Source organism: Parviterribacter kavangonensis (genome assembly GCF_056863335.1).
This window is the reverse complement of record NZ_JBXPJA010000003.1, coordinates 729,023-777,255: the sequence shown is the minus strand read 5'-3', so window position 1 is coordinate 777,255 and position 48,233 is coordinate 729,023. Positions and strand designations below refer to the sequence as shown.

The following is a 48,233-nucleotide window of genomic DNA, read 5'->3' as shown; positions in this document are numbered from 1 at the left end:
TGGTTTTGGGGTTGTGGGGTGCTGGGTCTTTTGTTGATGTGTGCTCGCCGTTGTTTCCTCCCCCCCCCCCCCCCCCCCCCCCACTGCAGCGACTAGACGCCCGCGGCGAGCGGCTCCGCGCTCGCGGTTCGGGCCGGCTCGCCGAGGACCGAGCACACGTCGCCGCACGGCTCCTCGGCGACGACCGGCGTCGCCGTGAGCGGCGCGCGTGCGACCCGGGTCATGGCCTCGACCACGTCACGTCGCGACGCCGCCATGGGCACGTGGCAGGTGGGCGACTGCGTGACCCCGAGGCGGACGCGCATCTCCGCATGCAGCAGAGCGGCATCGAGCGGATCGATGACCGGCGCCGACGTGTACGTGGCCAGCTCCTTGGCCGCCGGCGACATGCAGCAGCAGCCGAGCACGATCGCGTCGGCGCCGTCCTCCTCCACCGCGGCCCGGACCTGCGCGCCGATGCGTTCGACGATGTCACGCCGCCGAGAGCGCATCCCTACGTACCACCCGTCGGGAGCGGTGACCCCCTCGGCGTACTCGTCAGGGCTGGTGACGTACCTGATCGAGGCGCAGCGGTCGGCCATGAAGCTCTCGCGCATCTGCGCCTTCAGACAGGGGCCGACCCACGGGGGAAGCACGGTCACGATGGAGAAGCGCTCACCGAGGCCACATGCCGTCAGCATGGCCGCCTCACCTGCTCCCACCGCCGGGATCCGCACCGCCGACCGCACCGCGGCCAACCCGTAGTCGGCGACGGAGTTGATGAAGAGCGCGTCGAAGCCCTGTTCCTCCGCCCGGAGCGCCGCCTCAACCGCGGCGACCGACGTCAGCAAGGTGTCCGTCGCGTTGGAGGGCAGCGGAGGGAACGCGAAGCGAACGACCTCGACCTCGACGTCGTCACGCACCAGCGCGGGCGACGGGTCGTAGCCGTCGAGGCCATCCATCAGCAGGTTCGCGATACGCATGGGTCCTCCCGGGGTTAGGTGACGAAAGCGTAAACGATCCGTTCGAAGTAAGTCAAGCCGATAGACTTCCGAACACTCCGTCAGTGATCGTCCAGCACGGCGTACGATGGGTCCTCTCGGTCACGGCGGCTCCACAGCGCACCGGGCCCCGGGTCGAACGCGTCTCCGACCGTCTCCACCGTCGCCCAGTCGAACACGACGGTCCGATACGCGATCCGCCAGACGCCATCGCGGCGCTCGACCCGATCGACGTAACGCCCCTCGACGACGAGGTTCTTCGGAGGCTGCTCCTCGCCCGCGAGGCGATGCGCCGCACGAAAGAAGCACTCGGACCCCGCCTTGTCGCCGTCGACCGTGATCAGCACGTTCGACAGGCTGTGGATCGTCCGCGTCGTCGTGTCGACGACGGCCCGGAACTGCTCGATCGCCTCGTCCGGATCGGCGCGGAACGCGCCGTGCTCGTCGATGGCATCGTCGTGGTAGCAGCTGCGTACCAGGTCCCAGTCGGCCCGATCGACCCCCCGGCAATAGCGGTAGAGGAGCTCGGCGATCTCCTGCTTGGCCAGCAGGGTCTCCAAGGCGGTGGTGGTGGCGATGTTGTCTCCCATCGAGGTCTCCGATCCGATCGTGTAGTTCGGCGCCGGGTCAGCCGGTACCGGCAGCGGTGAGCGCGGGGTTACGCAACCCGAACGCCTCGAGTCGCGGAAGCACTTCCTCGGCGAAGTACGGGAACTCGTCGAGGTAGTTGATGAGCCCCAGCGCGAGCCCGTCGTAACCGGCCTCGCTGAGTTGAGCGAAGCCGCTCGCGACGTCGTCCGGGGTCCCTACGAGCGGCCCGAAGGCCCCGTGGCCCGTGATGAAGTTGACCCGCGCGAGACGGTACTGCTCCTCGGGCAGTACGGCCGCTCCCTCCGGGACCCGCGCGCCCATCTCGACGGCGGCCGAGTTGTACATGCCGAGCGCGCCGAGGAGGTTGTCGACGGCTTCGTCGTCCGCGTTCTCGAGGACGTGGTGGTGGTACTCCTCGGCCTCGGCGCGCGTGGGCCGGCAGATGAAGTGGGCGGTGGCGATGAGGCCGACGTCACGGCCGAACTTGTCGCGGGCCTCAGCCTTGATGTCACGCACGCGGGCCGCGGCCGACTCGAGGGTCGCGGGCGCGTCGAACATGAAGTCGCTGTTGCGAGCAGCGAACGCCCGGCCGGTCGGGGAGAACGCGGCGTTGAAGATCACCGGCTCGCCGTCGTACGGTCCGGGACCCTGGGCGCGATCGACCCGGACGCCCTTGTAGAACCGCCCGTCGAAGTCGGTCGGCTCCTTCGTCCTGCTCCAGAAGACGCGGACGAGGTCCAGCCATTCCTGCGCCTGCTCGTACTGGGTCGCCTTGTCGCCGAGCGCCGTGCCGAACATCGCGGCTTCCTGCTGGTTCCAGCCGCAGACGATGTTAAGGCCGAACCGGCCCTCGAGCAGCTGGTCGACCGCCGCCATCTGCTTCGCGGCCACGAGCGGCGGGAACATCGGCACGTGGACCGTCGCGAAGATCGCGATCTGGCGAGTTGCGTGCGCCAGCCCCGCGGTCCACACGATCGACTCGATCCCGTCCTCGTGGTAGCCGTGTCCGCCCCAGCCGATCCAGCGCGACGCGGGCAGCATGAACTCCAGCCCGGCCTCGTCCGCGAGTCGCGCGAGCGCGATGTTGTTCTCCCAGCTCGCGTGCCAGCGCTCGGGCAGAGCGTTCGCCGAGAGCGCACCCTCGTTGTTGGCGCAGAAGAGCCCCAGCTTGAGCTTGTTGTCGTTGTAGAGGGGGTTCCGCCGACCCATCGTGCTCGTTCGCTCCGTCAGGCCGCCGTAGGCGCTGCCTCGGGCATGATGGCCCGCTCGAGGATCTCGACGCTGCCGGTCGCGCCGTTGACGCGCACGCGATCGCCGGTCCGGATCTGCTGAGTGCCTGTGCGCGTGTTGACTACGCACGGCATCTCGAGCTCGCGCGCGACGACCGCCGCATGGCTCAACACGCCGCCGATGTCGACCACGAGGGCAGCGGAGATGAACATGATCGACGACCAGCTCGGATCCGTGGTCGGCGCGACCAGGATCTCGTCGGGCTGCACCTCGGCGAAGTCCGGGTTCAAGACGACCCGTGCGATGCCCTCGGCCGTTCCCGCGCTCACGCCGACACCGTGGACGACCTGCGCGTCAGCGTCGAGCGGCGCCGCCGGCGCGCCGGCGACCGGCGCCGCGGCGGGGAGACCGCTCCAATCCCCGGGCGTCGTCAGCTGCTGGTACGCATCGCGGCGCTCGCGGCGCCGCCGGACGAGTTCCCTGGCGTCGTCGGGAACGCGCTGGACGATCTCGTCGACGGTCAGGTAGAAGATGTCCTCCGGGTCGTCCAGCGTCCCCTTCGCAGAGAGCAGCTCACCGTGGCGGCGCGCTGCCGCGCGGACGACGTCGAACGCCTGCACGAACGACCGCTTCGCGATCCCCCGCATGGGAAGGCGCTCGCGAGCGAGCCGCAACACCAGCCGCGCCCCCGCCCGGTCGCGAGCGGGCAGCGCTTCGACGACCTCGCGCTCGAGCGCGCTTCGGACCGCGCGTCGCTCGCGGTCGCGCAGCAGCGGGTCGTGCGACCCGTCGCGCTCCGCGTACTGGGCGATGATCCGTCGCAGCGGCTCGTCGTCGTCACGCCAGACCCGGCTCGACAGCTCGCCTTCCGTCGGGCCGTGGAACCCGTGCCGTCGCACCACCTCAGCGACGTCGATCTCGCCGCGCGACGCTCGCCAGATGTCGGTCACGACGGCCATCTCGGCTCCGCCGGAGGCACCCGAGAGCGCGGAGAGGTCACCCACGCCGGCCTTGTCGACGAGCTTGACCAGCGCCTCGTAGACGGGCTGGATCATCGCGACGATGCTGAGCGTCTGCAGCACGATGGCGCGCTCGTGGTACTTCGAGCCCTCGAGCATGAGCGCGACGGCACCGCGCTCGTCGAGCGCCGGTGCCCTGTCGAGCGAGCGGCGCCACCACTCCTCGTACTCGCGTTGCATGCGAGCGAGCATCCGCGGCAGTCGCAGGAAGGCGAGCGGCAGGCGCACCGCGATCATCGGATAGCGGCTTTGGGTCGGGCGGAACGTCATGTCCTCGGGGACGCGACCGAACACGCTCCGTACAGCGTCCGGTCCTGTCGTTCCGGGCATGCGGTCGCCGAGCATCGCGATGTAGTCGATCCGCACTGCGAGGCGGCCGTAGAACACCCGAATGAACCGGTCTTCCACGCGCGCCGGGACGTCCACCTCCGCGCGCGTGAAGCAGCCGAGCTGGTACGCGGACTCGCGGGCCGCGCGTTCCGCGTTCGGCCCGTAGATCGTCCAGCTCAGCGGCGTCTGCACGCCGGGGGCCGCCTCACCGACGTTCGACGTGGTCCAGTGGGTGCTCGGCTCGCTCCAGCTCATGAGCGGGTCCCAGCTGTCGTGCCGGCCGCGCACGTCCTCGCCGCCGTTGCGGCCCGAGGGGCGTTTGCGGCTCCAGACGGTCTCGGGCCGGGCCTGCAGCAGGTACGGCTCTCGCCCACCCGACGGCCCTCGGCCGACCGCCCACTCGATGTCCATCGGGGCCCCGAACCGCTCCTCGATGCGCTTCCCGAGCTCGGCCAGCGCGACCACCTCGGCCTCGTCGAGCGACGGCCGGCGCCGGTCGGCCTCGGGCACGTCGTGCAGTCGTACTTCGCCGCACGCCTCGTCGTAGCGGTAGGCCCGCTCCTTGCTGCCGGTCTCCGCGGAGACGACCTCGAGCGTCGCCTTGTCCACGGCGAACGCGTCGGGGCTCACCTCGCCGCGGACGACGATCTCGCCCAGGCCGAGCGCCGACTCGATGACGATCCGCGATGGGTCGCCGCTCACCGGGTCGAGCGTCATCACCACCCCCGCCGCCTCCGCCGGCACCATCTCCTGGACGACGACGCCCATCGCCAGCCCCTCCAGCGGGACGTTCAGGCGCGCGCGATATCCGATCGCCCGCGGCGTGAACAGACTCGCCCAGCACTTGACGACGTGCCGCTTGACCTCCTCGATGCCGCGGATCCAGAGGTAGGTGTCCTGCTGCCCCGCGAACGACGCGTCCGCGCGGTCCTCCGCCGTCGCGCTCGAGCGCACGGCCACGGGCGTGTCCGATTCCGACCCGAGCTCCCGATACGCGGTCTCTATGTCGGCCGCGGCCTCGTCGAGCAGCGCCTCGGTGAAGAGCGCCTGGATGCGGCCGGACGCCTCCTCGTCTCCTGACGGCGAGCCGGCCAGCGCGAGGGCCTGCTCGATCACGTCCGCGATGCCGGCGACGGCGCGCTTGTACGCCGCGGTCGTCACGGCGAAGCCGGCCGGCACCCGGAGGCCGTGCTCGATGAGGGCACCGAGGCCGGCAGCCTTGCCCCCGACGGCGGCCGCCGCCTCGGGCCCGCACGCTGCCAGAGGGAGGACGTACGGCGAGGGAGACGAGTCGGGCGGCGTCATGGCGCTAGAAGAGCTGCCGGACGATGCCGTGCTCGACGACGCCGAAGCCATCGAGCCCGTCCGCGGTGCGGAAGTCGCAGAACTCGTTGTACGAGCTCAGCGTCGGGCCGTGGCGCTCCCAGCCCATCGGCACCCAGAAGCCCCCGCGCCGGACCCGCGCCCTGATGTCCATCCGGTCGCCGCCCTCGACCCCGAACCGCCCCTCGGCGCACAGACCGCTGGCGTCCCGAACGACCTCGACGCTCGAGATCGGGCGGGCCGCGTCCTCGCCCAGCAGGTAGCCCTCGAGCCGGTCGGTGCCTCCCTCGCCGAGGAACCGCATCGCCGACAGCGAGAAGTCGGGGAAGCTGATGAAGAACCAGACGTACTCGACGATGCCGGTGGACTCGTCGCGGTAGCCCCACGTCCGGTCACGGATGCCGGTGGCCGTCAGCTGCGCCTCGCGCCCCTTGACGACGCACCGGCCTTCGCACGCTGCGGTCTGCTGGTAGTGCTTCACCGGCTCGCCGCCCATCGGGGGGATCACCGGCCCGTAATCGCCAAGCGCGAACTTCGGCCGGCATTCGAGGCTCAGCGTGAGATCCGGGTGATGCACCTCGATCGGGCCGGCCAGGTCGAAGGAGATCGACTCGCCTGCGTAGGACGCCGGCGGCAGCTCCTCGACCACCTCCGCCACGATGCCGCCCAAGCTGACGCTGGCGCGGGCGCGCCGCCCCTTGAAGTTGGGCGACGTCGAGACGTGGATCACTCCGAAGGCGTCCTGGCCCGGATCCCAGAACGCCAGGTAGGCGTTGTCCTTCCACGGCGCCTTGCCGTCCCCGAACGGAACCGACTCGTGGAGCGGGTACGCCAGCGGCCCCCAGCCCGATGCCGTCGTGTCAGCCGTCATCGCGATGCCGTCTCCGTCGGGGCCGGGGTTCCATCGTCATGCGGTGGCGCGGGCGGCGATGCCGAGGTGAGGGCGGACCCAGGCGCCGAGCTTGGCGATGCCCTGGTCGGCTTCGGGCAGGTTGCCGGCCCAGAGCTGAAAGACGTGCGGGATGTCGCTGTAGATGTCGATGCTGACGTCTACGCCGGCTTGGCGGGCGCGGTCGGCGAGGCGCTTGGCGTCGTCGACGAGGATCTCGTCGTCGCTGGCCTGGATGTACAGCGGCGGCAGCCCGGAGAGGTCGGCGTAGAGCGGTGAGGCGATTGGGTCGTCGGCCGCGGTGCCGCCGAGGTAGGCGTCGCGCAGGTAGGTGAAGGTGGCGTCGTCGGAGAGCAGGTCGCGATCGGCGCGCGTCTTGATCGATTCGGCGGTCATCGCCAGGTCGGCCCAGGGCGAGAGCGCCATCGCCGCTGCGGGCAGCGCCTCACCGGCGTCGCGCAGCCGGATCAGCGCGCCGAGGACCAGGCCGCCGCCGAGGCTGTCGCCACCGAAGGCGATCTGCTCGGGCGCGTAGCCCTCGCCCTGGAGCCAGCGGTACGCGCCCAGCACGTCGTCCAGCGCGGCCGGGAACGGATGCTCGGGCGCCAGGCGGAAGTCGACGCTGAGCGCCGGGCATCCGGCCGCCACGACCAGGTGGCTGACCAGCCCCTGGTGCGTGCGCGCCGAGCCGACCACGCCGCCGCCCCCGTGGACGTAGAGGATGACGCGCGACGTGTCGGCGCCGGGGCCTTCCTGCCACAACGCACGACAGCCCCCGGCATCGACCTCGCGGACCGTCGTGTCAGGCGCCTGCGTGGCGAACGTGCCCATGATGTCACCACCGGCCCGACGCTGCTCGAGCGTCATCTCACCGATCACGCCCGCGCGCAGCGCGCGCAGCTGCTCGTTCAGCTGGATCGCCTCAGCACTCGCCACAACAACCACCTCTTCGAAGATCGCTAGATCGTTGGGAGCCTGCTAACGCATAGTACACGAACTGACGCCTTGTTATGAATCTGAGCCTCCGGCAGCCGACTGGCCGCCGGCTACCGATTGCCGATGAAGTTGCCGGCCTCTTCCCCCGGCGCCTGCAGCCCGAGGAGGGTCGCCAGAAGCTGGCTCGCAGGGTTGCTGACCGGCATCGGGTTGTCGGGCGGCAGTGCACCGAGCTCGATCATCAGCCGGCCGGCACGCATCATCAGGATCGAGAGACGCAGCCCGGCGAACGCCTCCCAGAAGTCCACGTCGTCGGCCGTCCGTCCGGTGAGCTCCTCGTACCGAGCGATCAGCTCCGGCCGGCTCTGCAACCCATCGGGCACGGGGAGCCCGAGCCCTTCGTGGTAGTAGCGCACGAAGAACAAGAACCAGCCGAGATCGAGGCCCGGCGGCGCGATGGCGGCCGACTCCCAATCCAGCACCGCCTGCACCGAGAGGTCGTCGCCGTAGATGATGTTGCCGATCCGCGGGTCGCCCCAAGCGAGGACGAGCCGGTCGTCCGCGGGGCGGTTCGCCTTGGCCCAGTCGAAGGCTGCATCGATGGTCGTCGTGCCTGCGCCCCCGGCCCGGGCCCACTCGTAGTAGTCCTCCCAGTGGGCGATCTGCTGGTCGAGTCCCGGCGGCCCGAACTCCGGCTCGTCGAGGAACGACAGGCCGGCCGCCTGCCAGTCGACGTCCTGGATCTGCTTGATGACCTCGAGCGCCCGGTCGTAGAGCTTCGCGCGGTCCTCCGGCGCCAGGTCCACCACCCAGCCCGCCGCGACGTACGGCGGGTCGTCCGCGGGGACGTCACCGTAGGCGCGATCGACGACCATGAACGGCGACCCGAGCACGCCCGGGTCCTCCTCCAGCCAGCGAACCCGCGGCACGGCGATGTCGGTGTGCTCGCCGAGAGCAGCGAGCAGCGCGTACTCGCGTGCCACGTCGGGCTTCTTCGGCATGCCCGGCCCCGACGGCTCGACGCGCGCGACGAGATCGAGCTCGTTCCTCTCGTCGCCGCCCTGCCAGCGCGCCTTGAAGAGGATCGTCATCATCGACAGACCGGCGGACTTCGGGATCTCGACGTCGGTGACCTCGACGTCGGCCGCACCCGGGATCCGCGCACGCAACCACTCGGCGAGCGCGGCGCCTGCCTGCGCCGGCTCGAGCGTGTTGACAAGAGCCATCGCGCCTCCCTCTACTCAGGTTCCCGCGCGCTGACGAGCACGATCGCTCATGGCGCGCTGGTACGTGTCCCACCACATCTCCTGGTAGGTGACGTGGCAGGCTCGCCCGTCGTCGTCCTCCCAGCGATACACCGTGTCGTAGAAGGCCGAGTTCGGCCACGCCGGCATGGGCGCGGCGGCGATCGCCTCGCCCCTGAAGCGGTGCACGTCGCCGGCCTCGTCGGTCACCTCGATCTCCTGCCTCGTCGCCACGTGAGTGCGGGGATGCTGCTCGAGCACGTTGCGCCGCACGCGCGTCGCCTCCCTCCCCTCGCCGTTGACGTACATCCAGGCGTAGTGGTGCATCGGCGCGCCCTCGGGGAGGTCATAGAGGCCCGCCCACGCCGGGTCCGCGTCCGCGTCCTCGAACGAGACCGTGTTGCACGCGAGGTCGGGGCCGAAGTACATCGGCGACCAGGCGATCGGCGGGATGCGCCGGGCACCGCCGGGATCTTCGGTGCGGACCTGACGCCACGAGCGGTCGCGCGGCGCGTAGCAGTCCACCGCGAAGCGCTCGCCGCGGACGGCCAGCTCGCCGACGCAGTGCATGAACTGCTCGCTGCCACCCGGCCGCCGGAGCGGGTCGGCGTGATCGTCCTCGCCCGGGACGACATGGCCGCGCGAGAACAGCGGCGTGACCGCCGTCTGCACCACGTCCATCTCGGTCGTGCCGTCGGGGCTGCGATACGTGAGGCGGACTTCGCGCCCCGGCTCGGTGAAGTCGAGGCACAGCCCGTTGGCCGACGTGATCGAGTTCCCGTCGACCGTCGGATACGGCATCGTGATCTGGTAGTCGAGGAACTCCATGTCGAGCGGATGGACGTTGTCCATCCCGCGGAAGAACGCGACGCCGCCGATGCACGACGCGAGCGCCGGCTGGTAGCGGATGTAGACGAAGCCGCCGAGCTCCGCCTCGGCGACTGACAGCCCGAAGTAGTGCGTGTGGACCGTGTGGTGGTCCCACTTCTCGCCCTCCGCCGGCAGCGAAACCAGCAGGTCCGTCTCCGGCGGCTGGAGCACGAACGACAACGCTGCCTACTGACCTGCGGTCGCGGCAGTGGCCGCGACCGTTCGCACGTCGAAGTCGGCGAGATTCGGCCGCTGCATGATCTCGAAGAAGTGCTCACGACTCCACGGCCACATGACGGGTAGGTCGTTCTTGCCGACGTACCAGCTCACGCACTGGGTCCAGACGGTGCTCGGCAGCGCTCCCGCCAACTCGTGGAGGAAGGTGTCCGTAGCCGCTTGGGTCGGTGTGAGCGAGACGAGGTCGTGCGTCCGCATCTCCTCGACCGCGTTCGCGATGTAGCCGGCTTGCGCCTCGGCCGTCTCCTGCGGGCTGACGTGCGTCAGACACGAGTAGGGGCCCATGATCATGTAAAGGTTCGGCATCTTCGGGAGCCCGATCGTGCGGTAGCTGAAGACTCCCTCGCGCCACAGGTCGTCGACCGTCACGCCGTCCTCGCCGATGACCTTCATCGGCCGCATGTAGGCATGGCTGTCGAAGCCGGTCGCCAGCACAAGCACGTCGAGCTCGTGGAGCCGCCCGTCGGTGGTCACGACGCCGTTCTCGCGGATGTGGTCCACCCCGTAGGGCACCACGGTGACGTTCGGACGCTGCACCGCCTTGTAGAAGGACGACGACATGACGGTCCGCTTGCACAGCGGCGGATACGTCGGCGTGAGGATCGCGCGGAGCTCGGGGTCGCGAACGGAGCGCAGGTGCGTGCGAACGATCCATGCCCAGAACCGCCGCTGCCAGCAGTCGCCGATCGACGCCCTCCCGAGGAAGTAGGCGTTCACGTCGTTGACCTTCCGCCGCACCCACCGCGCCAGCCGCGGCGAGCGGTCCAGCACGCGGACGAAAGGCTTCGGCAGGTTGACGTCGGGCAGCGGGAAGATCCATTGCGCGGTCCGCTGGAACAGCGTGAGCGCGCCGCTCGTCTCGCTCATGGCGCTCGTGACCTGCACTCCGCTCGAGCCGGTGCCGATGACGCCGACCCGCTTGCCCGCGTGCTCGACGCTGTGGTCCCACTTCGCCGTGTGCAGCACCGGGCCGGCGAACGACTCCAGGCCGGCGAGCTTCGGGACGTTCGGCTGGTGCAGGAACCCGGTGGCGTGCACGACGACCTCGTAGCGGTGGTGCTCGGCATCGGCGGTCGTCAGGACCCACGCATCGTCGTCCCACCGGCACTCGACGACCTCGGCGTTCAGGCGGACGTGCTGACGGAGGTCGTGCTGGTCGACGGTGTTCACGAGCTGCCGCTGGATCTCGGAGCCGGGAGCCAGCAGCTTCGTCCAGCCTCCCTGCCCGGGCGCCCACGACAGGCAGTAGCCGAACAGAGGAACGTCGCACTTGAGGCCCGGGTAGGTGTTCTCCCGCCACGTCCCGCCGACCTCGTGCCCCTTCTCGAAGATCGTGAAGGGGATCCCGGACTCGCGCAGCCGGTGCGCGACCGCGACGCCGGAGAACCCGGCGCCGATGATCGCCACGCGCGGCCGGCCGGCGCCGTTCGATCCACTCATGCGTTCACCATTTCCCTCTGGATTCGTTGGGTCATCAACTGGACCGTCGTTCGCTACGCGGGCGAGGAGCGATCGTCGCCATGCGGGCCGCCCGCCGCCGAAGCGTCTCCTCGAGCGCGTCCCGCCGCGCGTGGGACTGCGCGCGATGAGACGCGTCCCGCGCAGCCACGGTGAACCTGCTGAGGACCCTCGGCACCGTCGGCACCTTAGCTCGCGGAAGATGCGGTGTCAATCATCTAACGCACTGTCATCGGACAGTGGTACTGTCGGCCGATGAGGTCTTCACGGGCCGGCCGTCCGGTCATCGTCGGGGTTGGACAGACCGTCTTGCGCAACGCCGAGCCGCACGAGGCGAAGGAGCCGGTGGCGCTGATGGCCGCCGCCCTGCAGAGCGCCGCCGAGGATGCCGCGATCGGCGAGGCGGCGCTGTCCGCACTCCAGAGCGTTGACGTCGTGAACATCATGTCGTGGCCGTATGCCGACCCCGCGGGTGAGCTGGCGGCGCACGTCGGCGCGAAGCCCGACCGTGCCGTCGAAAGCGCCCCCGGCGGCGAGCGGCCGACGGCGTTGATCGACGAGGCCGCGGCGCGCATCGCGGCCGGCGAGATCACGGCCGCCGCGATCTGCGGCGCCGAAGCGTTCCGCACAATCGGGAAGGCGCATGCTCAGGGGCTCCGCCTCGCGTGGGGAAAGCGCTCCGATCAGCCGCCGATCGACCTGCGCGACATCGTCCACCCGCAGGCGTGGCGGCACGGCCTGCGTGCGCCGGTGCGTGTCTACCCGCTCTTCGAGAACGCCTTTCGGGCAGCGCACGGGCAGGCGCTCGAGGCGGCGCAACAGGAATCGGCGGAGATGTGGGCGGACTTCTCGGCGATCGCCGCGCGCAACCCCGCCGCCTGGTTCACCGAGCCGAGGACGCCGGAGGAGATCGCGACCCCGGGCCCCGCCAACCGCATGATCGCCTTTCCGTACCCGAAGCTGATGAACCCGCTCATCGCCGTCGACCAGGCCGCCGCCGTGATCGTGATGGACGCTGAGCGTGCCGCTGAGCTGGGCGTGCCCGAGGAGCGCATGGTGCACCTGTGGGGCGCGGCAGGCGCCACCGACCGCCGTGATCCCCTCGCGCGCGTCGGCTACAAGCGGTCGCCGGCCATGAACGCGACGCTCGACGGGGCGCTGGCGGCGAGCGGACTGACCGCTGAGGCGATCGATCTGTACGAGATCTACAGCTGCTTCCCGTGCGTGCCGAAGATGGCGCGCGAGCAACTGGCGCTCCCGGCCGACAAGCCGTTGACCGTCGCCGGCGGGCTCACGTTCTTCGGCGGCCCCGGCAACGAGTACATGCTCCATGGCACGGTCGCGATGGTGGAGGCTCTCCGGCGCGGAGCGGGACGACACGGGCTGCTCTATGGCCAAGGCGAGTTCGTCACGAAGCACCACGCACTGACGCTCAGCGTCGAGCCGGCGCCGCAGGGCTACGTCCCCGGAGACGACGGCGGCGCCCGCCAGGCGGCGGTCGCCGCCGAGCCGTCGCCGGCGATCGCGGACACGCCGGCCGGAGAAGCCACGATCGAGACGTACACCGCGGTCTGGAACCGCGAGGGTGAGCCCGACCGCGGCATCGTGGTGGGCCGACTCGTCGCCGAGGGCAGCCGCTTCGTCGCCTACACCCCGCCGGACGATCGCGACGCGTTTAACCTGCTCGTCTCCGGCGAGGTCGAGCCGGTGGGCCTCAGCGGGACGGTGACGGAGGGTGAGCGGTTCAACGTGTTCACTCCCCGCTGAGCTGCGGCGGCCCGGCCTTGGCCGACAGCCGACGGCCTACGGACGCGCGCGTGTACTACGCGCGCGCCCGCGGCCACCTTCGCGACGGCCTACTCGACGTTCCAGGCCTTGAGGAAGGCGTCGCTGTAGCCGGGCGGGTCGATCGACTCCGGCGTGACCGTGTCCTTCGTGATCAGCCGCGTCGCGTTCCCCGGGGTCGGGTCGTCGATCTTCTCTCCGACCGAGAGCTGGGCGAGCAGATGCGCCTCGCGCCACTGGTGGGTGCTCTCGCCGCCGATCATAGCCGTCCACTCACCCTTCTCGAGGGACTGCAGGTCGTTCTGGAACGGGAAGCTGCCGATGAGCTTGACCTTGTCGGTGAGACCAGCCGACTTCAGCTTGGGGTAGAGCCCCCCGAAGAAGACCGTGCCCGCCATCGCCAGGTACTTGACGTCTGGGTTCTTCTGCAGGAACGCCGCGATCGTCGACACGTTCTCGGTCGGGGGCTTCGCCAGGCTGACGAGCACATCCTCCGACTTGGTCCCCTCGCCGTATTCCTTGAGCCCGTCCTTGATGCCCATCGCGATCTCCGACAGCGTCGGCGTGGTCTTGTCGTACACGACCGCCACGTTCGTCGGCTCGCCGGCGTCCGCGATGATGGCGGCCCCCTGATCCTTGCCGAGCGCGACGAAGGCCGCCGCGTTCTGCGTCGACGCTACGGCGCCCGGGACCGGGTTCCCGTTGGGCGTCTCGGCGCCGACCGCGACGACCGGGATCCCCGCGGCCTCGGCCTCTTGCAACGCCTTGCCCGTCGTAGCCGCCGGGAAGACGAACGTCGCCACGATGTAGTCGGGCTTGCTCCTGATGGCCTCGTTCAGCGCCCGGGCCATGTCGGTTGGGCCCTTCGTGACGTCGTAGTCGTGGACCTTGAGGCTCCACCCCAGCGCCTTGACCGGCTCCGCCAGCGCGCCGGGCGTGCACGACGGGACGGCGCAGTTCACCTGGGCCACACGCTTGCCCTTCGGCGGCGTCTTGGGGAGCGCCGCGACCTCGTACTGCGGCGGGTTCGCCAGCTCCTCGGCCCGCTTCTTCGCCTCGGCGATGCCGCCGGTCGCGGTGGGCTCGGCAGCTGCGGTGGTGGCGGCAGAACCCGAGCTCCCGCCCTCGGCCTCTTCGTCGTCGCCGCAGGCGGCCACACCGCCCGCGAGCACGAGCGCTACCAGACACGCCCCCAGGCGCGCACTGACTCCATTGAACATCGATGCTCCTTCCGAAGACCTTGCCGGCCGCTGTCGGCCGTTCACTAACGCTATGTCATTCTCATACGTCTCGTCAAGAATCAGCGTTGCGTGTAGGCTCTGAGATCCTCGTCAGCAATGGCAGCCGCACGCGAAGGAGTCCTCATGAAGATCGGTATCGGCACGCTGGGGTTCGGCGACACCGCACGCCCCGACATAGCCAAAGCGCTTGCCACGGGCTGCGACGAGCTGGGTTTCGCGACCCTCTGGGCGGGCGAGCACATCGTCTTCCCGGAGACGTTCGAATCGCCGTACCCGTACGCGCGCGGCGCGGAGATCCCCGTCGACTACACGACACCTGCGCTCAATCCGCTCCCTGCGTTCGCGTACTGCGCCTCGATCACCGAGCGGCTCCGGTTCGCGACGGGCGTGCTGCTGGTGCCCCACTACAACCCGCTGCTCTTGGCGAAGCTCGTCGCCACCGTCGATTGCCTGAGCACCGGGCGCTTCGTCCTCGGGATCGGCGTCGGATGGCTGCGGGAGGAGTTCGAGGCGATGCAGCCGCCTTCCAACCCCTTGCCCTGGGAGGGCCGCGGCAAGCGCACGCGCGAGTACGTCGAAGCCATGCGCGCGCTCTGGGAGCAGCCCTCGAGCACGTACCGCGGCGAGTTTGTCTCCTTCGAGAACGTCCTCTGCTATCCGAAGCCGGTCAACGGCACGATCCCGATCGTCTACGGCGGGCACTCGGACCTCGCGCTCAAGCGCGCCGCGCGTTACTGCAACGGCATCTTCCTCTACAACCTCACGCCGGACGAGACCACCGAGCGAATCAGCGTCCTGCGCGAGCTGCTCGACGAGCAGGGGCGCTCGGACGAGGACTTCGAGATCGTGATCGGCGGCCTCTTCGACATGACGCCGGACATGATCGGCGACTACGCCGCGACGGGCGCCCACGAGCTCATGCTGCAGCCGCACCACCTCGCCGCCGCGGGCGGCGGCTTCTATGCGCGCGTGGACGAGGCGGTAGGAGCCGATGCGATTCGCCCGGCGCTCGAGCAGCTCGCCGAGGAGTGGGTGCAGCCGGCCGCGAAGCTCGAGGCCGCCGCATGATCGGCGCGTCGCGCTAGCGCCGCACGACCAGGCGATGACGCAGGGCGGCGAGATCGCTCCGGCCGAGGCCCTGCTGCAGCAGCCACCTCTCGATGCCGCCGGCCCGACCGCCGGCGGCATCGAGCACACGCTCGATCGCGCGCGCCGGCGCGGTGAGCAACTCGGACCGCGCCTCGAGCAGCCGCGCGACGTAGGCACGGTCCTCTTGTCCCAGCCGGGCGCCGTAGCGCGACACGACGCCGGACATGTTCGGGTCGGTCCGCACGTAGTCGGCGACGATCTCGTCGCGCCTCGCGCCCACCGCAGCGAGCGTCAACGCGACGACGACTCCGGTCCGGTCCTTCCCGGCGGAGCAGTGCACCAGCACCGGGGCGGGCGCCCGCGCGATCAGCCGGAGCACTTCGACCAGCGATCCCGGGACGTCGAGGATCTCGTCGTAGATCGCCTCGAGGTCAGACGGCACGTTGTCGTGCAGTGAGGCCTCGACGGCGTTGGCGGCTCGCAGCAGCGGAACCGCGACGATCTCCGTTGCCGGCCCCGCCAGCGGATGAGGGTCGTCGCCCTCGCCCGGCGAGCGCAGATCGATGACGAGCGCGGGGGGCCAGCCGATCTGCTCCGGCTCCACGTCGCCCGCATACGGAGCGTCCCCACGCAGCAGCACGCCGGCGCGGACCCGTTCTCCGTCGTACGTCGAGATGCCGCCGACGTCGCGCAGGTTCTGCATGCGCCGCGGAGGGGCAGCGAATCGACACTCGGAAACAAGCGCCATCTCGCTGTCAACCTATCAGCTAGAGTACGCCCAGTCATGTATTCGACGATCCGTCAGCGATTCGAGCGAGGATTCGGATGCCCATCGCGCTCACCGAAGAGCAGCAGTCATTCGTAGAAGCGTTGCGCGACTTCTGTCGGCGGGAAGCGGGTACGCACGAGCAGCGGCTGGGTCTCGCCAAGCCCGAGGAACATGGCCATAGCGCAGCCGTATACGGCAAGCTCGCCGAGCTCGGCTACCTCGGCGCGTGCGTGCCGGAGGAGTACGGCGGCAGCGGTGGCGGCGCCGTCGACATGTGCCTGCTCATCGAGGAAGTGCATAGGGGCCTTCTCCCGCTCGCCGGGATGGGCGTGTCGCTGATCGTCGGCGGCGCGTACGAGCGCTTCGGCTCCGAGGAGCAGAAGGACGACATCCTCCGCGGCATCGCGGAGGGCACTGTCGAGTGCATCGCGATGAGCGAGCCCGGGGCCGGATCGGACGTGGGCAGCCTCACGTGCAGGGCCGAACGAGACGACGGCCACTACGTCATCAACGGCCAGAAGACCTGGATCTCGGCGGCGCACGTCGCGAAGCACATCCTCCTCATCGCCCGCACCGACTCGGGCGCGAGCAAGCACGAGGGGCTGTCGATGATCTCCGTTCCCACTGACGCGCCGGGCGTGGAGATCCGCGGGATCGAGACGATGGGCGGCCGCGAGGTCAATGACGTCTACTTCACCGACTGCGCCGTCCCCGCCGAATCACTGGTCGGCACCCCCGGCGACGGCTGGCGCCAGCTCATGGCGGGCCTGAACCACGAGCGCCTCATCATCGCCGCGCAGGCCATCGCGATGGCCCAGCGCTCGTTCGCAGACGCGCTGCAGTACGTCAAGGAGCGCAAGCAGTTCGGCCGGCCGATCGGCACCTTCCAGTCTCTCGCGCACCGGATCGCCGACCTCGCCACGGAGATCGAGTGCTGCCGCCTGATGATTTACGACCTCGCACGCCACGTCGACGCGAACCCCGGCAAGACGTTCCCGCGGGAGGCGTCGATGGCGAAGCTCAAGAGCACGGAGCTTGCCAAGCGCGTCGCCCTCGAGGGCATGCAGATGATGGGCGGGTACGGCTACGCCAGCGAGTACGAGATGGAAGCGCACGTCCGGCGCGCCCTGGTGATGCCGATCGTCGGCGGCACCAGCGAGATCCAGCGCCAGATCATCGCCAGCACGTACGGGCTGTAGGCATGAGCGACAAGCGGGGCGTCGCGGTCGTGACCGGGGCGGGGAGCGGGATCGGCCGCGCGACGAGCCTCCGGCTTCTACGGGACGGATACGACGTCGTCTGTGCCGATCTCAACGAGGCGTCAGGGAAGGAGACCGCCACGATCGCCGCCGATCTCCCCGGGCGCGCTGCCTTCGTTCGCGTCGACGTGAGCGCCGAAGCGGATGTCGATGCCGCGGTCGAGATCGCTGAGCGCTTCGGTCCGCTGACGCTCATGGTCAACAACGCGGGCATCGGAGGAGCCTTCGGCCGTCTGGCCGACACGGACGTCGCCGATTGGGACCAGACGTTCGCCGTCCTCATGCGCGGCGTGTTCCTGGGCACCCGCGCGGCGGCCCGCGCGTTCGCGCGGTCCGGCGCCGGCGGCGTCGTGGTCAACGTCGCGTCCGTCGCGGCGTACAGCGGCGCGGTCGCGCCGCACGCCTACTCCGCGGCCAAGGCAGCGGTCGTCAACTTCACGCGGTCCGCCGCGATGGAGCTGGCGGGCGATCGCGTACGGGTCGTCGCCGTGAGCCCCGGCGTCCTTGCGACGGCGCTGTCCACGTCATCGCGCGAGGCGTACCTGGCAGCGCTCGACGACGCACAGCCGTGGCCGTCGCACGGCACACCCGACGACGTGGCGAGCGTCATCGCGTTCTTGGCCGGCGACGACGCGCGCTTCGTCACGGGAACCGACCTCGTCGTGGACGGCGGGCTGATCGCTGCCGGCCCGGGATCCGACTTCCTGAGCCGGCTCGGCATCAATCCGCGCGGGGCGTCCGGCATGGACCACGGGACGACGGGCCGCTCGATCGTCGTCCGGCGCCCTCCCAGCGTTCGCTGAGCACGCCGACCCGACGCCATGGCGACGGTCGCCGCCTGCGCGGCACAACGGGCGTCAGGACGAGAAGCCGCGCGTCCCGGATTCGCGCTCGCGCTTCCCGCCGCCGTTGCGGGCCGACTGACCCGTCGGATCGTTCGGCGCGCGTAGCCGCGCCGAGGGGGGCTGCGCCTTGAAGGTGCGCGCTTCAGCCGCCGTGAGAGGTGTGACCGTACAGGGCTTCATCGTCGACTCCGTAGTCGTGGATCCGCGCTAAGGTATCGCTCCGTCAGCTCGCTGTCAATCTGATATCTACTGACGTGGTGTTGACATTTCCGTGCGGTCACCGTAGGCTCGCGACGTTCGAGTGGTCGACCCGCGAAATGTTCTGTGCCTGAGATCTCACCGGCAAGGTGGCGATCGTCACCGGCGGCGCGAGCGGCATCGGTCGCGGGACCGTCGAGGCGTTCGTCGCCGAGGGCGCGAAGGTGATCATCGCGGACATCCAGGATGAGCCCGGGGACCGCCTCGCGGAGGACCTCGGCGGGAACGCCGTCTGCGTTCACTGCGACGTCCGCGAGGAGGAGCAGATCGCGGCAGCCGTGGACGCCGCTGTCGCAGCATTCGGCCGGCTCGATGTGATGTTCAACAACGCCGGCCACGCAGGCGATCGCTCGCCCATCGCCGACGTCACGTGCGACGGCTTCCTCGAGACGACGCGGCTGCTGGCGTGGTCTGTTCTGGCCGGCCACAAGCACGCCGTGCGCCAGTTCCGGAGCCAGGGTTCGGGCGGCTCGATCATCAGCACGTCCAGCATCGGAGCCCTGCAAGGAGGGTTTTCGCCGATCGGCTACGTCGCCGCGAAGGCGGCCATCCTCGGGATCGTGCGTCAAGCCACCTTCGAGTTCGGCGCGGAAGGGATCCGATCGAACGCCATCATCCCCGGCGCCATCGCCAGCCCCATCTTCGCGGGCGCCTTCGGCGTTCCGGCCGAGCAGGCTGACGAGTTCACCGAGCACGTGGCCGCGCCCCTCAAGGGAGTACCCGATCGGGAGGGTCGGGGTGCCGTCCGACATCGCCGGCGCGGCGATCTACCTCGCAAGCGATCTCTCCACGTTCGTCAGCGGCACGTCGATCCTGGTCGACGCCGGCATCACCAGCGTCAACATGGGCGGCACCACGGAGGTCACGGCCGGCGAGCGCAGCATCACCACGAACGTCGGCAGTACCACCCGCGTCTTCCTCGAAGCGGCCGATGAGGTCGCGCGGACGAAGGCCGAGACCGGCCGAGACAGCCGCTAGCGAGACACGGCCAGAAAGCAGGCAGCATCATGGCGAGACTCAGCAACAAGGTGGCGCTGGTGACCGGCGGTGCGCGGGGATCGGCGCGGCGACCGTCGACGCGATCGTCGCGGAGGGCGGCAAGGTCGTGTTCGGCGATGTCCTCGACGACGAAGGCGCCGCCCTCGAGCAGCGCATCGCGTCCGACGACGCGGTCTTCACGCACCTCGACGTCACCGACGCGGCGGACTGGGACGCGGCCGTGGAGCTCACCGTCGAGCGCTTCGGAGCGCTGAACGTCCTCATCAACAACGCGGGCATCACCAACAACAGGCTCCTGGAGGACTACTCGGTCGAAGACTGGGACCGGATCCTCGACATCAACCTCAAGAGCGCGTTCCTCGGCATCAAGGCCGCGACGCCCCACCTCAAGGCGTCGGCTCCCTCTTCCGTCATCAACATCTCGTCGGCAGCAGGCCTCGTCGGCTTCCCGGCGATCCACGGATACACAGCCTCGAAGTTCGGGATCCGTGGTCTCACGAAGTCGGTCGCGAGCGAGCTCGGGCCGTTCAACGTGCGCTCGAACTCGGTGCACCCGGGCTCGATCCTCACGCCGATGCTCGAGGGCATCGACCCCAGCACGGCCAGCGGAGCTCTCGGTCGCGTCGCCGAACCCAGCGAAGTCGCCGCCCTGCTCGTCTTCCTCGCCAGAGATGAGTCGTCGTACATCACCGCGGCGGAGGTTCCCGTCGACGCCGGCCTGGTCTTCACCCACGGGAACGTCCTCGATCCCGCGTGATTGACGTTTTGTGCTGCCTCTGACACCGTGTCCTTTCCTGGGTCGACGATCTCGCAGCGGAGCAACGACGTGAGCGGCAACCGCCAAGTCCTCGTCGCGGCCACTTCTGACGGACTCATCGACGAGAGCCACTTCCGCGTCGTCGACGGTGACGTCCCGACCCTCCGCTCGGGCGAGGTTCTCGTGCGGAACATCGTGATCTCGCTGGACGCGGCCAATCGTCTCTGGTTCGGCGCGAACGAGGCGTACGAGGACAGCTCGATGAGCGGCATGAAGCCGGTGTCGGAGGCGGACGATGCCCCCGCAGAGGACGACATGCCGCTCGAGGTCTCGCGGCTGGCGCAGCCACTGCGCGACTCGCGCAAGGGTCTGCTCCGGCCCGGCGACGTGATGGACGCGTTCACCGTGTCGGAAGTGGTCGATGCGAACGGGACGGACCTCTCGGACGGCGATCTGGTGCACTGCGTCGCCGCAGGAGTACGCGGCCGTGCCGGCCCGCTGGGCCAGGCCGTTCGAGCCCCTCGCTCCGCTCACCCTCCACGCAGGGCTGATGGGCTGCTCCGGCCTCGCCGGCTACTTCGGCGTGCAGGATGTCGCCAAGCCTGCGCTGGGCGAGACGTTCCTCGTCTCCGCTGCTCTCGGAGGCGTCGGCAGCATCGCGGGCCAGGTGGCGCGCCTGCGCGGCGCGCGCGTGGTCGGCATCGTCGGATCCGAGGAGAAGGCCCGGTTCCTGGAGCAGGATCTCGGCTTCGACGCGGGCGTGAACTACCGCAGCGACGACTTCGAGGCGCAGCTCGCCGCGGCCTGCCCCGACGGCGTCGTTTCGTACTTCGACAACGTCGCCGGCCCCATCCTCGACCTCGTGCTCACCCATCACATGAACGAGGGTGGTCGCGTCGCCTGCTGTGGCGCCGTCTCGCAGTACAACAAGGAGCACGTCGGGCCGTCCAGCGTCCCGCTGATCCTCGTGATCAAACGCGCGAGCCTGCTGGGCATCAACTTCGTCTACTACGGGCCCCGCTTCCCCCAGGCCGAGCGCCACCTCACCGAACTCGTCGCGGAGGGCAAGATCCGTCAGATCGACACCGTGACCGAGGGGCTCGAAAGCGCGCCCGCGGCGATGGTCGACCTCCAGACCGGCCGCAGCTTCGGCAAGCGACTCGTCAGGGTCGCGCCGGACCCGGCCGGTGTGCCGCGCGACCGCGCCACCGCCCCCGCGCTGGCGCCCTGAGCGGATGGGGCGCCTGGACGGCAAGACCGCGATCGTGACGGGGCAGCTTAGGGCCTCGGTGAGGCGATCGCGAGGCGGTTCGCCCACGATGGGGCATCGTGCCTGATCGTGGATGTCGAAGAGGACCGTGCCCGCGGCGTCGCCGACGAGCTCGGCGACGCGGTCGATGTGCACCGCGCCGACGTCACGAGGGAGGGCGACATCGCCGCGTCCGTCGATGCGGCGGTCGCACGCTGGGGCCGCGTCGACATCATGGTCAACAACGCCGGCATCCTCGGGCCGCTCGAGTCGATCGCGACCACCGACACGGACGAGTGGGACCGCACGATCGCGGTGGATCTCCGCGGCGTGTTTCTGGGATGCAAGCACGCGGCGCGGGTCATGATCCCGCGGCGCAGCGGCGTGATCCTCAACACAGCCAGCACGGCCGGCCTCCAGGGAGGCCTGGCTCCCGCCGCGTACACCGCCGCGAAACACGCGGTGATCGGGCTGACGAAGGCCGTCGCGGTCGAGCTCGTCGCGCACGACATCCGCGTCAACGCCGTAGCGCCCGGATCGCACTTGACGCCGCTGCTCGCCTCCGTCCTCACCGGTCGGGCGGATGACATGGCCGGCGCCCGCGCGGTCCTGGAAGTGGTGTCGCCACAGCGCAGGGCCGCAACCGCGGACGACGTCGCGGCCGCCTTCGCGTTCCTTGCCGATGACGAGGCCTGGTTCGCCAACGGCACCTGCTTCGTGGTCGACGGCGCCAACGAGGTGCTAGACGGCCGGATCCGGGCGCGTCTCTAGCGCGACGAGGCCAGGCCGGCTGCTCAGGGAGCGACGGAGAGGCTCGCCAGGAAGCTCTCCAGGTGAGCGCCGAACGCGTCGTTGTCGTCCCCGGCGATCATGTGTCCCGCGCCGCGCACGTTCACGCTCCTCGCCCCGGGGACGAGGTGCTGCATATGAGCGACGCCCTCGTCAGTCACGACGTCGGAGCGCAGGCCACGTACCACGAGCAGAGGAACGGCGAGCGACCGCGCCGCCGCTTCGAGCCGCTCGCGCCGGATGCGGCGCTGCGGCTCATCGTCGATCCGCGTGAACGCCGGGTCCCAGTGCCAGTACCAGCGGCCGTCGGCACGCTGCCGGACGTTCTTGCGCAGGCCGTCGAGTCGCTTCGGGCGCGGCCGGAGCGGGTTGTACGCCGCGATGGCGTCGGCGACCTCCTCGAGCGACGCGAAGCCGTCGCGACGCGCGTTGAGGAAGGAGCGGATGCGCTCGACCCCGTCCTGCTCGACGCGGATCACCACGTCCACCAAGACGATGCCCCGCACGAGCGACGGCGCCTCACTGGCGGTGAGCAGCGCTGTCATGCCGCCGAGCGACGCCCCGACGAGGACTGCGGGCCGACCGAGCGAGACGAGGAACTTCGTGGTGTCGCGAGCGAAGGCGTCGAGCGTGTAGTCGGCGCCTGTGTGCCAGTCGCTGTCGCCATGTCCGCGCAGGTCCAGCGTGTACACGACGTGGCCGGCGCGCGCCAGACGGTCGGCAGTGCGGTCCCACGAGTGCCGCGTCTGACCGCCCCCGTGCAGCAGCACGACCGTAACGCCGTCGCCGGTCGTCATCCACTCGTCGGCGACCAGGCGGACGTCGTCTCCGGCGACCTCGAAGCGCCGGACCGCCGGCGCGTCGTCAGGAGCCGCGGCGGCGCGCAAACGACGTCAGGCCGACCGGGCGCCGACTGCGGACGCCGAGGCCGGATCGGCCGCCACGGCGGTCTCCTGCTGGCGTTGCACGACCTCGTGGTACTCGCGGACGATGTCCTCGAGGACGTCGACGGCACGGCGCCGCTCGTGCAGCGATCCGATCACCTGCCCGGCAGGGTACGTCACGAGCTTGGACCCGCCCTGCCCGCCGACGCGGGCGTCGTTGTATATCTTCGCGATCGCGTCAGCGGTGAGGAACGCCTGGGCGGGCATGGGAAGCGTACGCGGCGCCCCGGGCTGCTCCCAGGCCTTCGTCCAAGCGGAGGCGAGCATCCGCTGGGGCTTCCCCGAGACGGACCGGGAGCGGACCGCGTCGCGCGAGCGCGCCTCGAAGATGCGACTCCGCAGCGCGTCGTGGATCTCCGCCTCCTCCGTCGAGAGCCAGACCGAGCCGAGCCAGACGCCCTGTGCGCCGAGTGCTATCGCGGCCGCCGCCTGTCGACCCGTCGCGATCCCACCGGCCGCGATGACCGGAGCCGGAGCGACGGCATCGACGACCTGCGGGACGAGCACCATCGTCGAGATCTCGCCGGTGTGACCGCCCGCCTCCGTGCCCTGCGCGACGATGATGTCGGCGCCCGCTTCGCGGTGCGTGAGCGCCTGCTCCGGTGCGCCGACGAGACCGGCGATCAGGATGTTCCGCGTGCGGCACTCCGCCACGACCTCCGGCGGAGGCGGGCCGAGCGCCGTTGCCAGCAGCCGGAGCGGGTACTTCAGTGCGACCTCGAAGAGACGCGCGTTGCCGTCCGCGAGGAACTCGCGCATCAGCTCGGCGCGCCGCTGCGTGTGCTGCCCCTCCGTAGCCGGGATGTGGTGCTGCTCGAGCAGGGTCTCCACGAACTTCACGTGCTCCGCGGGAAGCGCCGACTTGAACTCCTCGAGCGAAGCGTCCGCCGCCGGACCGGCGCTCGCAGGCACGACGAAGTCGACGCCGAACGACCGACCCGCCACGCGCTCGGTGATGGCCGCCAGGTCCTTGTCCAGCTCGGCCGGCGTGCGATCGGCAGCGCCGAGGACGCCCATCCCGCCGGCGTTCGTCACGGCAACCACCACGTCGACTGAGTGGCTGAACGCGAAAACCGGGGACTGGATGTCGAGCTGGTCGCAAAGGGCGGTACGCATAAGGGGCCTCACTGACTCACGCCTAGGCGAGCCAGACTAACGCATTGTCTAAGAATTCGTCAACCCGCCAGCGAACTGCTGGCGCGCCGACCGGAACGCGCGGCGTCGACGAGGGAGGCCGGAGGCGCGAACCGCTCCCCGTAACGTGCTGCGAGCTCCTGCGCGCGCTCGACGAAGCGTCCGGCTCCGCCCGGGTAGCCGTCGATGTACTGGATCACGCCGCCGGTCCACGACGGGTACCCGATGCCGAGCAGAGAGCCGACGTTGGCGTCCGCGGTCGAGCGGAGCACGCCTTCGTCCAGACACCGCACCGCCTCGAGCGCCTCGGCGAAGAGCAGTCGCTCCTTCATGTCCTCGAAGGGAACGGGCTCGCCCGTCGGGGGGAAGTGCTCGGCGAGCCCCGGCCACAGCGTTGTCCGCCGCCCATCCTCGTAGTCGTAGAACCCGGCGCCGTCGACGCGGCCCGTACGGCCAAGCTCGTCGATCAGGCGGTTCATGACGGCCTCGGCGGGATGCTCGGTCCACGTCTGGCCGGCCGCCTCGGTCGCTGCGCGCGTCTCGCGACGGACCTTGCGCGGGAGCGTCAGCGTGGTCTCGTCCAGAAGCTGGAGCGGCGGGACCGGGTAGCCGGCTTGGCGCGCGGCCTGCTCGATCGACGTGGCCGCGCAGCCCTCGCCGAGCATGGCGAGCGCCTCGTCGAGGTACTTGCCGATGACGCGGCTGGTGAAGAAGCCTCGGCTGTCGTTGACCACGATCGTCGTCTTGCCCAGCTGCGTACCGACGTCGATCGTCCGCGCAAGCGTCGCGTCGCTCGTCTCCGGCCCGACGACGATCTCGAGCAGCGGCATCCGGTCGACCGGTGAGAAGAAATGGGTGCCGATAAAGTTCTCCGGGCGACGTAGCTCGGCGCCCAGCTCGGTGATCGGCAAGGTCGACGTGTTGGAGCACAGCAGCGCGTCGTCATCGAGCGCCGCCTCGAGCTCCGCGAAGATCCGGCGCTTGAGCTGGGGGTCCTCGAACACGGCCTCGATCACGACGTCGCAGCCCGCGAACTCGGACAGCTCGCTGGTCGTCGAGATGCGGCCGACGAGCTCGTCGGCCTTCTCGCGCGACAGCCGACCGCGTTCGACCTCCTTCGCGACCTTGCCGATGGCGTAGGACTTCCCGCGGTCGGCCTGCTCGAGCGAGACGTCGCCAAGCATGACGTCGATTCCCTGGCGCGCTGCCTGGTAGGCGATCCCGGCGCCCATCATCCCCGCGCCCACTACACCGAGCTTCGTGGCAGTGAAGCGGTCGTAGCCGCTCGGCCGGCTGGCGCCCGACTTCACGGCCTGCATGTCGAAGAACGTGCGCATCATGTTCTTCGCCACCGGTCCTGTGACGAGCTCGACGAAGTATCGGCTCTCGACGATCAGCGCCTGGTCGAGCGTGAGATGCGCTCCCTCGACAGCAGCGGCGAGGATGGCCGAGGGCGCCGGCAGGTTGGCGCCGCCCAGGCGCAACCGGAGCTGCGCGGTGTAGGGCGCCATCGACGCTGCGAACTCCGAGTCGAGCATGGTGCCGCCGGGCACCTTGTAGCCCTTGACGTCCCACGGCTGGACCGGCTCGGGCTCCGTGGAGATCCAGGCCTTGGCGGCGTCCAGCAGCTCGTCGGGCGAGTCGACGACCTCGTCGATCAGCCCAAGCGCGAGCGCCGCGGCCGGCCGGTGCCGCTGCCCCTCGAGGAGCAGGTGCTCAAGCGCCGGCTTGACGCCCATGAGCCGTACCGTCCGGACGACACCACCGCCCCCGGGCAGCAGGCCGAGCGTGACCTCCGGCAGGCCCACGACGCAACCGCGGACGTCCGCCGCGATCCTGCGGTGACACGCGAGCGCCAGCTCGTACCCGCCGCCCAGCGCTGCGCCGTTGATGGCGGCGACGACAGGAACGCCCAACGTCTCGAGGCGCCGGAGCTGCGCCTTGATCCGCGTGAGGTTCGCGTGGATCGCGGGAGCGTCCTCGGGACGCGACTCGATCATCTCGTTGAGGTCACCGCCAGCGAAGAAGGTCTTCTTGGCGGAGGAGATCACCACGCCGGCGATCTCTTCGCGAACGGCTTCGAGCCGGTCGACGGTCGAGACGAGCGACTCGACGAACGCGGCGCTCATCGTGTTCGCGGCCTGGTTCGGGGCGTCGAGGACGAGGGTGACGACGCGGTCGTCGTCCTCCTCCCAGCGGATGCAGACGTTCTCGGCGGTAGCGGTCATGGTGGCTGTACTCGCTTGGGTCGTGAGGCGTCTGCTAGACGCGCTCGATGAGGGTCGCGATGCCCATGCCGCCGCCGACGCAGAGCGTGACGACGGCGCGGCGCAGGTTGCGGCGCTCGAGCTCGTCGAGCGTGACGCCGATCAGCATCGCCCCGGTCGCGCCGAGAGGATGCCCCATGGCAATCGCGCCACCGTGGACGTTTAGCTTCTCGTCGGGGATGTTCAGGTCCTTCTGGAACTTGAGGACCACCGAGGCGAAGGCCTCGTTGAGCTCGAAGAGATCGATGTCGTCGACAGTCAGCCCGGCGCGGTCGAGCAGCTTCTCCGTCGCCGGCTTCGGGCCGGTGAGCATGATCGTCGGCTCCGACCCGGCGACGGCGGTCGCGACGATGCGGCCGCGCGGCGTGAGTCCCATCTCCGCGCCCGCCTTGTCCGAGCCGACGAGTACGAGCGCGGCGCCGTCGACGATGCCCGACGAGTTGCCGGCCGTGTGCACGTGATCGATGCGGTCGACCCAGTGGTACTTCTGCAGAGCCACGGCGTCGAAGCCGCCCTTCTCGCCGGGGACCTTGAACGACGCCGGAAGCTTGCCGAGCGACTCGACGGTGCTGCCGGGCCGGATGTGCTCGTCACGATCGAGCACGGTGATCCCGTTCTGGTCCGTAACCGGCACGACGGAGCGGGCGAAGTGGCCGTTCTCCCACGCGGCGGTCGCGCGCTCCTGAGAGCGGGCGGCGAAGGCGTCGACGTCCTCGCGCGAGAAGCCTTCCATGGTGGCGATGAGGTCCGCACCGATGCCCTGTGGGACGAAGTAGCCCTCGTACATCGTGCGCGGGTCGGTCATGTAGGCGCCGCCGTCGCTGCCCATCCGGACGCGTGACATCGACTCGACGCCGCCGCCGATCACGAGCTCGTCCCAGCCCGATTTAACCTTCTGTGCGGCCGTGTTGACGGCTTCGAGACCCGACGCGCAGTAGCGGTTGATCTGCACGCCGCAGACACGGTCGGGAAGACCGGCGGCCATAGCCGCCGTCTTGGCGATGTCCGAGCCCTGTTCGCCGGTCGGGGTGACGCAGCCGAGGACGACGTCGTCGATGCGCTCGGTGTCGAGCGACGGGTGCCGACGCCGGAGCTCGTCGATGAGCCCGACCACGAGCGAGATCGGCTTGACGCTGTTGAGGGACCCATCCTGCTTGCCGCGGCCGCGCGGCGTGCGGATCGCTTCGTAGATCAGGGCCTCGGTGCTCATGCTGGCCTCCGTCATTCTGTTCGACACTGCGCTAGAGATTGACGCAGTGTATCGCCATTCGCAGTTCGCTAGCGCCAATCCACGCGGAGCCGCGACAGGCGCAGGGTCGCGATCCGCCACCCTTCGTCGGTGAGCTCGTACGTCTCGTGGTAGTGGCCGAAGCCGTGCATCGCCGAGACCGGCGCGCCCGCCGGGTACCAGGTGTAGTCCTCCATCGGCCAGACGACGCTGGCCTCCGTGTCGCTCTCGAAGCCGATCTCTGGTGCGTAAACGTGGTGTGCGGACGTGACGGGCTCCATCGCGACGCGACAGAACGCGACGATCTGGTCGCGGCCGACAATCGGCCACTCCACGCCGGCGGTCAGGCTCTCAAGGACGTCCGCCGCGACGGTGCCGTTGACGCGGCGCTCGCCCGTCACGGGGTCAGTCCCGAACTGCAATCCCCGCATCTCGAACGTGGCGTTCACGGCGAACGCGGACCCGAAGCGATCCCAGTCCTTCGTGTCCACGCCACGGCAGTAGCGGGCCTTCGCCTGCTTGATCTCCTCGGACGCCATGGCACGCGCGAGCGCATCCGCCGCGTTCATCTCAGCGTGCGCCATCGGGACCTCCGGTCGCCGGTTCGAGCTTGAAGATCGGCAGCTTCCGATCGGTGTTCTTCGTGTAGTCGGCGTAGTCCTCGTGCGCAGCGACGAAGCGCGCGAAGAGGCGCTCCCACTCCCGCTCGTCCGTGATCTCGTGCGCTCTGACCGTCTGCGCGCGGTCCTTCACCGTCAGCGTGGCGACAGGGTTGGCCCGGAGGTTGTGGACCCAGGCGGGATGCGTCGGCCCGCCGGCGTTGGACCCGATGATGATCCAGCGGTCGTCGGCCCGGACAGAGAGCAGCGGCCATGTCCGGAGCTTGCCGGTCTTCCGGCCCCTCGTCGTCAGGAGCACCAGGTCACCGCCGCGGAGCGTGTTCCAGACCCGCCCCTTGGTCGCCTTGTAGACGAACATGTTGGACTTGCTGAACGCCAACTTGATCGCCCGGCCGAGGACCGGGCCCCTGATGGCGACCGCGATCGAGTGGTATACGCGCTTCATACGAGACCCCTTGGCTGCCGGGCCAGTTGCAGTGAACGACCGCTCCACTATAGTACAGGGCGTCATTATCTGGCTAGTTGTCCGGGGAGCGACGCTCCGGGAGGGCTTATGGAATTCGGGCTTTTCAACCAAGCGGCGGTCTGGAGCGGCCAGTTCAACGACCCGGCGGCCGAGCACGAGTCGCTGATGACGGACGTCGCGCTGATCCAGCACGCCGACAAGGTCGGATTCAAGTACGCGTGGTGCGCCGAGCATCACGCCCTGGCCGCCTATTCCCACATGTCCGCGAGCGAGTCGTTCATCCCCTACGTCCTCGCGAAGACCGAGCGCATCCACGTCGGCTCGGGCATCTGGCCGCTCAACCCGATCACGAACCACCCCGTCCGACTGGCGGAGCGCGTTGCGATGATCGACCACCTCTCGGAGGGCCGCTTCGAGTTCGGAACCGGCCGCGGCGCCGGCAGCTGGGAGATCGGCACCTTCGGGCTGGCCCCGGAGGAGACGAAGGCCAACTGGGACGAGGTCATCTGGGAGCTCAAGAAGATCTGGGAGGGTGTCGACCCTCGCATGACACCGGACGGCACCGGCTACAGCCACGACGGGAAGGCGTTCTCGGTGCCGGAGCGGGGCATCTACCCGAAGCCCTTCGGCGGCGGGAAGACCCACCCGCCGATGTGGTGCGCCGTCGGCAATCTGCCGACGTTCGAGAAGGCCGCGAAGCATGGTCTCGGCGCACTCGGCTTCAGCTTCCTGGTCGCGGGTCTGGACGACCTCAAGCCCTACGTCGACCTGTACAAGGAGACGGTCGCGAAGGCTGAGCCGGCCGGCCAGTACGTCAACGACAACTTCCTCGTCGCGACGATCTGCCTCTGCCTCGAAGACGGAGACGAAGCGCGTCGCGCCATGGCCTCCTCGCGCTTCATGGAGCTGCTCTCCTACATCTTCCTCTACCACGACAGCTTCCCGCCGCACCCGACGATCAAGCCGTGGCCCGAGATCGGCCCCGACCTCACCGTCGAGGCGGTCGACGCGATGATCCAGGCCAAGGCGCTCATCTGCGGGAGCCCAGACGAGGTCATCGAGCAGATCAAGGACTACGAGGCGCTCGGCATCGACCAGCTCGCCTTCGCGACGCCCATGGGACTCCCGCTTGGCGTCGCCAAGGAGTCGCTCAGCGTCTTCGCGGACAAGGTCATGCCGCACTTCGACAAGGACCCGGTCCACCGCACGACGCACATGCGCAACGGCACGAAGCCAGCCGATGTCGCAGCCACCGCCTGACGTGACGGGCGTCAGCGCGCTCGGCGGCATCCACCACTTCGCACGCGTCGTGGTGAATGCCGACGGCGCCTGCGCCCGGTACGAGGACGTGCTCGGCTGGCGCCGGATCGTCGACGCCACACTGGAGGGCGAGGACGCAGCGCGCGGCGGGTTCCTGCTCGGCGTTCCGGGCGCAGCGCGGATGCGCATGGTCATGGCACAGAGCCCACACGCTGCCCTCGGCCTCCTCGAGCTGGTCGAGATCCGGGATCAGAACGAGAACGTGCTCGCCGAGGGCCTGGAGGTCTTGTCGTTCCTCGTCGACGATGCCGACCGCGAGTGGGACGTGCTTCAGCAGCGAGGGCTCACCCCGGTCGGTCCTCCGGAGGACCACCGGCTCGGCGGGTGGAGCGTGCGCGCCGCGACGGCGAGGACGGGCCCGGAGGAGCTGGTGGAAGTCATGCAGCTTCTCGACAAACCGACGAAAGGCGACCGATGACACAGACGACCATGGCGGGCGACACGCGCGCGCTGATCTCCCGGTTCTACGCGGCCGGGATGGCCGGCGACGTTGAGACGTTCTTCGCCTGCCTTGATCCCGACGTCGAGGTGCACGAGCCGTCCTACCTGCCGTACGGCGGCGTCTACCGCGGCGTGGAAGGCTTCCAGCGGCTGTTCGCCGCTGCCTCCGCCGTCGTCGACATCCCGAACCTCGAGATCGAGAACCTCATCGCCGACGGGAACCGAGCGTCCGTCGTTCTGCGGACGCGGCTGGTCGCAACCGGTGAGCCGCTGATCATCACCGAGGAGTGGGCCGTTCGAGACGGCCTCGTCGTCTTCGGTCGCATCTCCTGGTACGACCCGTCGCCCCTACTGGCTCGATCGCCGGCCTAGACACCCGAGGCGCGGCGTAGGTCGGCGCCTCTCGAGGTCAGGTCGGGCTCATGCGCAGGGCGCCGTCGAGCCGGATCGTGTCGCCATTGAGCATGCCGTTCTGGACGATGTGCGCGACGAGCGAGGCGTACTCCGCCGGGTCGCCGAGTCGAGACGGGTGCGGAATCGCGGCCGCGAGCGACGCCCGCACGTCTTCGCTGAGGGTTCCCAAGAGCGGCGTCTCGAAGGTCCCCGGGGCGATCGTCATGACCCGGATGTTCAGCCGCGCCAGATCTCGCGCGACCGGCACGGTCATCCCAACGATGCCGCCCTTCGACGCCGAGTACGCGGCTTGGCCGATCTGGCCCTCGAACGCCGCCACGGATGCTGTGTTCACGACGACACCGCGATCGCCGTCGAGTGGCTCGTTGTGCTGCATCGCCGCCGCGGCGATGCGGATGACGTTGAACGTCCCCACGAGGTTGATGTCGATGGTCCGCTGGAAGTCCTCGAGCGGCAGCGGCCCGGAGCGTCCGACCGTCCGACCCGGCGTGCCCATCCCGGCGCAGTTGACGAGGATCCGGAACTCACCAAGGCGCGTCGCAGCCTCGACGGCGCGTGTCACGCTCTCCTCGTCGCGAACGTCGGCCGCGACGAAGGTGAACCCGCTGCCGGCGATGCGCTCCTCCGTACCGAGCAGGTCCAGCACGACGATCTGTGCCCCTTCCTCGGCCAGCCGCTGAGCCGTGGCCAGCCCGAGCCCGGAGGTTCCGCCGGTGACCAGCGCGGTGGTGCCGTCGATCTGCATCTCGTCGTCTCCCTGTCCTTCGGTGTTTTGGATCGGCCTCAGACGGCCGCGGCCGAGCGCTCCGCCGCGAGCCGTCCGAGGGTCTGGCGGTGATGAGATCCACCACCGAGGTGCGCCGCCATCAGCTGGGCGCGCTTGTACAGCCAGTGCACATCGGACTCCCAGGCGAAGCCGACGCCGCCGTGGAGCTGGATGGCGCCGGCGGTCGTCTCGCGCGCGCCGTCGGATGCGGTCGCCTTCGCAAGCGCGGCGGCTTCGGCCAGCCGCTCGTCCGCGGCGTCGGCCGCCCAGGCAGCGAAGTAGACGGCCGAGCGAGCCGACTCGACGTGGAGCAGCATCTGCGCACAGCGATGGGCAACGGCTTGGAACGACCCGACCGGCCGGCCGAACTGCTTGCGCTCGCGGACGTACTCCACGGTCATGTCGAGCGCGCGCTGCGCGACACCGACGAGCTCCGCTGCGGCGAGCGTCGCGGCTAGCGCCAGCGGTTCCCGGAGGTCGCCGCCGAGCGTCTCATGCATGCCGTGTCCGACGGCGCGGGCATACCGCCTGGTGGGATCGATCGTCGCGACGGCATCGACCGTTCCCTGACCGGCCAGCCCCGCCTCGCGGACGTCGAGCAGCACGATGACGTCGGCACCAACGCCATCGGGGATCAGCTCGGGCGCTCCGGCCGCGCCGCGTAGCTCACCAGACGCGAGTCGCGGCAGCCAGCGGTCCCTCTGCTCCGCCGACCCTCCGCGGCCGATGACCGCGGCGGCCGACACCGTGCCGAGGAAGGGCACCGGTGCCAGGGCGTAGCCGAGCTCCTCGAGCAGCACGGCGAGCTCGACGTACCCGAGTCCCGCGCCGCCCCACTCTTCGGGGATGGCGATGCCGGGCCAGCCGAGCTCGCTGAGCTCCCGCTGGAGGGTGTCGTCGTGCGTGCCGGTCTCTGCCTGCGCGCGCACGCGCTCCCAGCCAGTGCGATCGGCGAGGAGGCTGCGAGCCGTGTCCTTGATCTCACGCTGGTCGTCGGTGAACCCGAAGTGCACGGTCAGCCCGCCTTCGGAAGGCCGAGTACGCGCTCGGCGACGATGTTCTTGAGGATCTCAGAGGTGCCGCCTTCGATCGTGTTCCCACGCGCGCGAAGGAGCTCGTACGCCCACGTCGCGTCGTGCGTCAGGGCGGCGGGGCCGAGCACGTCGATCGCGAACTGCGTCATGAGTTGGTTCGTCTCGCTCCACATGAGCTTCACCAGCGACCCTTCCGGGCCCGGCTGGCCGAAGCGCTCGATGCTCGCCAGGCCGCGGTAGGCGGTGAGGCGCAGCAGCTCTGCGCGGGCATGGAGGTCGCCGACGCGCTCGCGGACGCCGTCGTGGTCGAGGAGGCCGGCCGCCGCGACCTCCCGCGTGAGGTCCTCGAGCAGCATGCGCAGGCGAACCTGAAGGAAGAACCCCAGACCCGAGCGCTCGTTCATGAGCGTGGTGAGCGCGACCCTCCAGCCGTTCCCTTCGCCGCCCAGGACGTTCTCGGCCGGGATCCGCGCCTCTTCAAGGAACAGCTCGTTGAACTCGTTCTCGCCAGTGATCTGCCGCAGCGGCCGTACCTCGACGCCCGGCTGCTCCATGTCGAGCAGGAAGTACGTGAGGCCCTTGTGCTTGGGCGCTTCGCGATCGGTACGCGCGACGAGCATGCACCACTTCGCGTACTGCGCGTTCGACGTCCACACCTTCTGCCCGGTGACGAGCCAGTCGTCGCCGTCGCGCACCGCGCGGCATTTGAGGCTGGCGAGATCGCTACCCGCCTCAGGCTCCGAGAAGCCCTGGCACCAGATCTCGTCGCCGGAGAGGATCGGCTCGAGGTACCGCTCCTTCTGCTCGGGCGTCCCCCACTCCATGATCGTGGGGCCCGCCAGAAGTAGGCCGAGGACGTTCGCCGGTAGCGGGCGTCGCGCGCTACCAAGTTCCTCGAAGAAGATCGCCGACTCGGTCAGGGTCGCGCCGCGGCCGCCGTACTCCGGTGGCCAGTGGACGGCCGCCCAGCCGCCGTCATGCAGGCGCCGCTGCCAGTCGACGCGCCAGGCGAACTGCGCGTCCTCGTCGTGCTGCGGCTCGGTTCCGGGCGTGTTCGCAGCGAGCCACGCCCGCAGCTCGTCACGGAACTTGCGTTCTTCGGTGGTGAAGGTGAGATCCATGGTGAATGGCTGCGCGGGCCGGAGCTGGGGCTCCGGCCCGCGCGACGCTGTCGGCGCCGCGAGCGGAGCTGGGACGCCCCGAGGAGGAGAGGCTCCGGTCCGCCCGCCGGGCCCGCGACACCGACTGCATAAGACACTATGTCATAACCCGACGTTGTGTTCAAGATTCGGCCGAGGCACTGACCGAGGCGGCGATCAGTCGAGCCGGAAGCCGAGCTTGATCGTGACCTGGAAGTGTGCGACGGCGCCAGCCTCGACGTGGCCGCGGATGGCGACGACCTCGAACCAGTCGATGTGCCGGACCGTCTCGGATGCCTTGCTGACCGCCTTGCGCACCGCGTCGCTGACGTCGCGCTCCGACGAGCCGGTGACCTCGATGCTCTTGTAGATGTGATCGCTCACGGTCTGCTCCCTTGCAGGTGTTGTCCTATGGCACGCGGCCGCGCCCCTCGATCCAGCGGCCGCGTCCGCACTCGAAAGCTGCCGCGGGGCTCACTCATCGTCAGCGACGAGCTCCCAGCCCCGCTCCGTCAGCCGGACACCGCCGTCCTCGCGCGTCAGCACGCCCGCCGCCACGGCAACTTCGAGATCCCGTACGACGCGTGCACGCCGGTCCTCGCCGACGCCGGCCACGTCGTTCGCCTCGCTCGACACCCGGGTGCCTCCCAGCCACGCGAGCACCTCCGCGAGGTACCGGATGCCGAGTGCGTCCTCGGCCGTGAGCCGGCGGTCGACGTCGGCCGCGACGGCGCTCAACCGGTCGGCCTGCGCTTCGCCGGGTTCGTCGCGCAGCGCGTCGCCGAACCCGTCGGCGACTCGCCCGCCGAGCTCGGTGAGGCGCAGCGCGGCGCCCTCGCGTTGGAGCAGACCGCACTCCTTGGCCACGGCGAGGTCCGGAGACAGCGCTTCGGAAGGCGTGTCGTCAGTCTGCTTCACGATCATGCCCTCGGACCACGCGCCGTTACGGCTCATCCAGGCGATGATCTGCCTGATGTAGCTCAACCGAGCGATCTCGGCTCTCAACCGAAGCTTCGGCATGACGTCCTCTGAGAGATGCTCGATGAAGCGTTGCTGGTCATCCCCGGGGGCGTGCAGGATCAGGTCGTCGAACCCGAGGTCGAGGTACTCGCCGATCCGCTCGACGACCTCGTCAGGATCGTCGGACACGATGAATCCCGTGTCGGCGCGGTCGGCACGGGCGTCCGCAACGCGCTCCATCGCCACCGGATCCTCGATCCCTCCCTTCTGCTCCCGCGCCAGAGCCGCCCACCACCGGCACGCTTCCCGCGCGCGGTCAGCATCGCGATCGTAGGAGACCTTGATCTCGATCATGCGCGTGATGCTCGAGGGATCACGGTGCACGGAACGGGCGCCGACCGCAAGCTCGCCCAGGAGCTTCGTGTAGAGCTCCGGGTCCTTGCCGCTCGTGCAGATGAACCCGTCGCCGGCACGACCGGCGAGCCGAGCCGCCAGCGGACCCGACGCGGCCACGTAGATCGGGATGGGCTGCTCAGGACGATCGTAGACCGTGGCCCGCGACACGCGGTAGTAGTCCCCGTCGAAGTCGACGCGCTCCTCCGACCACAGTCGCCGCATCAACTCGATCGCCTCGGCGAGCCGGAGCCGGCGTTCCTTCCCTCCCGGCAAGACGTCGCCGGTGGCGGGCGTCTCGTTGATCGCCTCACCAAAGCCGACGCCCAGGAACATCCGGCCGGGGTTCATCGTCGCGAGGGTCGCATACGACTGAGCGACCATCGACGGGTGACAGCGCGACGTCGGCGTCAGCACGCTGGTCCCAAGCCGCGCTCGGGAACTAGCCTGCCCGAGCGCGGCCAGCCAGTGCACGGCTGCCGGCGCGTGGCCTCCGCGGTGACTCCACGGCCGGAAGTGATCCGACACTGCGACCGAATCCATCCTGCGCTCTTCGGCAGCCAGGGAGAACGCGAGCAACTCCCGCGGGCCGAACTGCTCGGCCGAGGCCTTGTAGCCGATCCGTACCGTCATCTTCGCGAAGGACCCGGTTTCGACTTCGCTGTCAACTCATCACTGGATCTGCGTGCCAATCGCCCGGCAAGGGCCGAGCTGGGCCGACGACGACGCCCGAGGGAGGAGGGTCAGGGTCACGAGCGCCGACGCCGGCCACAGCCGAGCGGTCCAACAGCGGACACTATGTCATAAATCTACGCGTCGTACAACGTTATGGGAGCGGACGCACGAAGCCGGAAGACACGATCGACCTGCGACCGCCCCCAGGAGGCGTCCGCGAGCCGGCTCAGTCAGCAGGGCGTCGAGCGCGGCGCGCGTCATCCGCTCCGTGAGGAGGCCCTCGGGCGGGCCGCCGCGACCGGCGAACGCCGCCCGAGGCGCCTTTGGACCTGCCGGCCGGTGGGCAGCCGGAACTTCGCGCCTCCCGGGGATCCTCCTCGCTTCTCAGGAGACGATCTTCAGCGCACTCGCGTAGGTGCCTCCGAGGCCCGGCTGGATCGCCATGTGCACGTACCCTGCGCCCTCGAGCTGACGGGCGTGCGCGAGGGGTCCGGCGTCGAGGACGCGCAGGCCGGCGCTCTCCGCCAGCTCGCGGACCTTGGCCTTCGCCTCGTCGTCGTCCGACGCGACGAAGACGTCGAGCGGCTGGCCGGACACCTTCCCTTCGACCAGCGACCCGGCGAACGTCGTGTTGAAAGCCTTGACGACCTTCGCACCCGGCGCCTTCGCGGCGATCTCTTGGGCAGCCGAGCCGGCTTCCAGAGCGAGCGGCGCGTAGGTCTCCAGGTCCACCGGGTTGGTGATGTCGACGACCGTCTTGCCGGCGAGCTGGTCGCCGTAGCGGCCGAGCACGTCGTCGACCGCCTGGTACCAGACCGCGAGCACGACCAAGTCGCCCTCGATCGGGTCGCCGACCGCGCCGGCGCGAGTCTTGCCGCCGAGCTCGTCGGCGAGCGCCTGCGCCTTGTCGCGCGAGGTGCCGAGCAGCGTGACGGTGTGGCCACCGGACAGCGCGCGGGTGGCGATCCCGCGCGCCATGTTGCCCGTGCCGATGATGGTGATCTCCATGGGAGATCACGTACCCGGTGGCTCTTGCCGGATGCGTCTCGCGTCAGGCGACTGCGAGCACGAGCGTGTTGCCCGAGGGATCGCGGACCGCCGGGCCGTCCGGCTGGTCCGTCAACCGGTGGCCGTGCTGCTCGAGCCGGTCGCGGACGGTCGCGCGCTCGTCCTCGTTGGGCAGCACGATCGTCGCGTGGCGCAGCGTCGCGCTGCCCTCCGGCGCCGGCCCCGCGCCGCGACTCTCCCAGGCGTTCGCGCCGATGTGGTGGTGGTACCCCCCGGCGGCCAGGAAGGCGGCCTGCCCACCGAGCTGCGCCATGAGCGACATCCCGAGGGCGTCGCGGTAGAAGGTGACGCTCGAGGGCACGTCGGCGACCCTCAGGTGCACGTGCCCCATCACCGTCCCCGCCGGGAGACCGGGGAACTCCGCGGTCCGCGGGTCGTCGAGCTCGCGCAGGAGGTCCTCGACGTCCAGCGGCTCGGTCGTCATGCGCTCGGCGACGAGCCCTTCCCAGTGCGTACGCGGCCGGTCCCAGTAGATCTCGATCCCATGGCCGTCGGGGTCGCGCAGGTAGAGGGCCTCGCTGACGAAGTGGTCCGACATCCCCGTCAGCCGGACGCGGTCGCGGGCGGCGTGGGCCAGCCACGATGCGAGGTCGGCGCGCTCGGGCACGAGCAGCGCGAAGTGGTAGAGACCGGTGAAGCCGTCCGCCGGGCGCGCGCCGGGCACCTCGTCGAGGACGAGCAGCGGGTCGCCGCCGGCGTGAAGCGACGCGCGCCCCTCGCCGAGGTCCGACGCTTCCAGACCGATCGCCTCGCCGTAGTACGCAACCGACCGCTCGAGCTCGGCGACCGTCAGGTGCACGGCGCCAAGCGTCGTCCGTGCGGAGAGCGCGGCTCGAACCGGCTCCTCGGCCGTACCGATCTCCTCCGGGTCGGGGGGACCGCCCATCGGTGACATCCTGCCACGAGACGGAACCAAGCACGGCGGCGTCGCCGCCGTCAGCGAGCGGCTCTTCGCTCTTCGGTCCGCGTGTCGCGCAGCGACCCCGCATGGGCGCGTGCGTCGGGCTCGCGCCGCGCCTTGAGCAGCGACGCGACGACCGTGATGGTCAGGACGACGACGATCACGACGAGCGACGTCCCCGTCGGCACCTCGGGGATGTCGTCGTTGCGCAGGTGGCCGTAGTGCAGGAGCAGCTTGACGCCGATGAAGGCGAGGATCAGCGACAGGCCCGTCGAGAGGTACACGAGCCGGTCGAGCAGACCGGTGACGAGGAAGTACAGCGCGCGGAGGCCGAGCAGCGCGAAGGCGTTGGCGGTGAAGACGATGAACGCCTCCTCGGTCACCCCGAACACCGCCGGGATCGAGTCGAGCGCGAAGAGCAGGTCGGTGCTGGCGATCGCGACGAAGACGAGGAACAGCGGCGTGGCGACCCGGCGGCCGTCCTCCCGGATGAGCAGGCGCCCGTGGGCGTAGTCGTCGGTGAACGGGAGCACCCGCCGCGCCGCGCGCACGACGACGTTGTCCTCGATGTCGGGGTCCTGGTCGCGATGGCGGAAGAGCTGGACCGCCGTGACGACGAGCAGGACGCCGAACACCGCGAACATGAACGAGAAGCTCGAGATGAGCACGGCGCCGAGCGCGATGAAGATCGCCCGCATGACGAGCGCGACGAGGATGCCCAGCGTCAGGACGCGCTGCTGGAACTCGGGCGGCACCGCGAAGGTGCTCATGATCACGACGAACACGAAGAGGTTGTCGATCGACAGGCTCTTCTCGACGACGTAGCCGGCGAAGTACTCCGTCCCGAAGTCCCACCCCGCGACGAACCCGAAGACGACGCCGAACGCCACCGCGACGGCGACGTAGAAGACCGACGCGAACACCGCCTCGCGGAACCCGACCGCGTGCTCGTGGCCGGGCCGTGAGACGAGGAGATCGACGACGAACAGGGCGACGATCACCCCGATGGTCACCGCCCACCCGGCGAAGGTGACGTCGAGCACCCGGGTGGCCTACCCGCGCGGCGGCGGCGCGGTCGGGACGTCCGCGAGAGCGAGAACGCCGGGCAGCTGGATCTGCTTGCCGGCTCGTCGCAAGCGGAATGCGGCGCAGTAGCGGCCGGAGGTCAGCCGAGGAGATCGAACGCGGTGCCGCGCGGGATGAGCAGCAGCGGGCATCCCGCTGACTGCGCCAGCGTCGCGGTCGCGCTTCCGAGCAGGACCGCCAGCTTGGGGCCGTAGCCCCGGGATCCGGCGACGAGCAGGTCGAGGTCCTCGCTCTCGTCGGCGAGCACCTTCGCGGGCTGCCCGTCGACGAAGCGACCGTCGACGTCGACGCCCTCGTCCCGGAGCCGTTCGACGGCCGCCGTGTGCAGCGCGAGCAGGTCGCGCCGCACCGCCGCGTTGACGTTCTCCGATTCGAGCGCGCCCGCGGCGAGGGCGCCGAAGGCGACGCGCTGGTAGGCGGTGACGATCCGCAGCGAGGCGCCCGAGGCGCGGGCCAGCGCCCCGGCGGCTTCGAGGGCGCGCTGCGACTCCTCGGACGCGTCGAAGCCGACCCCGATGCGAACCGGTGCCCGGGGGTCTCGCTCCGCGAAGCCGCAGGTGGCGATCGCGACCGGGCAGGCGGCGCCGGACAACAGGCGCTGTCCCACCCCGCCGATCAGCAGCCGGCCGACCGCTCCGCGCGTCGTCGAGCCGACGACGAGGACGCCGGCGTCCGGCTCCTCCGACAGCCGCTGCAGCTCGCGCGCGGCGAAGTTGCCGGCGATGACGCGCGCGTCGGCCGGATCCAGGCCGACCGACCGGCCGAACTCGAGCAGCGTCGACTGCGCTTCCTCGCGCAGCGCGACCATGTCGGGGTCGTTCGGCGAGCGAAGGGGGTCGTGCGGGAAGACAGTGACGAGCACGACGGGAGCACGGGCGGCCTCCTGGAGGAGCCGCCCGAGAGCGACGACACCGGGCGTCCGCTGCTCGAGGTCGACGGCGACGTAGATCCGTTTCGGCATGGTCGCGTCCTTCCCCCAGAAGCCGACGCCGACTAGGAACTGCGGTCGCGGACCGTCACGAACTATCCCGGCGGCACGACGGTCGTCGTCGTTGGCTCCTCGAGGATGGCCGGGCCACGCACCGTCCCGTGGCATGACCCAGAACGCAGCGATCTCGTCGGCCCTGCCGCTCGCCGAGCCGCTGATGACCGCCGAGCAGGCGGCGGCGCTGTTGTGCGTCCCGCGCGACGCGCCCGAGAGGATTCGAACCTCTGACCTTCGGTTCCGTAGACCGACGCTCTATCCAGCTGAGCTACGGGCGCATGGGTACGGCGGCAAACCAGGGTAGCGCCGAGAAGCGGAGAGGGCGGGATTCGAACCCGCGAACGAGCATTCAGCCCGTTACTCGCTTAGCAGGCGAGTGCCTTCAGCCACTCGGCCACCTCTCCTGGGACCCCGCGAGTGTAGAGGCTCACCGGGCGGGTGTCGCACGAGGCGTCACGACCACCGGGCAGGCCGCTCGGGCCATGACCTCCGCGGCGACGCTTCCCAGGAGGACGGCTCCGACCGGGCCGTACTCGCGGGAGCCGACGACGAGCAGGTCGTCGGCGGACGCCTCGGCCATGAGGACATCTGCGGGGTCGCCCTCGGCCTCGGCGACCTCGGCGTCGAGCGGGCCGGCGGCGGCGCGGGCGCGTTCGCCCTGCGTGAGGCGGCGGCGTTCGATCACCCGGCGGCGGGCCTGCTGGAGAGCGCCCGGGATGTCGGGGACCGCTGGCGGCGGCTCGGCCACCGACATCAGCAGCAGCGGGGCCGAGAAGGCGGCGGCGAGGCGAGCGGCGGTCGCGAGAGCGAGGTCGGCCTCGGGCGTGCCGTCGTAGCCGACGATGACCCGGCGGGGTGCGGCGGCGGAGGTCGTCGGCCCCGCCGGCGGAGACGCGGCGGGATCGCCGGCGGGCGCGGGGATCGCGACGGCGCATGGGGCTCCGTCGATGAGCCTCTGCGCCGTCGAGCCGGGGATCATGCGGCCGACCGCTCCGCGATGGGTGCGGCCGACGACGATCATCGAAGCGTCCCTGTGGAGCGCGAGCTCGTGCAGCCCTCGGACGACGCTGGTCGCCCCGACGGTGACGAGGTCGGCGGCGGGCGCGATCTCCGACGCGGGCGACAGCTCGCGGCGGGCGACGCCCTCGAGGAAGCGCTCCCAGTCGGTGTCGGCGTCGAGGTCGAACTCGTCGCAGCGCCAGACGAACGAGGCGACGAGCTCCGCAGCGCCGGTGGACGCGACCGCGGCGCCGAAGCGCAGCGCGTCGTGGGAGGCGGGGCCGCCGTCGAAGCCGACGATCACCGTGTCGAGCGCGTCGCCCATCGCCGCGCAACCTACCGGCGCGGGGGGCTGACGCCGACGGCGGGCCACATCGGCTCGGGCTCCGAGGCGGCGACCTTGATGCGCGGGTTGCGAGCGATCGCCCCTCCCTCGAGGACGACGACGGGGTCGAGGTCGATCTCGGCGATCTCCGGGTGCGTGTCGGCGAGCGCGGAGACGCGGACGATCAGATCGATGAGCGCTCCGTCGTCCAGCCCATCGAGTCGCAACCCCGCAACCATCGCCCGTGCCTCGCGCGGCGTGACCGGCGTCAGCCGCACGTCGACCTCCCCGTGCCGGCCGACCGCGACAACCGGGCCGAACGACGGATCGAGGGTGATGCCGACGACGACCTCGGCGCCGCCGGCGACATCGCCGGCGGTGGCGATCCCGTAGTCGGCGCAGAGCCTCGCGGCGTCGGCGGCCGAGAGCCACTGCGGCTCGGCGGCGGCGACCTCGGCGAGGAGCGCTCCGGCGTCGTCGGCGCGGACGCCCTCCGGCATCACCGGCTCCTCGCGCGGCTCTTGCAACCATCGTGCGTAGCCGGCCGCGCGAGCCAGCGCGCGGGCGGCGTTCTCGGGGAAGCGGTACGTCGGGAGGACGGGATCGACCTCGCGGGAGAGGGTCACGAGGAGGACCGGCAGTTCCACCCCGGTCCCGGTGATCGCCGCTCCCGCGCCCGGCACGCGGGAGGCGATCGCGATGATCGCGTCCGCGCCGCCCCCCGCAGCGATGTCGCGCACCGCGTCGGCGTAGCGGTCGGCGTCGACGGGGGCGCGCAACGCGACCGACGGCTCCGGCACCTCGAGGCCCGCCGCCGAGCACGCGTCGGCGCAGAGCACTGCCGGTCCACCCGCGTTGGAGACGATCGCCACCCGCGGGCCAAGAGGCAGCGGCGCGCGCTCGAGCACCGCGGCAGCCTCCAGGAGATCGCCGACCGTGCCCACGCGCAGGACGCCCGCCTGGCGGAAGAGCGCGTCGACCGTGACGTCGGCGGCGGCCAGCAGCGCGCCGGTGTGCGACGCGACGACGCGCGCGCCCGCGGGCGTGCGACCGCTCTTGACCGCGACGATCGGCTTGCGCGCGGCGACCCGCCGCGCGATGCGCGCGAAGTTCCGCGGGTTGCCGAACGACTCCAGATGCAGGAGCACGACGTCGGTGTCCTCGTCGTGCTCCCAGTACTGGAGGAAGTCGTTGCCCGACAGGTCCGCCTTGTTGCCGGCGGAGACGAACGACGAGATGCCGACGCCCAGCTCGGCGGCGCGCTCCAGCAGCGCAAGTCCCAGGGCGCCGCTCTGCGTCATCAGCGCCGTCCGCCCCCGCCCGGGCATCAGTGCGCCGGACGTCGCGTTCAGCGCGACCTCCGAAGCGGTGTTCAGCACCCCCAGGCAGTTGGGGCCGACGAGGCGCATCCCGCCCGCACGGCAGACGTCGACCAGACGGCGCTGCGCCTCCGCGCCGAGCTCGCCGATCTCGGCGAACCCCTCCGACAGGACGACGGCCGCCCGCGCGCCCAGCCGTCCCGCCGCGTGGACCGCATCGCAGGCGTCGTCCGGCGGCAGCGACACGACGACCAGGTCGACCTCCGACATCGACTCGAGCCGTCCCACCGACCCGGTGAACCCGCTCGCCCGCAGCCGGTCGAGCACCGCGCCGTCCCCCGCGACCGCCACCGACGACGGCCGCAGCACGCGACCCACCGACGCCGCTGTGGCGACGCTCATCCGCTCCTCGAACGACGCGACCGCCTCGACCGACAGACCGGCGGGCGCCTCGAACACGAGCCCCTCCTCCGTCCATCGCGTCTTGAACGGGAACCCGCTGTGGCGGAAGACGCCGGCCATGCGGAAGTTCCCCTCCATGACGGTCGCGCTCAAGGTCGTCATCCCCTGCGCGCGGGCGAGCTGCGCAAGGTGGGCGAGCAGGGACGTCGCCAACCCGCGGCCGCCCATGTCGTCGGCCGAGGCGAACGCGACCTCCGCCCGTTCCGCGTCCATCCGCGCGAGCTGCGCCAGCGCGACGACCCGGTCGCCATGCAGCGCGATCAGCGCCGTCATCTCGTCCGGCGGGTCCGCCGCCTCCCGCGCGATCCGCCCCAGATCGACCCCGAGCGAGAAGAACCGGAAGTACCGAGAGTCATCGGAGAGCCCCTCGAGGAACGCGACCAACGCGGGCTCGTCGGCCGGCTCGACCGCCCGCACGCGAACGGTCGACCCGTCACGCAGAACGATGTCGACGGGCCGCGGCTGCACGGTCACATCATGAAGAGCGAAGCCACTCGGGCTAGCCTTCCCATCGCCGGGAGGGGTGGCAGAGCGGTCGAATGCACCGGTCTTGAAAACCGGAGACGGGCAACCCCCGTCCGCGGGTTCGAATCCCGCCCCCTCCGCTCGAGGCCTGCTTCGATCCCGTCATGGCCTCCATCGACACGCCAACGCTGCACACGCTCGTCCCGTTCGCGGGCGACCTCGGAATCGCCATCACGCGCGCCGAGAAGGACGGCGTCGAAGTCGAGCTCGCATGGCGCGCGGAGCTGTGCACCGCCGGTGGCGTCATGCACGGCGGCGTCCTCATGTCGGTGGCCGACACGGCGGGCGCCGTGCTCGCGTTCCTCAACCTGCCCGAGGGAGCGAAGGGCACGACGACCGTCGAATCGAAGACGAACCTCCTACGTGCGGTGACGGAGGGAACGACGGTCCGGGCGACCTCGGCGCCGCTTCACCGCGGCCGCACGCTCATCGTCATCGAGACCGAGCTGCGCGCCGGCGAGACGCTCGTCGCGAAGACGACGCAGACTCAGGCCGTCTTGACCTGAAGTTCCCGCCCCCCGTCAGCTCGGCGGGACGAGCACCGCCGTCACGACGATGTGGGCGGTCGCCAGCCCATCCTCGAAGTCCTGCGTGCAGGTGATGGGTTCGCCGAAGCCCGTGCGCTGGCCGTAGGTCTTGCTGAAGTCGAACGGCTCACCTTCCGGGGTTGTGCCCGTGATGTCGAGGCTGAGCAGGATCACCTGGTCGCCGGCGGACGTGAAGCCCGCCGCCGCCTTCGTGCCGCCCGGCCCGAAGACCGTCACGTCGCCGCCCGGACAGCTGAAGACGCCGAAGTCCACGAGCCCGTTGCCGCTCGGCACCGCCGACGCGGACGTGCCGAAGACCGCCAAGAGGGCGCCGATCGAGACGCCGAACACCGCAAGAAACCGTCGCATGGTTCCTCCTTCGGAGCTTGTGCGCCGACGCTACCTGCGGCCGCGACGCGGGGACCGGGGAGACATCCCCGGTCAGGGGGTGATGCGCTCAGGCCGCCGCCGCGACCGCGCGGCACATCAGCTCGACGGCGTCCTTCTCGCTCAACCCCTGCGCGCGCGCCAGGGAGCGCCAGGTGTCGAACCTGACGGCGTGGCCGGCCGCCGCCGTCACGCGCCGGCGCGCCGCCGCGCCGCGCGGCTTGCGCCCGAGGAGGAGCACGTCGCGGGCCGCCTCGAGGTACCCGTCGAACGGCCCGAACAGCTCGCCGACGATCCGTACGACGTCCCGGTCGCGGTAGAGGTTCGCGAGCATCTGCTCGTTGCGGGCGTAGAACCCGTACAGCTCGCCGAGCCCGGACCTCAGCCGCGCGTCCGGGTCGGCGACCGCGCCCCACGCGGCGAGGTCCGGCATTGGGTTCGCCGCCGCCCAGTGGGCCGAGCACGCCCCGAAGATCGCGTCCTCGTCGGCGAAGTGCCGGTAGACGGTCGAGCGCCGGACGCCCGCGTGCTCGGCGATCGCGCTGACGGACGTGCGCGACGGGCCGAGCGTGCCGTGCAGCTCGACGGCGCTCTCGGTGATGCGCCGGCGGGTCTCGGCTTCGAGCTCCGCGCGGCGGGTCTTCCGGTACTGACGCTTTTCGTCGGACATACGTGTCCTGTGGATCTTGACACATGAAGCGGACGGGCGTAGCGTCCGTTCGCGAGACACCACTGTCCCTCCAACTTCCAAGGAGCCACCCGCCATGACCACCTACGCCAAGCCCAAGATCGTCGGCCCCACCGACGGCAAGGCCGGCTCGCTGGGGATGATCGGCGTCCGCTTCATGATCGACGGCCACGAGGCCGACGAGCGATTCTCGCTCGTCGAGCACCCCATGCCTCCACGCGCGCTCGCCGCCCCGCTGCACCGCCACAACCGCGAGGACGAGTACAGCTTCGTCATCGAAGGCCGCATGGGCGCGCTGCTCGGCGACGACGTGGTCGAGGCCGGCCCCGGCGACCTCGTGCACAAGCCGCGCGGTCAGTGGCACACGTTCTGGAACGCCGGCGAGGAGCCCTGCCGGATCCTCGAGATCATCTCCCCCGCCGGCTTCGAGAAGTTCTTCGAGGAGCTCGTCGCGGCGGGCGGCGCGCTCAAGGCGCCCCCGGAGGCCCTCGGGGAGCTCTGCGCCCGCTACGCGCTCGACATGCAGCCGGACACGGTGCCGGACCTGATCAAGCGGTTCGGGCTGCGGATGCCCGCGTGACGATCGCTTCGTGAACCGGCGGCCGGCCGGTGTACCAGTAGGTGAAGTACGTCACCACGCAATCGGCGTCGTCGGCGTCGACCGTTCGCAGGACACGGGCCGCGAGCGACTGAGCGTCGGCATCGATGATCCGGGCGAGCTGGTGCATGGTCACATGGTCGGCCGCGGTTCACGCTCCCAACAGCGACCGGCGGTCCGAAGCGCGCTCTACCGCCGGTCGAACTACTGTGCCCGCCGGTGCGGAGGCGGTCCGAACTCGACGCGCTGCGCGCGCTGGCGGTGCTCATGGTGCTGGCCGGGCACGCGTACCTGCTCGGCGGCACCGCGCCGCCGCACACCAGCCGCGCCGTCGAGGACGTCCTCATCACGAACGGCGGCGCGGGGATCTGGCTGTTCTTCGCGCTCAGCGGGTACCTCATCGGCGCGCCGTTCCTGCGCGCGCTGACCACCGGCGCGCCGCTGCCCTCGATCCGCGGCTACGCGCTGCGCCGCGCGGCGCGGATCCTTCCCGCCTACTGGATCGCGCTGGCGGCGCTGCTGCTGCTCGTCCCCCGGCCGGACCTCGACTGGTGGCAGGTGCCCCTGCACGCATCGTTGCTGCACAACCTCGTCCCCGGCGAGGGCCAGGCGCTCTTCTTCGTCGCGTGGACGCTCGGGATCGAGGCGCTGTTCTACGTCTTCGTCCCCGTCGCGGCGCTGGCGGTGCGGAAGCTCACGCGTGGCCGGCCCATCGCGTCCCGCACGCTGGCGCTCGGCATCGGCGGGCTCTGGCTGGCGAGCATCGCCTACGCGGTCTGGGCCGCGGACGCCTACCCGAACACCGGCCCGTTCACGGCCGTCGAGAACGCCGACGTGTTCCGCCTCTCGCTGCCCGGCCTGCTGTCGGGGTTCTGCCCCGGCCTCCTCGTGGCGACCGGCGTCAGCCTCTTCCCGCGCGCGCGAAGCGCGGCGCTCGTCGCCGCCGCCGCCGTCCTCGCCGCATGCGGGGCCCTGCTCTACACGAGCGACAGCACCGTCGTCTTCGACCTCAGCCGCCAGCCGTGGGCGCTCGCCTCCGGCCTGTTGCTCCTCGTCGCCCTGCGCGGGTTCCGCCACGCGCGCTGGGTGGCGCCGATCGGCTTGATCTCCTACGGCCTCTACCTCTGGCACTACGTCGCGCTGAAGGTCCTGCAGGATCAGGGCGTCGACGTGCAGGCGGGCGCGGTCTCGTGGCCCCTGCGGATCGCGCTGCTGCTGGCGGCGTCGGCGCCGCTGGCGCTGGGCAGCTGGCTGCTCGTCGAGCGGCCGCTGCTGCGCCGCACGTCGGGCTGGTGGGACCGCCGGCGCGCCTGATGCCGCGGATCGCCGTCGACGTCACCGCGCTGCGCGCCTCCCGCGACCTGCGCCTGCTCATGACCGGCAACGCGCTGTCGGGGCTCGGAACGCAGGCCGCGCTCGTCGCGCTGCCGTTCCAGGTCTACACCGAGTCCGGCTCGGCGCTGCTGACCGGCCTGCTCGGCGCGGTCGAGCTCGGCCCGCTCATCCTCATGGCGCTTGTCGGCGGCGCGCTGGCCGACCGCTTCGACCGCCGGCGGATCCTGCTGATCGACCAGGTCGCGCTCATCGCCACGGCGGCCGCGCTGGCCGCCGTCACGCTCGCCGGCGACCCGCCGATCCCGGTGCTCTTCGTCCTCGCCGGCCTGCTCGCCGGGTTCGGCGCGATGCAGAACGTCGCGGAGTCGTCGATCGTCCCGAACCTCGTCGCGCACGAGCACCTGCGCTCCGCGCTGGCGTTCAACTTCGGCCTGTACCAGCTGACGATGGTCGTCGGCCCCGCGCTCGGCGGCCTGCTCATCGCGGGGGCCGGCGTGGCCGCCGCGTACATCGTGGACGCGGGGAGCTGCCTCGCGATGGTGCTCGCCGTCACCGCGATGCGCGCCCAGCTGCCCAAGCGCGCCGACCCCACCGAGACCCACCTGCCCATGCGCCAGTCGATCGGCGAGGGGCTGCGGTTCGTCCGCGGCAACCAGGCGCTGATGGGCTCCTTCGCGATCGACCTCGTCGCGATGACGTTCGGGATGCCGCGCGCGCTCTTCGCCGTGCTCGCCGTCAGCGTCTACGGCGCGGGCGCGGCCGGCACCGGCGTGCTCTACGCCGCCGTCGCGGCGGGGGCGACGGTCGCCGCGCTGACGACGGGCTGGCTCGAGTCGGCGCGGCGGCTCGGCGTCATCGTCGTGTGGGCGGTCGTCGTGTGGGGCGTGGCGATCGCGCTCGCCGGCGTCGTCGCCTCTCTGTGGCCGGCCGCCGCGCTGCTCGCCGTCGCCGGCGCGGCCGACAGCGTCAGCGCCGTGTGCCGCTCGACGATCAACCAGACCGTCACGCCCGACCACCTGCGCGGCCGGATGTCGTCGGTGTTCTCGCTCGTCGTGACGAGCGGCCCGCGGCTCGGCGACA

The 48,233-nt window shown here is 70.5% G+C and carries 45 protein-coding genes, 3 tRNA genes and 3 pseudogenes (1 of these 51 cut by a window edge); 18 read left to right on the top strand and 33 right to left on the bottom strand.

Annotation, left to right across the window (positions count from 1 at the left end; all coding sequences use genetic code 11):
• Window positions 1-92 precede the first annotated feature (92 nt).
• The 9 genes from AC1UE4_RS23680 to AC1UE4_RS23640 all read right to left on the bottom strand — a co-directional run bounded on the left by AC1UE4_RS23680 (window position 93) and on the right by AC1UE4_RS23640 (window position 11,089).
• The gene (locus AC1UE4_RS23680; RefSeq protein WP_482919795.1) at window positions 93-962 is read right to left on the bottom strand and encodes an aspartate/glutamate racemase family protein; all 870 of its coding nucleotides are present in this window, start codon (window positions 960-962) and stop codon (window positions 93-95) included.
• 80 nt (window positions 963-1,042) lie between these two features.
• The gene (locus AC1UE4_RS23675; protein WP_482919794.1) at window positions 1,043-1,570 is read right to left on the bottom strand and encodes a nuclear transport factor 2 family protein; all 528 of its coding nucleotides are present in this window, start codon (window positions 1,568-1,570) and stop codon (window positions 1,043-1,045) included.
• Between the two features lie 37 nt (window positions 1,571-1,607).
• Entirely contained in the window at window positions 1,608-2,780 is a 1,173-nt protein-coding gene (locus tag AC1UE4_RS23670; protein WP_482919793.1) for an LLM class flavin-dependent oxidoreductase, read from the bottom strand.
• 17 nt (window positions 2,781-2,797) lie between these two features.
• The gene (locus AC1UE4_RS23665; protein ID WP_482919792.1) at window positions 2,798-5,455 is read right to left on the bottom strand and encodes a PEP/pyruvate-binding domain-containing protein; all 2,658 of its coding nucleotides are present in this window, start codon (window positions 5,453-5,455) and stop codon (window positions 2,798-2,800) included.
• Between the two features lie 4 nt (window positions 5,456-5,459).
• Window positions 5,460-6,344, bottom strand: a complete 885-nt coding sequence (locus AC1UE4_RS23660) for a DUF7064 domain-containing protein (RefSeq protein ID WP_482919791.1) — start codon at window positions 6,342-6,344, stop codon at window positions 5,460-5,462.
• 36 nt (window positions 6,345-6,380) lie between these two features.
• Window positions 6,381-7,298 carry an alpha/beta hydrolase fold domain-containing protein gene (locus tag AC1UE4_RS23655; protein ID WP_482919790.1) on the bottom strand — a complete coding sequence of 306 codons (918 nt, stop codon included), beginning with the start codon at window positions 7,296-7,298 and terminating at the stop codon, window positions 6,381-6,383.
• A gap of 110 nt (window positions 7,299-7,408) precedes the next feature.
• Window positions 7,409-8,524, bottom strand: coding sequence for a phosphotransferase family protein (locus AC1UE4_RS23650; RefSeq protein WP_482919789.1), 1,116 nt, complete (start codon window positions 8,522-8,524; stop codon window positions 7,409-7,411).
• Between the two features lie 15 nt (window positions 8,525-8,539).
• Entirely contained in the window at window positions 8,540-9,583 is a 1,044-nt protein-coding gene (locus AC1UE4_RS23645; protein WP_482919788.1) for a DUF7064 domain-containing protein, read from the bottom strand.
• Window positions 9,584-9,598: 15 nt separating this feature from the next.
• Window positions 9,599-11,089, bottom strand: a complete 1,491-nt coding sequence (locus tag AC1UE4_RS23640; RefSeq protein ID WP_482919787.1) for a flavin-containing monooxygenase — start codon at window positions 11,087-11,089, stop codon at window positions 9,599-9,601.
• 372 nt (window positions 11,090-11,461) lie between these two features.
• Between AC1UE4_RS23640 and AC1UE4_RS23635 the strand changes: the two genes are divergently transcribed.
• Entirely contained in the window at window positions 11,462-12,874 is a 1,413-nt protein-coding gene (locus AC1UE4_RS23635; protein WP_482919786.1) for a TLP1 C-terminal extension domain-containing protein, read from the top strand.
• A gap of 89 nt (window positions 12,875-12,963) precedes the next feature.
• Here the strand turns inward: AC1UE4_RS23635 and AC1UE4_RS23630 are convergent, their stop codons facing one another.
• Window positions 12,964-14,064 (bottom strand): sugar ABC transporter substrate-binding protein, encoded by a 1,101-nt coding sequence (locus AC1UE4_RS23630; protein ID WP_482919785.1) that lies wholly within the window; start codon window positions 14,062-14,064, stop codon window positions 12,964-12,966.
• 192 nt (window positions 14,065-14,256) lie between these two features.
• On the opposite strand from AC1UE4_RS23630, the gene AC1UE4_RS23625 reads away from it, so the two are divergent.
• A complete protein-coding gene (locus tag AC1UE4_RS23625) occupies window positions 14,257-15,201 on the top strand; it encodes an LLM class F420-dependent oxidoreductase (RefSeq protein WP_482919784.1) in 945 nt (314 codons plus the stop codon).
• 13 nt (window positions 15,202-15,214) lie between these two features.
• Here AC1UE4_RS23625 and AC1UE4_RS23620 read toward each other — a convergent pair whose 3' ends face one another.
• Window positions 15,215-15,925 (bottom strand): tyrosine-protein phosphatase, encoded by a 711-nt coding sequence (locus AC1UE4_RS23620; RefSeq protein ID WP_482919783.1) that lies wholly within the window; start codon window positions 15,923-15,925, stop codon window positions 15,215-15,217.
• A 122-nt stretch (window positions 15,926-16,047) separates the two neighbouring features.
• Here AC1UE4_RS23620 and AC1UE4_RS23615 point away from each other — a divergent pair, with 122 nt between their 5' ends.
• The 8 genes and pseudogenes from AC1UE4_RS23615 to AC1UE4_RS23580 form a co-directional block, all read left to right on the top strand.
• Window positions 16,048-17,190, top strand: coding sequence for an acyl-CoA dehydrogenase family protein (locus AC1UE4_RS23615; RefSeq protein WP_482919782.1), 1,143 nt, complete (start codon window positions 16,048-16,050; stop codon window positions 17,188-17,190).
• A 2-nt stretch (window positions 17,191-17,192) separates the two neighbouring features.
• Entirely contained in the window at window positions 17,193-18,053 is an 861-nt protein-coding gene (locus tag AC1UE4_RS23610; protein WP_482919781.1) for an SDR family NAD(P)-dependent oxidoreductase, read from the top strand.
• Between the two features lie 389 nt (window positions 18,054-18,442).
• Window positions 18,443-18,970, top strand: a pseudogene (locus AC1UE4_RS23605) (SDR family oxidoreductase); the annotation flags it as partial.
• A 121-nt stretch (window positions 18,971-19,091) separates the two neighbouring features.
• The gene (locus AC1UE4_RS23600; RefSeq protein WP_482919780.1) at window positions 19,092-19,331 is read left to right on the top strand and encodes an SDR family oxidoreductase; all 240 of its coding nucleotides are present in this window, start codon (window positions 19,092-19,094) and stop codon (window positions 19,329-19,331) included.
• Window positions 19,332-19,458: 127 nt separating this feature from the next.
• Window positions 19,459-20,109 (top strand): SDR family oxidoreductase, encoded by a 651-nt coding sequence (locus AC1UE4_RS23595; RefSeq protein WP_482919779.1) that lies wholly within the window; start codon window positions 19,459-19,461, stop codon window positions 20,107-20,109.
• 27 nt (window positions 20,110-20,136) lie between these two features.
• Window positions 20,137-20,352 (top strand): annotated as a pseudogene (locus AC1UE4_RS23590) (hypothetical protein); the annotation flags it as partial.
• A 307-nt stretch (window positions 20,353-20,659) separates the two neighbouring features.
• Window positions 20,660-21,340, top strand: a complete 681-nt coding sequence (locus AC1UE4_RS23585) for a zinc-binding dehydrogenase (protein WP_482919778.1) — start codon at window positions 20,660-20,662, stop codon at window positions 21,338-21,340.
• Window positions 21,341-21,403: 63 nt separating this feature from the next.
• Window positions 21,404-22,129, top strand: a pseudogene (locus AC1UE4_RS23580) (SDR family oxidoreductase); the annotation flags it as partial.
• A 23-nt stretch (window positions 22,130-22,152) separates the two neighbouring features.
• Here AC1UE4_RS23580 and AC1UE4_RS23575 read toward each other — a convergent pair.
• From AC1UE4_RS23575 to AC1UE4_RS23550, 6 genes are all read right to left on the bottom strand, one after another.
• Window positions 22,153-23,034: an alpha/beta fold hydrolase gene (locus AC1UE4_RS23575; RefSeq protein ID WP_482919777.1), complete on the bottom strand. Its 882-nt coding sequence runs from the start codon at window positions 23,032-23,034 to the stop codon at window positions 22,153-22,155.
• 6 nt (window positions 23,035-23,040) lie between these two features.
• Entirely contained in the window at window positions 23,041-24,207 is a 1,167-nt protein-coding gene (locus AC1UE4_RS23570; protein WP_482919776.1) for a nitronate monooxygenase, read from the bottom strand.
• A 59-nt stretch (window positions 24,208-24,266) separates the two neighbouring features.
• Window positions 24,267-26,453 (bottom strand): 3-hydroxyacyl-CoA dehydrogenase NAD-binding domain-containing protein, encoded by a 2,187-nt coding sequence (locus AC1UE4_RS23565; RefSeq protein WP_482919775.1) that lies wholly within the window; start codon window positions 26,451-26,453, stop codon window positions 24,267-24,269.
• 34 nt (window positions 26,454-26,487) lie between these two features.
• A complete protein-coding gene (locus AC1UE4_RS23560) occupies window positions 26,488-27,702 on the bottom strand; it encodes an acetyl-CoA C-acetyltransferase (RefSeq protein ID WP_482919774.1) in 1,215 nt (404 codons plus the stop codon).
• 68 nt (window positions 27,703-27,770) lie between these two features.
• Window positions 27,771-28,304, bottom strand: coding sequence for a nuclear transport factor 2 family protein (locus AC1UE4_RS23555; protein WP_482919773.1), 534 nt, complete (start codon window positions 28,302-28,304; stop codon window positions 27,771-27,773).
• A complete protein-coding gene (locus tag AC1UE4_RS23550) occupies window positions 28,291-28,785 on the bottom strand; it encodes a nitroreductase/quinone reductase family protein (protein ID WP_482919772.1) in 495 nt (164 codons plus the stop codon). Before AC1UE4_RS23550 ends, AC1UE4_RS23555 begins: the two co-directional genes overlap by 14 nt.
• A gap of 108 nt (window positions 28,786-28,893) precedes the next feature.
• Here AC1UE4_RS23550 and AC1UE4_RS23545 point away from each other — a divergent pair, with 108 nt between their 5' ends.
• The 3 genes from AC1UE4_RS23545 to AC1UE4_RS23535 are packed head-to-tail and all read left to right on the top strand — an operon-like array spanning window position 28,894 to window position 30,939.
• Window positions 28,894-30,066, top strand: a complete 1,173-nt coding sequence (locus AC1UE4_RS23545; protein ID WP_482919771.1) for an LLM class flavin-dependent oxidoreductase — start codon at window positions 28,894-28,896, stop codon at window positions 30,064-30,066.
• Between the two features lies 1 nt (window position 30,067).
• Window positions 30,068-30,544 carry a VOC family protein gene (locus AC1UE4_RS23540; protein ID WP_482919770.1) on the top strand — a complete coding sequence of 159 codons (477 nt, stop codon included), beginning with the start codon at window positions 30,068-30,070 and terminating at the stop codon, window positions 30,542-30,544.
• Complete coding sequence (locus AC1UE4_RS23535) at window positions 30,541-30,939, top strand: nuclear transport factor 2 family protein (RefSeq protein WP_482919769.1); 399 nt, start codon at window positions 30,541-30,543, stop codon at window positions 30,937-30,939. The genes AC1UE4_RS23540 and AC1UE4_RS23535 overlap by 4 nt, the downstream gene beginning before the upstream one ends.
• A gap of 37 nt (window positions 30,940-30,976) precedes the next feature.
• On the opposite strand, the gene AC1UE4_RS23530 is transcribed toward AC1UE4_RS23535, so the two are convergent.
• The 13 genes from AC1UE4_RS23530 to AC1UE4_RS23470 form a co-directional block, all read right to left on the bottom strand.
• Window positions 30,977-31,726 (bottom strand): SDR family NAD(P)-dependent oxidoreductase, encoded by a 750-nt coding sequence (locus AC1UE4_RS23530; RefSeq protein ID WP_482919768.1) that lies wholly within the window; start codon window positions 31,724-31,726, stop codon window positions 30,977-30,979.
• Window positions 31,727-31,764: 38 nt separating this feature from the next.
• Window positions 31,765-32,760: an acyl-CoA dehydrogenase family protein gene (locus AC1UE4_RS23525; RefSeq protein WP_482919767.1), complete on the bottom strand. Its 996-nt coding sequence runs from the start codon at window positions 32,758-32,760 to the stop codon at window positions 31,765-31,767.
• A gap of 2 nt (window positions 32,761-32,762) precedes the next feature.
• Complete coding sequence (locus AC1UE4_RS23520) at window positions 32,763-33,902, bottom strand: acyl-CoA dehydrogenase family protein (protein WP_482919766.1); 1,140 nt, start codon at window positions 33,900-33,902, stop codon at window positions 32,763-32,765.
• Window positions 33,903-34,097: 195 nt separating this feature from the next.
• Window positions 34,098-34,304, bottom strand: a complete 207-nt coding sequence (locus AC1UE4_RS23515; protein ID WP_482919765.1) for a dodecin — start codon at window positions 34,302-34,304, stop codon at window positions 34,098-34,100.
• A gap of 90 nt (window positions 34,305-34,394) precedes the next feature.
• Window positions 34,395-35,906, bottom strand: coding sequence for a TIGR03557 family F420-dependent LLM class oxidoreductase (locus tag AC1UE4_RS23510; RefSeq protein WP_482919764.1), 1,512 nt, complete (start codon window positions 35,904-35,906; stop codon window positions 34,395-34,397).
• A gap of 426 nt (window positions 35,907-36,332) precedes the next feature.
• Window positions 36,333-36,956, bottom strand: a complete 624-nt coding sequence (locus AC1UE4_RS23505) for an NADPH-dependent F420 reductase (RefSeq protein WP_482919763.1) — start codon at window positions 36,954-36,956, stop codon at window positions 36,333-36,335.
• 43 nt (window positions 36,957-36,999) lie between these two features.
• On the bottom strand, window positions 37,000-37,902 hold the full coding sequence (locus AC1UE4_RS23500; protein WP_482919762.1) for a VOC family protein: 903 nt from the start codon (window positions 37,900-37,902) through the stop codon (window positions 37,000-37,002).
• Between the two features lie 50 nt (window positions 37,903-37,952).
• Window positions 37,953-38,960, bottom strand: coding sequence for a TerC/Alx family metal homeostasis membrane protein (locus tag AC1UE4_RS23495; protein ID WP_482919761.1), 1,008 nt, complete (start codon window positions 38,958-38,960; stop codon window positions 37,953-37,955).
• Window positions 38,961-39,082: 122 nt separating this feature from the next.
• Window positions 39,083-39,964 (bottom strand): universal stress protein, encoded by an 882-nt coding sequence (locus tag AC1UE4_RS23490; protein ID WP_482919760.1) that lies wholly within the window; start codon window positions 39,962-39,964, stop codon window positions 39,083-39,085.
• A gap of 228 nt (window positions 39,965-40,192) precedes the next feature.
• Window positions 40,193-40,266, bottom strand: a tRNA-Arg gene (locus tag AC1UE4_RS23485).
• Window positions 40,267-40,302: 36 nt separating this feature from the next.
• Window positions 40,303-40,392, bottom strand: a tRNA-Ser gene (locus AC1UE4_RS23480).
• A gap of 23 nt (window positions 40,393-40,415) precedes the next feature.
• Entirely contained in the window at window positions 40,416-41,312 is an 897-nt protein-coding gene (locus AC1UE4_RS23475; RefSeq protein ID WP_482919759.1) for a universal stress protein, read from the bottom strand.
• A gap of 11 nt (window positions 41,313-41,323) precedes the next feature.
• The gene (locus tag AC1UE4_RS23470; RefSeq protein WP_482919758.1) at window positions 41,324-43,561 is read right to left on the bottom strand and encodes a GNAT family N-acetyltransferase; all 2,238 of its coding nucleotides are present in this window, start codon (window positions 43,559-43,561) and stop codon (window positions 41,324-41,326) included.
• A gap of 49 nt (window positions 43,562-43,610) precedes the next feature.
• Between AC1UE4_RS23470 and AC1UE4_RS23465 the strand changes: the two genes are divergently transcribed.
• A tRNA-Ser gene (locus AC1UE4_RS23465) sits at window positions 43,611-43,698 on the top strand.
• 24 nt (window positions 43,699-43,722) lie between these two features.
• On the top strand, window positions 43,723-44,124 hold the full coding sequence (locus AC1UE4_RS23460; RefSeq protein ID WP_482919757.1) for a PaaI family thioesterase: 402 nt from the start codon (window positions 43,723-43,725) through the stop codon (window positions 44,122-44,124).
• Window positions 44,125-44,139: 15 nt separating this feature from the next.
• Here AC1UE4_RS23460 and AC1UE4_RS23455 read toward each other — a convergent pair whose 3' ends face one another.
• Window positions 44,140-44,514, bottom strand: coding sequence for a hypothetical protein (locus AC1UE4_RS23455; RefSeq protein WP_482919756.1), 375 nt, complete (start codon window positions 44,512-44,514; stop codon window positions 44,140-44,142).
• 88 nt (window positions 44,515-44,602) lie between these two features.
• Window positions 44,603-45,202, bottom strand: a complete 600-nt coding sequence (locus AC1UE4_RS23450) for a TetR/AcrR family transcriptional regulator (protein ID WP_482919755.1) — start codon at window positions 45,200-45,202, stop codon at window positions 44,603-44,605.
• A 94-nt stretch (window positions 45,203-45,296) separates the two neighbouring features.
• On the opposite strand from AC1UE4_RS23450, the gene AC1UE4_RS23445 reads away from it, so the two are divergent.
• Entirely contained in the window at window positions 45,297-45,800 is a 504-nt protein-coding gene (locus tag AC1UE4_RS23445) for a cupin domain-containing protein (RefSeq protein WP_482919754.1), read from the top strand.
• On the opposite strand, the gene AC1UE4_RS23440 is transcribed toward AC1UE4_RS23445, so the two are convergent.
• Window positions 45,769-45,948 carry a hypothetical protein gene (locus tag AC1UE4_RS23440; protein WP_482919753.1) on the bottom strand — a complete coding sequence of 60 codons (180 nt, stop codon included), beginning with the start codon at window positions 45,946-45,948 and terminating at the stop codon, window positions 45,769-45,771. The two genes, AC1UE4_RS23445 and AC1UE4_RS23440, sit on opposite strands and share 32 nt — an antisense overlap.
• Before the next feature lie 89 nt (window positions 45,949-46,037).
• Between AC1UE4_RS23440 and AC1UE4_RS23435 the strand changes: the two genes are divergently transcribed.
• Window positions 46,038-47,132 carry an acyltransferase family protein gene (locus tag AC1UE4_RS23435; protein WP_482919752.1) on the top strand — a complete coding sequence of 365 codons (1,095 nt, stop codon included), beginning with the start codon at window positions 46,038-46,040 and terminating at the stop codon, window positions 47,130-47,132.
• Window positions 47,132-48,233, top strand: the 5' portion of a protein-coding gene (locus AC1UE4_RS23430) for an MFS transporter (protein ID WP_482919751.1). It continues 143 nt past the right edge of the window; 1,102 of the gene's 1,245 nt are visible here — the first part of the coding sequence; it begins with the start codon at window positions 47,132-47,134; the stop codon falls past the right edge of the window. Before AC1UE4_RS23435 ends, AC1UE4_RS23430 begins: the two co-directional genes overlap by 1 nt.

Coding starts and splice junctions, on each gene's coding strand:
- AC1UE4_RS23680 (WP_482919795.1), bottom strand. CDS start 962: ATGCGTATCGCGAACCTGCTGATGGATGGCCTCGACGGCTACGACCCG.
- AC1UE4_RS23675 (WP_482919794.1), bottom strand. CDS start 1,570: ATGGGAGACAACATCGCCACCACCACCGCCTTGGAGACCCTGCTGGCC.
- AC1UE4_RS23670 (WP_482919793.1), bottom strand. CDS start 2,780: ATGGGTCGGCGGAACCCCCTCTACAACGACAACAAGCTCAAGCTGGGG.
- AC1UE4_RS23665 (WP_482919792.1), bottom strand. CDS start 5,455: ATGACGCCGCCCGACTCGTCTCCCTCGCCGTACGTCCTCCCTCTGGCA.
- AC1UE4_RS23660 (WP_482919791.1), bottom strand. CDS start 6,344: ATGACGGCTGACACGACGGCATCGGGCTGGGGGCCGCTGGCGTACCCG.
- AC1UE4_RS23650 (WP_482919789.1), bottom strand. CDS start 8,524: ATGGCTCTTGTCAACACGCTCGAGCCGGCGCAGGCAGGCGCCGCGCTC.
- AC1UE4_RS23640 (WP_482919787.1), bottom strand. CDS start 11,089: ATGAGTGGATCGAACGGCGCCGGCCGGCCGCGCGTGGCGATCATCGGC.
- AC1UE4_RS23635 (WP_482919786.1), top strand. CDS start 11,462: ATGGCCGCCGCCCTGCAGAGCGCCGCCGAGGATGCCGCGATCGGCGAG.
- AC1UE4_RS23625 (WP_482919784.1), top strand. CDS start 14,257: ATGAAGATCGGTATCGGCACGCTGGGGTTCGGCGACACCGCACGCCCC.
- AC1UE4_RS23620 (WP_482919783.1), bottom strand. CDS start 15,925: ATGCAGAACCTGCGCGACGTCGGCGGCATCTCGACGTACGACGGAGAA.
- AC1UE4_RS23615 (WP_482919782.1), top strand. CDS start 16,048: ATGCCCATCGCGCTCACCGAAGAGCAGCAGTCATTCGTAGAAGCGTTG.
- AC1UE4_RS23610 (WP_482919781.1), top strand. CDS start 17,193: ATGAGCGACAAGCGGGGCGTCGCGGTCGTGACCGGGGCGGGGAGCGGG.
- AC1UE4_RS23585 (WP_482919778.1), top strand. CDS start 20,660: ATGGGCTGCTCCGGCCTCGCCGGCTACTTCGGCGTGCAGGATGTCGCC.
- AC1UE4_RS23570 (WP_482919776.1), bottom strand. CDS start 24,207: ATGCGTACCGCCCTTTGCGACCAGCTCGACATCCAGTCCCCGGTTTTC.
- AC1UE4_RS23565 (WP_482919775.1), bottom strand. CDS start 26,453: ATGACCGCTACCGCCGAGAACGTCTGCATCCGCTGGGAGGAGGACGAC.
- AC1UE4_RS23560 (WP_482919774.1), bottom strand. CDS start 27,702: ATGAGCACCGAGGCCCTGATCTACGAAGCGATCCGCACGCCGCGCGGC.
- AC1UE4_RS23555 (WP_482919773.1), bottom strand. CDS start 28,304: ATGGCGCACGCTGAGATGAACGCGGCGGATGCGCTCGCGCGTGCCATG.
- AC1UE4_RS23550 (WP_482919772.1), bottom strand. CDS start 28,785: ATGAAGCGCGTATACCACTCGATCGCGGTCGCCATCAGGGGCCCGGTC.
- AC1UE4_RS23545 (WP_482919771.1), top strand. CDS start 28,894: ATGGAATTCGGGCTTTTCAACCAAGCGGCGGTCTGGAGCGGCCAGTTC.
- AC1UE4_RS23535 (WP_482919769.1), top strand. CDS start 30,541: ATGACACAGACGACCATGGCGGGCGACACGCGCGCGCTGATCTCCCGG.
- AC1UE4_RS23530 (WP_482919768.1), bottom strand. CDS start 31,726: ATGCAGATCGACGGCACCACCGCGCTGGTCACCGGCGGAACCTCCGGG.
- AC1UE4_RS23520 (WP_482919766.1), bottom strand. CDS start 33,902: ATGGATCTCACCTTCACCACCGAAGAACGCAAGTTCCGTGACGAGCTG.
- AC1UE4_RS23510 (WP_482919764.1), bottom strand. CDS start 35,906: ATGACGGTACGGATCGGCTACAAGGCCTCGGCCGAGCAGTTCGGCCCG.
- AC1UE4_RS23505 (WP_482919763.1), bottom strand. CDS start 36,956: ATGGAGATCACCATCATCGGCACGGGCAACATGGCGCGCGGGATCGCC.
- AC1UE4_RS23500 (WP_482919762.1), bottom strand. CDS start 37,902: ATGGGCGGTCCCCCCGACCCGGAGGAGATCGGTACGGCCGAGGAGCCG.
- AC1UE4_RS23490 (WP_482919760.1), bottom strand. CDS start 39,964: ATGCCGAAACGGATCTACGTCGCCGTCGACCTCGAGCAGCGGACGCCC.
- AC1UE4_RS23475 (WP_482919759.1), bottom strand. CDS start 41,312: ATGGGCGACGCGCTCGACACGGTGATCGTCGGCTTCGACGGCGGCCCC.
- AC1UE4_RS23460 (WP_482919757.1), top strand. CDS start 43,723: ATGGCCTCCATCGACACGCCAACGCTGCACACGCTCGTCCCGTTCGCG.
- AC1UE4_RS23455 (WP_482919756.1), bottom strand. CDS start 44,514: ATGCGACGGTTTCTTGCGGTGTTCGGCGTCTCGATCGGCGCCCTCTTG.
- AC1UE4_RS23450 (WP_482919755.1), bottom strand. CDS start 45,202: ATGTCCGACGAAAAGCGTCAGTACCGGAAGACCCGCCGCGCGGAGCTC.
- AC1UE4_RS23445 (WP_482919754.1), top strand. CDS start 45,297: ATGACCACCTACGCCAAGCCCAAGATCGTCGGCCCCACCGACGGCAAG.
- AC1UE4_RS23440 (WP_482919753.1), bottom strand. CDS start 45,948: ATGCACCAGCTCGCCCGGATCATCGATGCCGACGCTCAGTCGCTCGCG.